The following is a 57,671-nucleotide window of genomic DNA, read 5'->3' on the forward strand; positions in this document are numbered from 1 at the left end:
CCTCCGGACAGAGCACATCCGTCCGTGACGTGGTCGTCGACAAGGACGGCACCCAGCACGTCCGCTACGACCGTACCTACCGTCAACTCCCCGTGCTCGGCGGCGACTTCGTGGTGCATCTCGCTCCCGACGGCGCGTACCGCAGCGCGGACCGGGCGACCCGGGCGGCGATCTCACTCGCGAGCATCACCCCGAAGGTGCCGGCCCCCGAGGCCGCCGACATCGCCGTGAACGCCCTGCGCGCGGCCCACCTCGGCAAGACGCTGAAGCAGGTGAAGGCCAAGCCGCAGCTGGTCGTCGACGCCCTGCACGGCGTCCCGAAGCTGGCCTGGCGGACCAATGTCGTCGCCCTGGACCCGCTCGGCAACCCGGTCGCCCGCGCGGTGCTGACCGACGCCCGCACCGGCGCCCGGATCGACGCCTGGGACACCATCGAGACCGCCACGGGCGACGGCAAGTCCCTGTACGGCGGCACGGTTCCGCTGGAGACGATCCTGTCGGGATCGACGTACCAGCTCAAGGACCCGACGCGCGGGAACACGTACACCGGCGACGCGGCCAACAAGACCGACCTGTGCATCTTCGGCATCTGCATCAGCCGCGCCCCGGCGACCCTGTTCACGGACGCCGACAACCACTGGGGCACCGGCGCCACGACGGACCGCTCGACGGCCGCCGTCGACGCCCAGTACGGCACCAACGCGACCTGGGACTACTACAAGAACGTGCACGGCCGCAACGGCATCGGCAACGACGGCAAGGGCTCCTACAACCGCGTCCACTACGGCAACAGCTACAACAACGCTTTCTGGGACGACAGTTGCTTCTGCATGACCTACGGCGACGGTGACGGCACCCAGCTCGGCCCGCTGGTCGCCCTGGACGTGGCAGGGCACGAGATGTCCCACGGCGTGACCTCGAAGACGGCCGCGCTCGCCTACTCGGGCGAGTCGGGCGGTCTGAACGAGGCGACGTCCGACATCTTCGGCAGCCTGGTCGAGTTCCACGCGGGGAACGCCTCCGACACCGGCGACTACCTCATCGGCGAGAAGATCGTCCGCTCCGGCTTCGGCCGCGACGCCCTGCGCTACATGGACAAACCGAGCAAGGACGGCAACTCCGCCGACTACTGGAGCAGTTCGGTCGGCAACCTCGACGTCCACTACTCGTCCGGGGTCGCCAACCACTTCGCCTACCTGCTCGCGGAGGGCAGCGGCACGAAGACCGTCAACGGCGTCACCTACAACTCCCCGACGTCCAACGGCTCGACACTCACGGGCATCGGCCGCGACAAGCTCGGCGCGATCTGGTACCGCGCCCTGACCGTCTACATGACGTCCTCGACGAACTACGCGGCGGCGAGGACGGCCACCCTGAACGCGGCCCGCGACCTCTACGGCGCGGGCACCACGGAGTACAACGCGGTGGCCGCGGCCTGGTCCGCGGTCAACGTCAACTGACCCATCCCGCCCGCCCTTTGACGCCCGGCGCGGCCGCCCTGTCCCGAGGACCGGTGCGGCCGTGCCGCGTCGCGTGGGCACACACGCGCCGCGCGCGCCCGGCCCCTGGTCCGCGCGCGTGAAGGTGAAGCGGAGCTTCCCCTTCACCGCGTAACGCCTCGATCACGCTTTGCCGTTCCGGCCGCCCCCGGGGATTTCCTCCTGCGGATCATGCAGGTGAGCCCCAGTGGTTCGCACGGGGGTACCACGGAAAGGTGTTCGGATGAAAACCGCCATCCGGCGTTCGGCCGCGACCACGGCCGCGTTCCTGCTCGCTTTCGGAGGGCTGACCGCCCTGACGGTCACGCCTGCTCAGGCCGACGATTTCGCGTGCAGCTACCAGGACAAGACGTTTTCCACGCCCGGGGACAACACGTACGTCGAGATCGAGTTGTGCATCCGGCGGGTCGCCGACGGCTACGAGGCCACCGCCGACGTCAGCTGGTTCAACGGGGGCACCAGCAGCGTCGACGGCAATCGGAAGTTCGACCGGTTCGACGTTCAGGTGCGCGTCGAGCAGTACGTCTCGGGCTCGGACGACGTCAAGGGAAGCCGCACCTGCGACATCCAGTACAACGTCAACAGCTTCCCGCGGTCCAGCCAGCTCTGCTCCAAGTTCGTCACCCACAACCGGACCGCCACGTGGAGCGCCGACGGAAAGGTCGTCTACGACATCGACCGCGACGGCGAGGGCGCCTCCACCTGGAACCTGACCGGCTCACCGCGGATCGACTGACCTGTTGACCGGGTGAGCGTGAATCGGCTGACCGGTTGACCGGCTGACCGTGGACCGGCTGACCGGCTGGCTGGGGACCGGTCGACCGAAGCCTGTCTGCCGAATGCCCGTCCGTCCGGCCGGCCGCCGGTCGATCGACCGGCGGCCGGGCCCGGGTCCCGCGTCCACTGCCGGGGGACCCGGGCTCGGAGACTCCTTCGTGCTCTTCGTGCTCTTCGTGCTCTTCGTGCTCGGCGCGGCGGCTTCCCGGATCGCCGTGTGAAGGAATCGTGCTTCCCCGTGGCTGGATCACCCGTTACGCTCCCCCAGCGCGCACACGGCGCGAGCAGGGGGTACCGGGGGTAATGGGGGACATGACCGAGGAAGTTGCCGCGCCCGAGAAGGGCCCGAACGCATGGGTTCAGGCCATCGCGGCGCTGGTGGTGGTCGGGGCGCTCGGGGGCGGGCTGTACGTGATCCAGCAGAACGACGCCAAGGCGGCCGACAAGCCGGCGAGCTGCCGGCTCGACGACGAGGACAAGAAGGCCGCCGAGAAGGCGAAGGCGGCGCACCGCGTTTCGGGGACGCAGCTGTGCACGGCGCTGAACCGCGCGGACCTGCCGACGCTTCTCGGCACCCCGCAGGAGCACGCGCTGACGGCGTACGGCAGTGACGGTTCGGTCAGGACGGCGGGCGCCGCCGAGATCCCTTCCCCGGAGGGCACCGTCCAACTGGACACGTACACGGTGAAGCTCTCGCGGTCCTACGACGAGCTCCCCATCGCGGGGATGGAGGACCTGCTGAACGAGGCGGAGTCCAAGACGGTGCTGGGGCACCCCGCGGTGCTCTACTCGAGCCGGACGTTCGCCATCAGCTTCGATCTCAGCGGCAGCGGCAAGTCGGACACCGGCCCCGGCGGCATCGCCCGTGCCCTGGTCGTCGCCCCGGACACCAAGGACGGCGGCGGCTCGTACGAACTCGCCATCTGGCGCCAGGACGACGTGCGACCGGACGACACGGCACTGCTGCGCGTCGCGCAGGAGGTCCTGCCCCTGATCCCGGGCTGGACGACCGCCGGCTGACGCCCGGCCGGCCGTGCCGGACGGCTTCGCACGCGCCGGACACGGCAGAGGGCCGGCACCCCGCAGGGTGCCGGCCTCGTCGCCGCGTGAGCCGCCCCACCGGGACGACCGGGTGAACCGGCCGTGTGGCGTTTCAGGCGACCGGTTCCGGTTCCTGCGCCCGGATCCCGGTCGCGGGCCGCTCCGGCTTGCGGTCCCGCATGACCAGGGCCGCCAGGACCGCCGCCGCCAGGACGCCGATCGCGCTGACCGTGAAGGTCGTCGTCATCGAGGCGGTGAAGGCCTCCCGGGCCGACCGGACCAGGCCCGTGTCCTGTCCGGCCACCGCCAGCGCCCCGCCGATCGACTGCCGGGCCGCCTCGGGGGCGTCGGACGGCATCTCGGCGGCGAAACCGCTGGTCAGCAGGGAGCCGAGAATCGCGATACCGAGGGCGGTGCCGGCCTGCTGGATGGTGTCGTTGAGGGCCGAGCCGACGCCCGCCTTCTCCTCGGGGATGGTGCTCATGAGCGCGCCGACGGCGGCCGGCATCGCCAGGCCCGCGCCGAGGCCGAGCAGCCCGAGGGCGATCGCCGGGACGGTGAAGCCCGAGTCGGCGTCGACCGTCGTCAGCAGGGCGAAGCAGGCGGTCATCACGAGCATCCCGGACAGGATCACGAAACGGTTGCCGATCTTCTCCGCCAGCTTCACGCCCACGCCGTTGCCGAGCAGCGCGGCGACGGCGAGGGGCAGGAAGGCGAGGCCCGCCTTGACGGGCGAGTAGCCGAGGACGAACTGGAGGTACTGGGTGAGGACCAGCAGGAGACCGCCGTTGCCGATCTGGACCAGGGCCAGCGAGAGCGAACCACCGCTGAAGTTGCGGTGCTTGAAGAGGGCCAGGGGGACCATCGGGGCGGAGGTGGCGTTCTCCCAGATCACGAAGCCCGCCAGACCGACCGCGGCGACCGCCAGCGAGAGCGTGGAGCGGCCCCCGAACGCGCCGTGCTGCGGAAGCTCGATGATCCACCAGACCAGTGCGGTCATACCGACCGCGGAGAGCACGGCGCCCAGCGGGTCGGGCTTCTGCCAGGGAGCCCGGGACTCCGGCATCAGGACCACCGCGGCGACGACGGCGAGCCCGACGACCGGGACGTTGACGAGGAAGATCGAGTGCCAGGAGAAGTGGTCGATCAGGACGCCGCCGAGGACCGGGCTGCCGACCAGTCCCAGCATCGACACCGAACCCCAGGCGGCCATCGCCCTGCCGCGCTCCTCGTCGTCGAAGACGGTGATGAGGATCGAGAGGGTGGAGGGCATGATCAGCGCCCCGCCGACGCCCATCGCGGTGCGTACGGCGATCACCTCGCCGGGGGTGGTGCAGATCGTCGCGGCCAGTGAGGCAGCCCCGAAGAGCAGCAGGCCGATCAGCATCACCTTCCGGCGTCCGAAGCGGTCGCCGAGGCTGCCGGAGGTCAGCAGGAGGCCGGCGAAGACCAGGATGTAGGAGTCGAGGATCCACTGGGTGTCCTGGGCGCTCGCGCCGATGTCCTTGGTCATCGAGGGGACCGCGACGGTCAGCGCCATGCTGTCGATCGTCAGGACCACCGTGCTCAGGCACAGCACGACGAGGATCCACCAGCGGCGGGGGTCGCGACGGTCCTGCGCGGTCTCCTCGAGACGTTGCGTCGGGGCTTCCATCGGAGGCGTCCTCTCGTCCTGCGCACAGCGTTCCACGTTGCGCACACTGTTCCGGTATCGGCGTACGGTGTTCCGTCCGATGCGCACACTGTACGCATGGGGGAACGATGTGCGCAACCATCGAACTCTGTACGCTGGGGCGCACGATGTACGCAGTCGTATGCCTGCGCACCTGCCGATCAGGTATCTGCGCACCGAGGAACCGGAGGGCCCGTGGCCGCCAGGACGAAGAACCCCCACCCCGTGCCGTCCGTCTGGGCCAGGGAGCGCCGTGAGCCGGACCAGCCGACGCTCAGCCGGGAGTCGATCGTCCGCGAGGCGATCGCCATGCTGGACGCCGACGGCATCGAGGCGCTGAGCATGCGCAAGCTGGGCGCCCGGCTGAACGCCGGCGCGACCTCCCTGTACCGGCACGTCGCCACCAAGGACGAACTGATGGAGCTGGCCGTCGACGAGGTCGCCGCCGAGATCCACGTCCCGTCCGCCGACGGCGCCGACTGGCGTGCCGCCGTCACCGACGCCGCCGGCTCCTTCCGCGCGACGGCGCTACGGCACCCCTGGCTGTCGTCGGTCCTCGGCCAGGCCGGTCTCGCCTACCTCGGCCCCAACCTCATGGCCTTCGCGGAGCGGCTGGCCGCGCTGTTCACGGCCGCGGGCTTCGGCGAGCCGGGCCGCGCCATCGAGCCCGTGCTGAGTTACGTCATCGGCGTGAGCACCACCGAGGCTGCCTGGCTCACCACGGTCGCCCGCTCCGGCGAGACCGAGGTCGACTTCATCGCCCGCCTGATGCCCGCCGCCCAGCAGGCAGCCGCCCCCTACGCCCATCTCGCCGAGGACTACGCCACGAGCGCCGCCGACGCGACGGACCCGGTCGCGCTGCGCGAGGACAAGTTCACCTACGGCCTGGAGGTCGTCCTGGACGGCCTCGCGCTGCGACTGCCGGGCGCCCGCTAGGAACCGGCCCGCCGGCCGCGCTACCGCGCTCCACCGGGCCCGTACCCTCAGGACCTCCGAGGACCCCTAGGGCCTCGCGATCTCCACCCGCACCGCGCACACCTTGAACTCCGGCATGCGCGAAGTGGGGTCCAGCGCCGGGTTGGTGAGGTTGTTGGCGCGGCCTTCACCGGGCCAGTGGAAGGGCATGAACACCGTGTCCGGGCGGATCCCGGTGGTGATCCGGGCCGGCGCCACCGCCCTCCCGCGCCGCGACACCACGGCCAGCGGGTCGCCCTCGGCCGCTCCGAGCCGCGCCGCCAGCCGGGGGTGGAGTTCCACGAACGGGCCCGGCGCGGCGGCGTTCAGCTCCTCCACGCGCCGGGTCTGGGCGCCGGACTGGTACTGCGCCACGACCCGCCCGGTGGTGAGCAGCACGGGATAGTCGTCGTCCGGTTCCTCGGCGGCCGGACGGTGCGACACCGGCACGAATCGCGCCCGTCCGTCCTCCGTGGCGAACCGGTCGAGAAAGAGCCGAGGCGTACCGGACACCCGCCCTTCGCCCCCTTCACCCCTTTCGCCACCCGTCCCGTCACTTCCCTGCGCCGGCTCGCCGCCCCCGCTGCCGGCCTCCGCGCCCCCGTCGCCCGCCCCGGTCCCGGTCTCCGCCGGGCAGGGCCAGAACACTCCTTCGCCCGCGCCCCGCGTCAGCCGCTCGTAGCTGATGCCGGAGTAGTCCGCGACACCGCCCGCGCTGGCCCGACGAAGCTCCTCGAAGACCTCCTCGGGGTCGGTCGGGAACCCCTTCTCGACGCCCAGCCGCTCCGCCAGCCCGTGCAGGACCTCCAGGTCGCTGCGCACCCCCTCAGGCGCGGTGATCGCCCGGCGGCGCAGCAGCACCCGTCCCTCCAGGCTGGTCGTCGTCCCGGTCTCCTCCGCCCACTGGGTGACGGGCAGGACGACGTCCGCGAGGGCCGCCGTCTCCGACAGGACGACATCGCACACGGCGAGGAAGTCCAGGGACCTGATCCGCTCCTCGACATGCGCGGCACGCGGCGCCGACACCACAGGGTTCGACCCCATCAGCAGCAGCGAGCGCACGTCGGACCCCAACGCGTCGAGCAACTCGTACGCGCTGCGTCCGGGCCCCGGCAGCGAGTCGGGATCCACGCCCCACACCCCGGCGACGTGCCGTCGTGCCGCCGGGTCGTCCAGCTTGCGGTAGCCGGGCAGCTGGTCGGCCTTCTGGCCGTGCTCGCGTCCGCCCTGGCCGTTGCCCTGCCCGGTCAGACAGCCGTAGCCGCTGAGCGGCCGTCCCGCCCGTCCCGTCGCCAGACACAGGTTGATCCACGCGCCGACCGTGTCGGTGCCCTTGGACTGCTGCTCCGGCCCGCGCGCGGTGAGCACCATCGCGGCCTCGGGCTCGCAGAACAGCCGCGCCGTCTCCCGGAGCTGTGGAACGGACACCCCCGTGATCCGTTCCACGTACTCCGGCCAGTGCGCCATGGCGGCCGCCCTCGCGTCCTCCCAGCCGGCGGTCCGCTCCCGCACGTACTCCTCGTCGACCCGGCCCTCGGCGACGATCAGGTGCAACAGGCCCAGCGCCAGGGCGAGATCCGTGCCCGGCCGGGGCGCGAGGTGCAGGTCGGCCTGTTCGGCGGTCTTCGTGCGGCGCGGATCGATGACGATCAACGTGCCGCCGTTGTCCCGCAGTTCACTGAAGAACCGCAGAGCGGGCGGCATGGTCTCCGCGAGGTTGGATCCGACCAGGATCACGCACCCCGTCCTCGGGATGTCCTCCAGCGGGAAGGGCAGCCCCCGGTCGAGCCCGAACGCCCTGATGCCGGCCGCGGCCGCGGACGACATGCAGAAGCGGCCGTTGTAGTCGATCTGCGAGGTGCCGAGCACGACCCGCGCGAACTTGCCGAGCGCGTACGCCTTCTCGTTCGTCAGCCCGCCCCCGCCGAACACCCCGACCGCGTCGGCCCCGTGCTCGGACCGCACCCTCGCCAGCTCCCCGGCGATCCGGTCCAGTGCCTCTTCCCAGGTGGCCGGCACCAGTGAACCGCCGGACCGCACCAGCGGGGAGGTCAGCCGCACCCGCGAGGAGAGCACCTGCGGCGCCGTACGGCCCTTGCCGCACAGCGCGCCCCGGTTCACCGGGAAGTCCGGGCGCTCGACCACCTCGACGCCCCCCGTGGGCAGGGGCGACAGGGCCATCCCGCACTGCAGGGCGCAGTACGGGCAGTGGGTGGGCGTCGAGGTGGTCGGCATACGCCCCAGCGTGCTTCGGCCGTGTTACGCGCCGTGCGGCCTCCTGTTACGGCGGTGTGGTGGTGCCCTCCCCGCCGGACCCCGGCCCGCGTGAGGAGTGCCGTGAGGAGACCTCTCCCGGGAGGGCCGCGAGGAGCACCGTGGTGGGCGCACAGCGCCCCACCTGAAGTCGTCGCAGCTCGCACAGAAGTTGCCTCTGATCCGGAAGACGCCACACGTGACTCATTCGCTATCGGTAGTTGGCCGATCACGCATGGTTGAAAGGTGAAGGGCCAGCAGTAGAGTCGACGCTCATCAGCCGCGCGGTCTCATGGCAGCGCGCGGTCTCATGGCAGCGCACGGCCTCTGGCAGCGCACGGCCTCTGGCATCGCACGACCCACACCCTCGCACCACCCCGCACGGCATCGCACGACCCCGCACGGCTTTCGAATTCCCGGGCGCGCCGCCGCCCCGGACATGTCATCGAGACTCGAAGCAGCCTGGAGGTCCCCCGACATGCCTCTGCGCCACCTCACCCCCCGCGATCAGCGTCTTTTCCTGCAATACGGCCACGGCCCGGCCGTTCCCGTCCCGGACCCGCTGATCCACCACGCCGTCGAACGGCACGCCACCGCCACCCCGCACGCGATCGCGGCCGAACACCAGGGCGCGACCCTCACCTACGCCGAGCTGAACCGTCATGCCGACGCCCTCGCCGCCCGCCTGGTCCGCGAGGGCGTCGGTCCCGGCGATCGTGTCGGCCTCTTCGTCCGCCGCTCGATATCCATGGTCGTGGGCCTGCTCGGCATCCTGAAGGCGGGCGCGGCATATGTCCCTCAGGACATCGGCGTCGCCCCCAGGACCCAGCTCGACCACGTGGTCCGCACCGCGGCCACCGCCGTGGTCCTCACCCAGCGCGAGCACGTTTCGAGGGTCCCGGCCGGCCCGCGCGTGATTGTCCTCGGCGACCCCCGTGACGTCCTCCTCGGCGACCCTGGTGACGTCCCCCTCGGGCTCCTCCTCCCCGCCCCTCCCCGCAGCGGCCCCCTCGCCCCGGCCCTGTCCTCCCGCCCCCGGGTCACCCCCGACCACGGCTGCTACGTCCTGTTCACCTCCGGCACCACCGGTCGCCCCAACGGCGTGGAGGTCACCCACCGCAACGTCGCCAACATCCTCCTCACCAGCCCCGGCTCCCTCGGTATCCGCCCCGGCGACCGCGTGGCCCAGCTGCTCAACATCGCCTTCGACATGGCCGCCTGGGAGATCCTGGGATGCCTCGCGCAGGGCGCCACCCTGGTCATCCGGGGCAAGGACGTCGCCGAGGCCGCCCGCACGGCCACCGTGCTGATCGCCACTCCGACGGTCCTGTCCGGCATCGACCCGGCGGCCTGTCCCCGGGTGCGCGCGGTGGCCGTCGCCGGGGAACCCTGCCCGCGCCCGCTGGCGGACCGCTGGGCGCGCCGCGCGGACTTCTTCAACTGCTGCGGCCCCACCGAGACGACCATCGTCAACACGATGAGCCGCCACGACCCGGCCGCCCCGCTGCTGACGATCGGCCGACCCACCCCGAACAACACCGTCTACGTCCTCGACGCCGACCGCCGCCCCCTGCCGATCGGCGAGGTCGGTGAGATGTGGGCGGGCGGCGCCTGCGTGTCCGTGGGCTACCTGGCCAACGAGCCGCTGAACGAAGAGCGGTACGCTCCCGACCCCTTCCTCGGCGGCGGCCATCGGATGTTCCGCACCCGTGACCTCGGCCGCTGGACCCCAGGCGGTGAGCTGGAGCATCTCGGCCGCACCGACGACCAGGTCAAGGTGCGCGGCTTCCGTGTCGAGCTGGACTCCGTGTCGTCGGTCCTGGAGGGCCTCCCCGGCTGCGTCCGCGCGGTGACCCTCAAGCGCGACGCCCGCAGCCTGGTCTCCTTCGTCTGCCCGGCCGACGTCGACCCGGCCGCGGCCCGCCGCGCGGTCGCCGAAGCGCTGCCGTACTACTGCGTGCCCGAAGATGTCATGCCCCTGACATTTCTGCCGGAGACCGACCGCGGCAAGATCGACAAACAGGCCCTGCTGAGAATGGCCCAGGAGCGACTGGCGGTGGGCGCCCGGTGACGACCTCGCTGAACCGGTCGGAGACCGAACTGCCGCCCGTCACGAAGCTCCGCCGCCTGCTCAAACACCCCCGGCTGATGCACCACAACCGCCTCGTGGCCCTGGTGATCGTCCTCAACCTGGGGTACGCGTACGAGAATCGGACCCTGTCCGATCGGTCACTCGGTCACGCCGTCCTCGCCAATCTCGCGCTGGCCGTCCTGATCCGCCAGCAGTACGTCGTCAACCTCCTCTTCCGGCTGGCGACTTCGGCCCCCACGCACTGGCCGCTGCGGCTGCGCTGGATGCTCGGAAAGGTCTACCACTTCGGCGGACTGCACGTGGGCGGGGCGCTCGCGGGAACGGTGTGGTTCCTGGCGCTGGCGCTCAGGACGACGAACGGGTCTCTCATGGCCGTGAGTTGGACGCTGATCGCCCTCCTGGCGCTGATCGTGGGGACGGCTCTTCCCCCCTTCCGCTCCCTCCACCACGACGCCTTCGAGAAGATCCACCGGTTCGGCGGCTGGAGCGCCCTCGCCCTCTTCTGGACGCACACCCTGATGTCCGCGCCGGATCCCCTGTCCCTGTCGGCCCTCGCACTCGTGACGTTCAGCGTGGCACTGCCCTGGCTGCGGCTGCGCAGGGTCGACGTACGCACCGAACGCCCTTCCCCACACGTGGCGTTGGCGCGCTTCGACTACGGCGAGACCCCGTTCGCCGGCTCCTCGACCGCCATCAGCCGCAGCCCGCTCAAGGAGTGGCACTCCTTCGCCAACGTCCCGGCCCCCGGCGAGTCCGGCTTCCGGCTCACGATCTCGCGGGCGGGCGACTGGACCGGCTCCTTCATCGACGACCTGCCGTCGAAGGTGTGGACGAAGGGCATCACCACGGCCGGGGTCGCCAACATCGAGGTCCTGTTCGAGAGGGTGGTGTACGTGGCGACCGGCAGCGGCATCGGCCCCTGTCTGCCCCACCTGCTGGCCGCCGAGGTCCCCTCCCGCCTGGTCTGGGCGACCCGCGACCCCCGCGCGACCTACGGCGACGCCCTCGTCGACGAGATCCTCGCCGTCCAGCCGCAGGCCGTCGTCTGGGACACGTCCCGCGAGGGCAAGCCGGACATGGTGGCGCTCGCGTACGCCGCGTACCGGGACTTCGGCGCGGAGGCGGTGATCTGTATCTCCAACAAGAAGCTGACCTGGCAGGTGGTGCACGGGCTGGAAGGGCGCGGGATTCCGGCGTACGGCGCGATCTGGGACTCGTAGAGGAGGCGATGGAACGGTGACAACGGACAACCCGACGGACAACCTGAAGCTGGAACGCGAGGGCGCGGTCGTGACCGTGCGCCTGCACCGCCCGCACGTCCTGAACGCGCTGAACTCCGCACTGCTCGCCGAACTCCTCGAAGTCCTGCGCCCGTTGGACGCCGACCCGGAGGTCGGCTGCTTCGTGGTCACGGGGTCGGAGCGGGCGTTCGCCGCCGGGGCCGACATCAGGGAGATGGCGGGGAAGTCGGCCGTGGAGATGGCGGAGGAGGACTACTTCTCACGCTGGGAGGAGTTCGCCGATCTGCGCACCCCGAAGATCGCGGCCGTGGCCGGCGTCGCTCTCGGCGGCGGCTGCGAGCTGGCGATGATGTGCGAGCTGGTGATCGCGGGGGAGTCGGCGGTGTTTGGCCAGCCGGAGATCAGGCTCGGTGTGGTCCCGGGCATCGGCGGCACCCAGCGGCTGACCCGTCTGGTCGGCCGGGCGAAGGCGATGGACCTCGTCCTCACCGGCCGCACGATGGACGCGCGGGAGGCGGAGGCGTGCGGCCTGGTCTCCCGTGTGGTGCCCGACGAGCGCGTCCTGGCCGAGTCCCTGACCGCGGCGGCGACCATCGCCTCGTACGGCCGCACTGCGGTCCGGGCGGCCCGTGAGTGCGTGGACCGTGCCCTGGAGACCGGCCTGCGCGACGGCATCCGCTACGAACGCCGGGTGTTCCACGCCCTGTTCGCCACCGAGGACCAGAAGGAGGGCATGGCCGCGTTCCTGGAGAAACGGCCCCCGGTCTTCCGGGGACGTTGACAGCCGGGGGCAGTCGACCGGGCCGGGGCCGGGACCAGCAGGCGCCGCCTGCCCCCGCCCCCGGTCGTTCCCGGTCCGCCCCCGTCCCGTCCCCGGTCCCGTCCCCGTCCCCGCCCCCGCCCCCGCCCCCGCACCGGTCTCGCCCCCGACCTTTGGGTGCGGGAGCACGTACCTCCACGCAGTCCTCGCGCGGACCTCCACGCAGTCCTCGCGCGGACCTCCAGGCAGTCCTCGCGCGGACCTCCACGCAGTCCTCGCGCGGTCCCCACCCAGAGGCCACGCCCCGGTCACCCCGAGGCCGCCAGGGCCAGCGCCCTCGTCACCCCGGGTTCCTTCGGCCCGAGGAACCGGGGGTCCGGCTCGAACACGGCGTCCAGGGCAGCCTTACCGGCCGCGAGGACCTCCCGGGCGCCCCCGTAGTACCAGGTCACGTCATGCTTGGCGGCGACGCCGACCCCGTACGAGTCCACCCCCGCCGCCTCGCACAGGGCGACGGCCCGCCGGATGTGGAAGTCCTGGCTGATCAGTACGGCCCTGTCGACCCCGAAGATCTTCTTGGCGCGGACGCAGGAGTCCCAGGTGTCGAAACCGGCGTAGTCGCTGACGATCCGCGCGTCGGGCACCCCGTGCCCGGTCAGATAGGCGCGCATCGCGTCGGGCTCGTCGTAGTCCTCACGGCTGTTGTCACCCGTCACGAGCACGACCTCGATACGGCCCTCCCGGTACAGCTTCGCCGCGGCGTCCAGCCGGTGCGCGAGATACGGCGAGGGCTCGCCGTCCCACAGACCGGCGCCGAAGACGACGGCGACCTCGGTGCGCGGCGCGTCGGCGGTCGTACCGAGCCGGCAGGACGTGGACACGTACAGCCAGGTGGCCGGCAGCAGCGCGAGCACGCACCCGGCCATCACGGCCTGCACCAGCCGCCGCCGCCCGGCACGGGTGCGCGGCAGCCGCGGTCGACGGATGTGCATACGGTGTCCCCCCAGGTCGTGAGCCCCTACGGCCCGGAAAGACGCAGCCCACTGTGATCCGGTTCGCTCACGTGCCACGAGCCACATCTCACACCGGCCCCCGGCACGGCGTGAACGACCCGAAAACACTCGTGACGGTCAGGCAACCGGGGTGCAACCTCGTGCCGTCAGGATCTGTTCATGACGGCGTCGCCCTCGCAGTACGACGAGTCCGAAGTCCACCTCGACAGTACGGCGCACATCATGAACCGGATCAGCTCCCAGCTCGCCAGCCAGCTCAGCCTCGTCCAGCACGACGGCCGCCGGCGTCCCGGACCGCCCGCGCTGGTCGTCGTCGCCCACGGCAGCCGCGACCCGCGCGCGCTGAGCACCGTCCGCACGCTCCTGGACCGCGTCCGCGAGCAGCGCCCCGGCCTGTCGGTGCACCTCGGCCACATCGAGCTCAACGAGCCGCTGCTGACGGACACCCTCGCCGGCCTCGACGCCGACGGCACGGCGGACGCCGTCCTGGTCCCCCTCCTGCTGGCCCGCGGCTACCACGTCAAACGGGACATCCCGGAGATGGCCGCGAAGGCGAGGGTGCACACGCGCGTGGCCGCGCCGCTCGGCCCGCACCCGCTCCTCGTGGAGACCCTGTACGCCCGCCTGGTTGAGGCGGGGTGGCGCACCGACATGACGGAGGCGGAACGCCGGACGAGCGCGGTCGTCCTCGCGGCGGCGGGCTCCCGCGACCCCGACTCGGCCGTCGACACCCGCCGCACTGCCGGCCTCCTGGCGCGGCGCCTGGGCGTGCCGGTGGTCCCCGCGTACGCCTCCACCGCGACCCCGACCGTCCCGACGGCGCTGCGGGCCCTGGCCGCGCGGGGCCGCGACCGGGTGGCGGTCGCCTCCTACTTCACGGCCCCCGGCCGCTTCGCGACGGAGTCCGCGGCGGCGGCCCCCTGGATCGCGTCCGCCCCCCTGGGCACCCACCCGGCGATGGCGAGCCTGCTCCTGCACCGCTACGACCAGGCATGGCAGATGAGCAACTCCAGCAAGGCCGCCTGACGGCACGCGGGCGCGCGCGAGAACCCACGGCCCGCCCGCACCCGCCCGTGCCCGGCACGCGGCGGCCTGGCGAAGTGGCGTGGGCGCACGCGTCCGCTGACCGCCCCGCACCCGCCGGTGTCCGGCACGGACAGTCCCGGCGAAGTGGCGCGGCCCTGCCCGTCCGCTGACCGCCCCGCACCCGCCCGTGTCCGGCACGCTGCGGCAGCCCGGCGAAGTGGCGCGGCCGGATCGGCCGCTGACCGCCCCGCACTCGCCGGTGACCGGAACGCGGCGGCTCGGCGGGCGCCTCGTGGCGCCCGATTGTCACCGCTGCCGCTTACTGTCGAGACATGGAAGGCACCGCACACCTCGACACCGCCTATGACCCGACGTCAGTCGCCCGCTGGGCGCCTGAACCCGACAAACGGCCGGGCCGGACCGCCTTCCAACGAGACCGTGCCCGCATCCTGCACTCCTCGGCGCTGAGAAGGCTCTCGGGCAAGACGCAGGTGGTGACGCCGGGCACCCGCACCGACGCCTGGGACGCCACCCCCCGCACCCGCCTCACCCACTCCCTGGAGTGCGCCCAGGTGGGCCGCGAACTCGGCGCCGCCCTCGGCTGCGATCCCGATCTGGTCGAGGCGTCCTGCCTCTCCCACGACCTCGGGCACCCCCCGTTCGGGCACAACGGCGAACAGGCGCTGAACGAGTTCGCGCGGGACTGCGGCGGCTTCGAGGGCAACGCCCAGTCGCTGCGGCTCCTCACTCGCATCGAACCCAAGCGCTTCACCGCCGAGGGCTCCGTGGGCCTCAACCTCACCCGTGCCACCCTCGACGCCGCCACCAAGTACCCCTGGCCCCGAGGCGCCCACCCCGTCGACCCGGCATCCTCCAAGTTCGGCGTCTACGAGGACGACCGGCCCGTGTTCGACTGGGTCCGTGAAACGGCCCCGGGCACGCGCACGTGCTTCGAGGCGCAGGTCATGGACTGGGCCGACGACGTGGCGTACTCGGTGCACGACGTCGAGGACGGCCTGCACGCGGGGCACATCGACCCCAACTGCCTGCACGCCGAACCGGAGCGCCAGGAGATCTTCCGGGTCGCCGTCGGCCGCTACGTCCCGGGCGGCACCGATCCGGCCGAACTCGCCGCCGCCCTCGACCGCCTCCAGGACCAGGACTGGTGGCCGCACGGCTACGACGGCACGGCGGCCGCCCAGGCCCGTCTGAAGGACGCCACCAGCCAGCTCATCGGCCGCTTCTGTCTGGCCGCCGAGGGCGCCACCCGCACGCGGTACGGCACCGGCCGCCTCACCCGCTACGACGCCGAGCTCGTCGTACCCGACGAGGCGCGCCTGGAGTGCGCGGTCCTCAAGGCTGTCGCCGACCGGTACGTCATGCAGCGCGCCGAACAGGAACGGCTGCGCGCCGACCAGCGCGTCGTCATCACCGAGCTCGCCGAGGCGCTCACCGCCCGCGCCCCCGACGGCCTGGACCCCCAGTTCCACGCCCTGTTCGAGCAGGCGGGCGACGACCGCGCCCGCAAGCGGGTGATCGTCGACCAGATCGCCTCCCTCACCGACGCCTCGGCCCGCTCGCTTCACAGCCGTCTGACGGGGCAGACGAGACCCTGACGAGTGCGTACCGGGCGCGCCCGAGGTGCGTCCGAACGGGGCCCGAACGTGACCCAGCGTGCCCTGATCGGGCACGTCCCCCTTCCCCCATCACGCTGCGTGCGGGACGCTCGCATGTGGCGGCACCCCTACGAGGAGGCATCACGTGGTCGACGCGGATCAGACATTCGTCATCGTCGGAGGAGGCCTGGCCGGCGCCAAGGCGGCCGAGACGCTGAGGGCGGAGGGCTTCACCGGCCGCGTGATACTGATCTGCGACGAGCGCGACCACCCCTACGAGCGACCGCCCCTCTCCAAGGGCTTCCTGCTCGGCAAGGAGGCGCGGGACAGCGTCTTCGTGCACGAGCCGGCCTGGTACGCGCAGAACGACATCGAACTGCACCTGGGCCAGACCGTCGACGCGATCGACCGCACCGCGAAGACGGTCCGCTTCGGCGACGACGGCACACTCGCCCACTACGACAAGCTGCTCCTGGCCACCGGCGCGGAGCCGCGCCGGCTCGACATCCCCGGCACCGACCTCGCCGGCGTGCACCATCTGCGCCGGCTCGCGCACGCCGAGCGCCTGAAGGGCGTCCTCGCCTCCCTCGGCCGGGACAACGGCCACCTGGTGATCGCCGGCGCCGGCTGGATCGGCCTGGAGATCGCGGCGGCGGCCCGCGAGTACGGCGCCGAGGTCACCGTCATCGAGCCGGAGCCCACCCCGCTGCACGGCGTCCTCGGCCCGGAGCTCGGGAGCGTCTTCGCCGACCTGCACCGCGAGCACGGCGTCCGCTTCCACTTCGGCGCCCGGCTCACCGAGATCGTCGGCCAGGACGGCATGGTCCTCGCCGTCCGCACCGACGACGGCGAGGAGCACCCGGCGCACGACGTCCTCGCCGCGATCGGCGCGGCCCCCCGGACAAGCCTCGCGGAGGCGGCGGGCCTCACCCTCGCCGACCGCGCGCACGGCGGCGGGATCGCGGTCGACGCCCGGCTGTGCACCTCCGACCCCGACATCCACGCGGCCGGCGACGTCGCGTCCTTCCCGCACGGCCTCTTCGACACCCGGCTGCGCGTCGAGCACTGGGCCAACGCCCTCAACGGCGGCCCGGCGGCCGCCCGCGCGATGCTCGGCAAGGAGGTCGCCTACGACCGCGTGCCCTACTTCTTCTCCGACCAGTACGACCTGGGCATGGAGTACAGCGGCTGGGCCCCGCCGGGGACGTACGACGAGGTGGTCATCCGGGGCGACGCCGGCAAGCGGGAGTTCGTCGCGTTCTGGCTGCACGAGGGCCGTGTCCTCGCCGGGATGAACGTGAACGTGTGGGACGTCACAGAGCCGATCCAGAAGCTGATCCGCGCCCGGACCCCCGTGAACACGGACGCCCTGGCCGACCCGCACGTCCCCCTGGAGGGTCTCGCCCCGTAGCGCGCCCCTCGGGTGTCGGCGCGCCCCCGTAGAATCACCTCGTGGCAGGACGGATCAACGACGAGGACGTGAAGGCGGTACGGGACGCGGTCCCGATCGACGCCGTGGTGTCCGAGTACCTCCAGCTGCGCAACGCGGGCGGCGGCAACCTCAAGGGCCTCTGTCCGTTCCACGACGAGAAGTCGCCGTCCTTCCAGGTCAGCCCGAGCAAGGGACTCTTCCACTGCTTCGGCTGCCAGGAGGGCGGCGACACCATCTCGTTCGTGATGAAGGTAGACCACCTCACCTTCTCCGAGGTGGTCGAGCGGCTCGCCGCCCAGGCCGGCATCACCCTGCGCTACGAGGAGGGCGGCTACAACCCCGCCCACCAGCGCGGCGAACGCATCCGTCTCGTCGAGGCGCACAAGGTCGCCGCCGAGTGGTACGCGGAACAGCTCGCCACCGGGCCCGAGGCGGAGACCGGCCGGGTCTTCCTCGCCGAGCGCGGCTTCGACCAGGCCGCGGCCCTCCACTTCGGCGTCGGCTACAGCCCGCAGGGCTGGGACCACCTCACCCGTTTCCTGCGCGGCAAGGGCTTCACCGACAAGGAGCTGCTGCTCTCCGGGCTTGCCCAGGAGGGGCGCCGCGGGCCCATCGACCGCTTCCGGGGCCGTCTGATGTGGCCCATCCGCGACATCGGCGGCGAGGTGGTCGGCTTCGGCGCGCGCAAGCTCTACGAGGCGGACAACGGGCCCAAGTACCTCAATACGCCCGACACCGCGATCTACAAGAAGTCCCAGGTGCTGTACGGCATCGACCTCGCCAAGCAGCACATCGCGAAGACCAGCCGGGCGGTCGTCGTCGAGGGCTACACCGACGTCATGGCCTGCCACCTGGCCGGTGTCACCACCGCCATCGCGACCTGCGGCACGGCCTTCGGCGGCGACCACATCAAGATCCTCCGCCGGCTGCTGATGGACAACGGCAGCGCCCGCGTCATCTTCACCTTCGACGGCGACGCGGCCGGCCAGAAGGCGGCCCTGCGCGCCTTCGAGGACGACCAGAAGTTCGCCGCCGAGACGTACATCGCCATCGCGCCGGACAACATGGACCCCTGCGACCTGCGCCTGGCCAAGGGCGACGAGGCGGTCGCCGACCTGGTCGAACCCCGCACCCCCCTCTTCGAGTTCGCACTGCGCCAGATCGTCGTCCGCTACGACCTCGACACCCCGGCCGGCCGCGCGGCCGCGCTCGACGAGGCCGCGCCCATCGTCGCCCGCATCAAGAACAGTGGCGCCCAGCACGAGGTCGCCGTCCAGCTGGCCGGCATGCTCGGCATCCTGGACACCCAGTTCGTCGTCAAAAGGGTTGCCCAGCTGGCCCGTTGGGCCCGCGACCGAGGTGGCAAGGGTCCGGCGCCGGCCCGGGGCCCGCAGCCGTACGAGTCCGCCGCCCGGCCGCCGGGCGGCGGCCCCGCCCTCAACCTCCGCAACGCCGTCTACGCCACCGAACGCGAGCTGCTCAAGCTCGCCCTGCAACGCCCCGAGCTGGTCTCCCCGGCCTTCGACGCGTACGGGATCGACGAGTTCACCGCCGCCCCCTACGCCGCCGTACGCCAGGCGATCCAGGACGCGGGCGGCGCCGAGTACGGCGTCAAGGACGGACAGGAGTACCTCGTCCGGGTCCGGGAGGCAGCACCCGACGACGCGGTCCGGGCCATGGTGACCGAGCTGGCCGTCGAGGCGATCATGCGCCGCACGGTCGACGAGAACTACGCGGGCGAGCAGTTGGTGACGGTCCGTCGGCGGGCCGTGGCGCGCCGGCTCACCGATCTCCAGAGCACACTGACGCGTCTCGGCCACACGGACCCGGCCCAGTCGGCCGCCGTCCAGAACGAGATGATGATCCTGACCAGGTACGACAGGGCGTTGCAGCACGAGGGCCCGTCCGCTCTCTGAGCCGCCGCCCGCGGCAGGGTAGCCGCGCGGTCACGGACCGGACGCAAAAAGTCGCCGCACGCCCCTCGTGGCGGCTGTGTGTCGTACTCCACACTGGGGTGCGGTGCCTGAGTCCTCGGAGCGCGGCCGATCCCGGAGGGACGCGGCGTGGCCGCCGACTCCGCCCCCCGAAGTACCGCTGCTGCTCACCTCAGCAGCGATCATCCTGGAGGTCGCCCCCGTGCAGACCCAGACCCTGACCCAGTCCGTCAGCACTGCCGAGAGTACGGCCGGTACCACCGGTACCAGTACGGCCGACGGCACCGAACCGGACGCCGAGGCCGACGTCCTGAACGCCGTCCCGCCGCAGAACCGTCCCGCGCACCACCCGGAGACCCGGACGGAGACAGCCGCGCCGCCAGACGCGGAAACGGACGCGGAGACGGACGCGGAGACGCAGAGCGAGCAGGAGTCCGAGCCGCCTGCCGAGGCCCTGCTGGACGCCCCCGAAGGCGCCTCCGAAGGAACCCCCGAGGACGTTCCGGAGCTCCTCCAGCCGCCGCGCGCCCGTCCCCGCGCCACCGACAGCGGCAGCCCCTCCTCCGACCTGTTCCGGCAGTACCTGCGGGAGATCGGCCGCATCCCGCTGCTCACCGCGGCCGAGGAGGTCGACCTGGCCCGCCGCGTGGAGGCCGGCCTGTTCGCCGAGGAGAAACTGAGCGGCGCGAGCGACCTGGACAGCCAACTGGCCCTCGACCTCGACCGGTTGGTCGTCCTGGGCCGGATGGCGAAGCGCCGCCTCATCGAGGCCAACCTGCGGCTCGTGGTCTCCGTCGCGAAACGGTACGTCGGGCGCGGGCTCACCATGCTCGACCTCGTCCAGGAGGGCAACCTCGGCCTGATCCGGGCGGTCGAGAAGTTCGACTACGCCCGCGGCTACAAGTTCTCCACGTACGCCACCTGGTGGATCCGCCAGGCCATGTCCCGCGCGCTCGCCGACCAGGCCCGCACCATCCGCGTCCCGGTCCATGTCGTCGAACTCATCAACCGGGTCGTCCGCGTACAGCGCCGGATGCTCCAGGAACGCGGCTACGAGCCGACCGCCGAAGAGGTCGCCGCCCAGCTCGACCTGCTGCCGGAGCGCGTCGGCGAGGTCCTGCGCCTCGCCCAGGAACCGGTCTCCCTGCACGCCCCGGTGGGCGAGGAGGACGATGTGGCCCTCGGCGACCTCATCGAGGACGGCGACGCGGCCAGCCCCGTCGAGTCGGCGGCGTTCCTGCTGCTGCGCGAGCACCTCGAGGCCGTGCTCTCCACCCTCGGCGAACGCGAGCGGAAGGTCGTCCAGCTGCGCTACGGCCTGGCGGACGGCCGGCCGCGCACCCTGGAGGAGATCGGCCGCATCTTCGGCGTGACGCGCGAGCGGATACGGCAGATCGAGTCCAAGACCCTCAACAAACTCCGCGACCACGCCTTCGCGGACCAGCTCAGGGGCTACCTCGACTGAGCGGGACCCCGACCGGGCGGAGCCGCTCGCCCTCACCCGATGCGAGCGGCCCCCGTCGGTCCCCGGCCGGATACCGTTCTCCCGTCAGTCGACCTCGGCCAGTGCCTCCGCGAACTGCGCCTTGTACAGGCGCGCGTAGGCCCCGTCGGCCGCGAGCAGGTCGGCGTGCGCCCCCTGCTCCACGATCGAGCCGTTCTCCATCACCAGGATCGTGTCGGCGTCCCGGATGGTCGACAGCCGGTGCGCGATGACGAACGACGTACGCCCGTGCGCCAGTTTCGCCATCGCCTTCTGGATCAGCACCTCGGTCCGGGTGTCGACGGAACTGGTCGCCTCGTCCAGCACCAGGATCGTCGGGTCGGACAGGAACGCCCGCGCGATGGTGATCAGCTGCTTCTCACCGGCGCTCACCCCGCTGCCCTCGTCGTCGATCACCGTGTCGTAGCCCTCGGGCAGGGTACGGACGAACCGGTCCGCGTGCGCGGCCCGCGCCGCCTCCTCGATCTCGCCCCGGGTGACCTCCCGCGACGCCCCGTACGCGATGTTCTCGGCGATGGTGCCGCCGAACAGCCAGGTGTCCTGGAGCACCATGCCGATCCCGGCACGCAGTTCGTCGCGGGACATCCGCGCTATGTCGACTCCGTCGAGGGTGATGCGCCCGGCGGAGACGTCGTAGAACCGCATGAGCAGGTTCACCAGCGTCGTCTTGCCGGCGCCCGTCGGACCGACGATGGCGACCGTGTGCCCGGGCTCCACCGTCAGGGACAGGTCCTCGATGAGCGGCCTCTCCGGGTCGTACCGGAAGGACACGCCCTCCAGCGCCACCCGCCCGTGCAGCTCCGCGGGCCGCTCGGCCGCGACCGGGTCCGCCTCCTGCTCCTCCGCGTCCAGGAGTTCGAAGACCCGCTCGGCCGAGGCGACGCCCGACTGCACCAGGTTCGCCATCGACGCGACCTGCGTCAGCGGCATCGAGAACTGGCGCGAGTACTGGATGAACGCCTGCACGTCACCGATGGACAGAGAACCCGAGGCGACCCGCAGTCCGCCGACCACCGCGACCAGCACGTAGTTGATGTTCGACACGAACATCATCAGCGGCTGCATCACCCCGCTGTTGAACTGGGCCTTGAACCCGGCCTCGTACAACGCGTCGTTCTGCTCGGCGAACTGCTGCGCCGACTCCTCCTGGCGCCCGAACACCTTCACCAGCGTGTGGCCGGTGTACATCTCCTCGATATGGGCGTTGAGCTTGCCGGTGGAGCGCCACTGCTGCACGAAATGCGGCTGCGACCGCTTGCCCACGCGCGTGGCGACGACCGCCGACAGCGGCACGGTGACGAGCGCGACCAGGGCCAGGATCCACGACACCCAGAACATCATCACCAGCACACCGATGATGGTCAGCAGCGAGTTGATGAGCTGCCCCATCGACTGCTGGAGCGTCTGCCCGATGTTGTCGATGTCGTTCGTCGCGCGGGACAGCACCTCGCCGCGCTGACGCTTGTCGAAGTACGACAGCGGCAGCCGCGACAGCTTCGTCTGCACGTCCTCGCGCATCCGGAACATCGTGCGGTTGACGGTCTTGTTGACCAGGCGCGTCGCCACGGCCATCAGCAGACCGGCGATCAGGAACACTCCCAGCGCGAACAGCAGGACGTTCCCCACCGCACCGAAGTCGATGCCCTTGCCGGGCGTGAAGTCGGTGCTCCTGAGCATGTCGGCGACGCTGCCGTCACCGCGTTCCCGCATCGAGTCGAGAACCTGCTCCTTGCTCGCCCCGGCCGGCATCTCGCGTCCGACGATGCCCGCGAAGACCAGGTCGGTGGCCTGGCCGAGGATCTTCGGCCCGACCACGCTGAGGCCGACGCTCAGCGTCACGCAGACCAGCATCGCGTACAGGGTGAACCGCTCCGGCTTGAACTGGGCGAGCAGCCGCCTGCCGGACACCTTGAAGTCCAGCGAACGGTTCTCGGGACCGGTGCCGGCCATCATGCGCCCCATGGGCCCGGCCATCAGGCAGCCTCCGCTTCCGTGAGCTGGGAGAGCACGATCTCCCGGTAGGTCTCGTTCTCCGCCATCAACTCGCCATGGGTACCCGTACCGACGATCAGACCCTCGTCGAGGACGATGATCCGGTCGGCGTCGCGGATGGTGGCCACCCGCTGGGCGACGATCACCACGGTCGCCTCGGCGGTCTCCCGCCCGAGCGCCGCCCGCAGCGCCGCGTCGGTGGCGTAGTCGAGGGCCGAGAAGGAGTCGTCGAAGAGATAGATCTCCGGCCGCTGCACGAGCGTGCGCGCGATCGCCAGCCGCTGCCGCTGACCACCGGAGACGTTCGTCCCGCCCTGCGCGATGGGGGAGTCGAGCCCGTTCTCCAGCTTGCTCACGAAGTCCTTGGCCTGTGCCACCTCCAGCGCGTGCCACAGCTCCTCGTCCGTGGCGTCCGGATTGCCGTAGCGCAGGTTGGTGGCGACCGTGCCCGCGAACAGGTACGGCTTCTGCGGCACGAGACCGACGGTCTTCGCCAGCAGCACCGGGTCGACCTCGGCGACGGCCACCCCGTCGACGAGCACCTCGCCCTCGGTGACGTCGAACAGCCGGGGAACCAGCCCCAGCAGCGTGGACTTGCCACTGCCGGTCGAGCCGATCACGGCCGTCGTCTCGCCCGGCCGCGCCACGAGGTCGATGGACTTGAGGACGGGCTCCTCGGCACCGGGATAACGGAATCCGGCCTGCCGGATCTCCAGATGCCCGTGCCGCCGCAGTTCGGTGATTGGAGCCACCGGCGGGACCACGGACGACGAGGTGTCCAGCACCTCCTGGATGCGCTCGGCGCACACCTCCGCGCGCGGCACCATCATGAACATGAACGTGGCCATCATCACGGACATGACGATCTGCATGAGATAGGCGAGGAACGCGGTCAGATCACCGATCTGCATCCCACCGCTGTCGATCCGGTGGGCGCCGAACCACACCACGGCGATCGACGACAGGTTCACCGTGGTCATGACCACCGGGAACATCAGCGCGAGCAGGTTGCCGGTCTTCAGCGAGATGCCGGTCAGATCGGCGTTGGCCTCGCGGAACCGCTGCTGCTCGAACTCGTCCCGGACGAAGGCGCGGATCACCCGGTTGCCGGTGATCTGCTCCCGCAGCACCCGGTTCACGGTGTCCAGCTTCACCTGCATCGACCGGAACAGCGGCCGCAGCCGGCGCACGATGAGCGTCACGCAGACGCCCAGGGTCGGCACCACGGCGATGAGCACGGCGGACAGCGGCACGTCCAGGCCGAGCGCCAGCACGACCCCGCCCACGCACATGATGGGCGCCGACACCATGAGCGTGAAGGTCATCAGGGCCAGCATCTGGATCTGCTGGACGTCGTTGGTGGTCCGGGTGATCAGCGAGGGCGCGCCGAAGTGACCGACCTCGCGGGCGGAGAAGGACTGCACCCGGTCGAAGACGGCCGCCCGTACGTCCCGGCCGATCGCCGAGGCGGTTCTGGCCCCGTAGTACACGGCGCCGATGTTGCACACGACCTGCGCCAGCGAGATGCCGATCATCACGGCGCCGTAGGACAGGATGTAGCCGGTGTCCCCCTCGACGACGCCGTTGTCGATGATGTGCGCGTTCAGCGTGGGCAGGTAGAGGGTGGCGCACGTCTGGAGGAACTGGAGCGCCACCAGCAGGGCGATGGGTTTCTTGTAGGGCCTGAGATAGGTCCGTAGTAGTCGTATGAGCACGCTACGTCTCTCGGAGTCGGCGGGGCGGAGCAGAGGAGGGGCATTGGTTGCCCCTGGCCCCTATCGTCGGACACTCCACCCGCGTTACCTCAACCGATTAAGCTCACAGCAGTGCTTTTACGGCCGTCCGTGTACACCCGAGGCGGACCCGTGCACCGGATACCCCGCGAGGGCCCACCGGGCTCTCGGCCCGGACCTGCCCGTCCCCCGCCTGGCCCGCCGGTCCGCCCTACGCGCGGAACGCGCCCGGGTGGGTCTGCTCCCGTACCGACACGTACTGCTGCCGCACGGCCTGTCCGACGGCCAGCTCCTCACCCGGGTCCAGGACCTGCGCCGCCGCGCCCTGCCAGGCCGGCGGGGTCCGCGGGTCGAGGGTGCCCTGCGACGCCCCGAGCGCCCACGCGGCCTGCCGGGCCGCCCCGATCGCCGCGTAGTCCGCCGGCTGCGGTACGACGACCTGCGCCCCGAACAGCGCGGGCGCCGCCGCCTGTACGGCCGACAGCTCGGCCGCCGCCCCGAGCAGGAAGATCCGCCGCACGTCCACGCCCCGGCCGCGCAGCACGTCGAGCGCGTCCGCGAGCCCGCACAGCATGCCCTCGAAGGCGGCCCGCGCGAAGTGCTCGGGCTTCATGGACTCGCGGCGCAGGCCCGCCAGTGTCCCGGCCGTGTGCGGCAGGTTCGGCGTCCGCTCGCCCTCCAGGTAGGGCAGCATGACCAGCCCGTGCGACCCCGGGGTCGACTTCATCGCCAGGTCCGACAGCGCCTCCAGATCGGGCGCCCCGATCAGCTCGGCGGCACCGCGCAGGGTCCGTACGGCGTTCAGGGTGGTGACGACCGGCAGGTGCATGCCCGTGGCGTCGGCCAGCGAGGTGATCATCCCGCTCTGGTCGACGAGCGCCTCGTGGTGCACGGCCATCACGGAGCCGGAGGCGCCGAGGGACACGACCGCGTCCCCGTGTCCGATACCGAGCCCCAGGGCCGCGGCCATGGTCTCGCCCGTCCCGGCGGAGATCAGCAGCCCCTCCGGCGTCGTACCCGCCGCGTCGGAGGGTCCGATCACCTCGGGGAGCATGGCCTGGTGGCCGAGGGCCAGCTCGACGAGATCTGGCCGGTATCCGCCGGTGGCGGCGGACCAGTACCCCGTCCCGGAGGCCCCGCCGCGGTCCGTCGTCCTGCGCACGGGCCGCCCGAGGAGCTGCCACACGAGCCAGTCGTGGGCCTGGAGCAGCACGGTGGTCCGGGCGGCCGCGTCCGGCTCGTTCTTCGCCAGCCAGCGCAGCTTGGTCACCGGCTGGGCGGCCTGCGGGACGCATCCCACCGCCTGCGCCCACGCCTCACGCCCGCCGACCGCGTCGATCAGGTCGGCCGCCGCGACCTGCGCCCGCTTGTCCCCGCCGACCATCGCCGGCCGCACCGTGTTGCCCTGCGAGTCCAGCGGCACGACGGCGTTCTGCTGCGAGGAGACGCCGATGGCCTGGACGCCCTCGAGCAGCCCACCGCCCGCGGCCTCGCCCAGCGACAGCAGCCAGGCCTGCGGATCGACGTCGGAGGGCCGCCCGCCCACACTCTCGGCGCCTTCCAGCGGATGCGGCGCATACCCCTGCCGGAGCACGGCTCCGGTGTCCGCGTCGCAGACGACGATACGAGTGAAATCGGGTGAACTGTCCAACCCGGCGACTATCCCCATGAAGAAAATTCTGCCGCACGCGCCGCCCGGGTTGGGCCGCGGAGACCGCGGGGGTGTGCCGGGGCGGTCCGGCGTGGGGCGTTGTCGCTGGTCGCGCCCCCGCGCCGGAGCCGCACAAGTCACACGCCCGTGTCCCCGGGGCGGCCGTTTCCGGCGCCCCCGGGACGCGTCGAGGGCGTCGCTAGGTGTTGCTGGTGCCCCAGTCGTCCCCGGCGGCGCCATTCGTGTTGCGGTCGCGCAGGGACCGCACCCGGCCCGCGACCGATTCGGGAACGCGGTCACCGACCTTGTCGCTGACCGCGTGGTACGCCTTGCCCGCGTACTGCCGGCCCTGCTGGGCGGCCGTCTCCGCGGTGTTGCGCACGGCGGGGTTCTGTGCGACCTGCCGCGCGGACTTCTTCAACTGCTCGTACCGCTCGCGTCCGGCACGCGTGCCCAGTACGTAACCCACAGCGAGCCCGACGACGAACGTGAGCCTGTAGCGCATGGTGGCCACCCTCTCCTTGCGTATCCCCTGGCACGACATCGGCGCCGGGGGGAACCGATTGGCGGAGCACCCCCCTGCTTGCGCTAATGTATGTGTCGCAGCGAGCGAGCGCCCCCTGGCGAATACCCAGGCAAGTACGTTCGATGCAACGAGGCATTCCCCTGTAGCTCAATTGGCAGAGCAGCCGGCTGTTAACCGGCAGGTTACTGGTTCGAGTCCAGTCGGGGGAGCTCGGTCCCCTGTAGCTCAATTGGCAGAGCAGCCGGCTGTTAACCGGCAGGTTACTGGTTCGAGTCCAGTCGGGGGAGCATCGTGATCGAGGACCCCGTAGGGGTCCTTTTTCATGTCGGCGGGAACCGTGCAGGCCAGGGGCACTGTCCTCCTGGTCGTGCAAGGTCCACCAGCCGAAGCGTGAGATCGTATGAGCGGCTATGCTGCGGCAGACGGCGCGCACACATGTACGCGACACGCCGCTATGGGGCGGTAGCTCAGCCGGTTAGAGCAGCGGACTCATAATCCGTCGGCCGTGGGTTCGAGTCCCACCCGCCCCACCTTTGCAGGCTTCTGACCTGCGGAAACGTTCTTTTTTGGGTGTCGGATCGTCAACTTTGCCTGGGCGGACTGGATCCGCTGCTCGTGAGTTTGGAGTCCGGAGACGGCCTGGGGAGCTGCAAACCGTCTGACCTGCAGCTGAGTGGATGATCGAGGTCCTGGCTCGCGGTCCGGGCGACTGACTTGAGGGTCGATGCCAAGACCCACGGGCCGTACAGGGGCCGGGAGGGCGTAGCCGTGTCCAGGCCGACGGTGTCTCGGGGTCGATCCGTTGTCCCATTTGATGGTGGCGCTGCTGGGGCAGCCATCCACGGGGCGGCCGGTTGAGCACCGGGCCGGTGGCGGAGGCGGTGCTGATACCGGCGCGGCCAGTGCGCGGACGCGGGTGGGGCGACGTCGGCTGGTATCTGCGCTGTGGAGAGCCTGTCGCTGCTGAGGAAGTGTCCCGGCGACGGCCGAGGGGCAAGGAAACGGCCCGAAGAGGAAACGGCCCCGATGGGGTTATTCGACCCTCTCTCGTATGGCCCCCTAGCCCCGGGCGGCGGGACCGGCATGCGGGCCCGTCACCGGTGCTGCGGCATGCCCAGCTCGTCGGTGTACCGGCCGAGGCCGTCCTCGGCGGTGAGAGCGGGGGCGAACATCTGCTCCTGGCGGCGGGGGGCGGCGACGTAGCGGCCGATGTCGAACCAGCTGAACATCGAGTCTCTGCCGGTGTACGTCGATGTCTTCGCCGGTCATCGAGGACTACAGCCAGACCGGTTTCGGGGCACGGTCGCCGGGCGGCCGATCAGCCTTCAGCCGGATCAACGTGCCGTGGATCAGCGGAGTTCGCCGCGGTGCTGGAGCCAGGGGCCGTGTGCCGCCAGGCGCGGGTGCATCCGGTGCTGGGATACGCCGTCCATGGACGGTCCTGTGCCCGAGACCTGGCTAGTGCTGTGACCGCATAGGTTCGCCGGGTCGGCGGTCGTGGCGGTTGCATGTGCGGTGACATCCGATCCGACCGCTGGAGGCGCGGTGGCCGAGCCCGTCCGTGTGCGCAGACTGACCGACCACGAGGGGCAGAAGCTGCAGCAGATCGTGCGCCGGGGCGGCACGAGTTCGGTGCGCTACCGGCGGGCGATGATGCTGCTGGCCTCCGCTGGAGGGGGCACCGGCAGCGGATGATCAGGCGATCCCGGCCGGCCCGCGGAGCGGGTATGTGCGGCGCTGATGTGTCCTCAGACGCCCGCTTCCACCAGGTCGTCGGTATGGAAGGTGCGGCGGTAGGAGGCGGGTGAGACACCGAAGGCGGTGCGCATGTGGGCGCGCAGGGAGTTGGCGGAGCCGAAGCCACAGCGGTGGGCGACCAGGTCGATGGACAGGTCGGTGGTCTCCAGCAACTGCTTGGCCAGTTCCAGGCGTTGCGCGGTGAGCCACTGCACGGGGGTCATGCCGACCTCGTCGCGGAAGCGGCGGGTGAAGGAGCGCAGGCTCATCCGGGCGTGTTCGGCCAGGCGGTTCAGGGAGAGGGGTTCGCCGAGGTGTTCCAGGGCCCAGGCGCGGGTGGCGGTGGTGGTGCCGACGGTGGGTTCGGGCACCGGGCGGTCGATGTACTGGGCCTGGCCGCCGTCCCGCCAGGGCGGGACGACGCACATGCGGGCGGCGCGGTTGGCGGCGGCGGCGCCGTGGTCGCGGCGGATCATGTGCAGGCACAGGTCGACGCCGGCGGCGACGCCCGCGGAGGTCAGGACGTCGCCGTCGTCGACGAAGAGGACCTCCTCGTCGACCTTGACGCGGGGGTAGGCGCGGCGGAACTCGGGAGCGAGGCCCCAGTGGGTGGTGGCGGGCCGGCCGTCGAGGAGGCCCGCAGCGGCCAGGACGTAGGAGCCGGCGCAGATGGACACCAGGCGGGTGCCGGGCCGGATGCCGGCGATGGCCGCGGTGACCTCGGGCGGCAGCGGGCCGCCGCGGCCCAGCTCGGGCATGGCGTGCGTGGGCGGGACGATCACGGTGTCCGCGGCGGCCAGGGCCTCGGGACCGGCCGCGGGCTGCACGGTGAACCCGGCGTCGCTGAGGACCGGGGCGCCGTCGGCGGTGCAGACGGTGACCTCGTACAGCGGGCGTGAGCCGGCGTCCAGGACGCTGCCGAAGACGCGGGAGGGGATGCCGAGTTCGAAGGGCGGGACGCCGGGCAGGGCGAGGACGGCGATGCGGTGCCGCCCGGCCGCGTCGGCGCTCGGGTCGGGGAGGGGGTCGGTGCACGGCCACTGCCTCTCACTCATGGCCAGATCCTGTCACATAGTGGCCAGACGGCCAACACCATGGTGGGGGCGGATGCCGGATCGTGGACTGCGTCGCGCCGGGAAGGGCCCGGACGGCCGGTATCCGATCAAGACGGAAAAGAGTGAGGCGGACAGCATGCGTGCGGTGGTCGTGGAGCAGTGGGGCGGACCGGAAGTGCTCGTGGAGCGTGAGGTCGCCCGGCCCGAGCCGGGACTGAACGAGGTCCTGGTGCGGGTCCACGCGGCCGGTGTGAACCCGGTGGACTTCAAGACCCGGGCCAGCGGGGCCCTGATCGAGTGGGGAGAGGTCCCGGCGGTCGGCTGGGACGTCTCCGGTACCGTGGAGGCCGTCGGACCGGGCGTGGGGATGTTCCACCCCGGGGACGAGGTGTACGGCATGCCGCTGTTCCCGCGGCAGGCCGGCGCCTACGCCGAGTACGTCGTTGCCCCGGCCCGCCACCTCGCGCCCAAGCCGGCGAACCTCACCCACGTGCAGGCGGCGGCGCTGCCGCTGGCCGCGCTGACCGCCTGGCAGGCCCTGGTGGACACCGCCGGGGTGCGCGCCGGTGAGCGGGTGCTGGTGCACGCGGCGGCCGGCGGGGTCGGCCACCTGGCCGTGCAGATCGCCAAGGCCCGCGGCGCGTACGTCATCGGCACGGCCAGCGCCGGCAAGCACGACCTGCTGCGGCAACTGGGCGCGGACGAGGTGATCGACTACCGCACGGTCCGCTTCGAGGACGCCGTCGGGGACGTGGACGTGGTGCTGGACGGGCTCGGCGGCCAGAACGCCGAGCGGTCCCTGACGGTGCTGCGCCCGGGCGGCCGGCTGATCACCCTGCCCGGCCCCGACGACTTCCCCGCCGACGTCCCCGGCCACGTCCGGGCGGTGTGGATGCTGGTCGAGCCCGACCACCTGGGTCTGCGCGAGATCGCCGCCCTGGCCGAGCGGGGCGCGCTCACGCCCGTGGTCGAGACCGTCGTCCCGCTTGCCGAGGCCGCGAAGGCGCACGAGATCGGCGAGCAGGGCCGCACCACCGGGAAGATCGTCCTGAGCGTCGCCTGACGCCTGCCGCCCCGGCCGGGGCGGCTGCGGGCAGGTGGAGCGGGACTGGAGCCCCGGGACCGACCGGTCCTGATCTGGCCTCACGCCTGGATAAATAGGATGAAGACAAGGAGTAGTGCCCCATGCGAGCGTTCGTCGTCACCAAGTACAAGGAGCCGCTGCAGGAGGCGGACGTCCCCGAGCCCACCGTGGGGGAGCACGACGTGCTCGTCCGGGTGGAGGCCGCCGGACTGAATCAGCTGGATGAGAAGATCCGCGCCGGTGAGTTGAAGCAGATCCTGCCCTACAAGCTGCCGCTGATCCTGGGCAACGACGTCGCGGGCACTGTCATCAGCGTCGGGACGGCGGTTCGCGGCTTCAAGCCCGGAGACGAGGTCTACGGTCGGCCCGACCAGGACCGCATCGGCACGTTCGCCGAACGCATCGCCGTCGCGGAGGGCGACCTGGCGCTCAAGCCCGCCTCGATCAGCATGAATGAGGCCGGCTCGCTGCCGCTGGTGGCGCTCACGGCGTGGCAGGCGCTGGTGGAGCGCGGAAAGGTGCGGCCCGGCCAGAAGGTTCTCATCCACGCCGGGGCCGGCGGGGTCGGTTCGATCGCGATCCAGCTCGCCGCGCACCTCGGTGCGCACGTCGCCACGACCGCCAGCGCTTCCAACGCGGACTTCGTGCGCGCGCTCGGCGCGGAGACTGTGATCGATTACCGCAGCCAGGACTTCGAGCAGCTCCTGACCGGCTACGACCTGGTGCTGGACAGCCTCGGTGGGGAGACTCTCGAGAAGTCCCTGCGGGTGCTCAAGCCCGGCGGCAAGGCCATCGAGATCGCTGGTCCCCCGGAGCCCACTTTCGCGCGCGAGGCCGGCCTCAACCCGCTGCTGCGCCTGGGGGTCGCCGTCCTGAGCCGCAAGATCCGCAAGCAGGCGAAGAAGCTCGGCGTGACGTATGAGTTCATGCTCATGCGCGCCAGCGGCGACCAGCTCCGCCAGATCACCACCCTCATCGACCAGGGCGTGGTGCGTCCGGTCGTGGGAAAGGTGGTCGGCTTCGACCAGACCCCGCAGGCGCTGCAGTCCCTGTCCCAGGGCGGCATCCGCGGCAAGGCCGTCGTCGGCCACAGCTGACCCGCCGCAACCGCGACGGGCGACACAGAACGCACGAGGACACCACCCACGTCTGTCGCCTCCCAGTCGGTCGGACGGCGCGAGCGGAACAAGCAGGAGAAACTCGACCGCATCGTCGCTGCCGCCAGTGAACTGTTCGCCGAACACGGCGTCGATGAGGTCACGACCCAGCAGATCGCCGACCAGGCCGACATCGGCACCGGGACCCTGTTCCTTTATGCCAAGACCAAGGGCGAACTCCTCCTCCTTGTCCAGAACGCCAAGTACGTCGAAGCACTTGAGCAGGGCCGGGCGGACGCCGAGACCGTCCCGGGCGTGCTGGACGCGGTGCTGGCGATCGTCCGGCCGATCGTCGAGTGCAACCGTCCGTGATGTTCCTCAGCATGGCGGCAGGCGTGAACATCGCCTTGAGCGTCGAGGAGATCGTGCAGGACATCCGCAGGCAGGTCGACGTCCTGCTGCCTCGCTGAAGCGCGGCCCCAGCCTCAGGCCCAGGCGACCATCCGGGCAGTCCTCGGCTGCGGCATGGCCCGAATCCCCAAAGGGCAGGTCATCCGGCCGTTGCTACCCATACCGGCATGACTGGACGGGTGGGGCGGCCGGCCGGAGGGCTACCGCCACCGCGTGCTGCTGGGATTCCGGAAATTGCCCACCTACGTGGCGTCGAGTCCCCCGTCGCACAGTCCCTGTCCGCAGGATTCCGGGTCGGGGCCCGTTGGTGCGGTCAGGGCTTTGTGGGTCGATTCAGCAGTTCAAGGGCGCCTTCGACACGATGATGCCGTCCTACCGCGTCGTGCGTGGCGCAGGCGGCCAGGTCGGGGCGCTCGTAGGGCTGCCGGCAGACATGGCAGTCGTAGGTGACCGCCCCACCACTCGGCCATACACGCTGGGTCCGTGCAGGGACCGAGCGAGCGTCCCGGCCGCCAAGCACGTCCAGGTCAACGGCCTAGGCGTCGGGACTACGCTCCTGGCCATGACGACTTCTGCCGCCGACTACGACTGGCTGCCTGACCATCAACTGCACGTGGTGCCCACCCTGGCTCATGTGGAGCGGCTGATCGATCACGTCACGCGGATCGTCCACGACTACACCGATCAGGGCCCGTTGACCCTGACCGAGGTTGTGCACGACGACCGGGCTCACATCAAGGTGACCGCTCGGATCTCATGCAGCAGCACGGCATCCCCGGCTCCGTTGTCGTGGATCCATAGGAAAGGAGCAGGTCAGTGACGTATCTAGCCATCTTCGAAGATCAGAGTCGTGGCGTTCGACGGACGGACCTGCTCGCGGCATTGGAGCGAGACTGGCCTTCCGCTGTGATTCGAGAGCGGCAGGGATCGCAGGAGTCAAGGGACGTCGTTTGGACTGTTTCGGAGGGTGGCCAGGAGCTTGAGGGCTACTCTCACGTGGACGGAACTTGCATTTACCTTGACTCGCCTCTCGAACTGGCGGCCAGGTTTGCACTCTGGTTCAGGGATATCGTACCGACGGATATTGAGCTGTTCTTCTGCGACGACAGTTACAGCTTCAATGGAAGTGTTGAGCCGGGCATGAGCATGGGGGATGTAGTAGCGATTGCTGCCGATGAATGATCTTGCTCAAGAGGGTGCGATCGTTTCCGTGCGATCCGCTGACCTTGGGCAAAATCGAGCGGCCCCGCCGGAGTGTTTCCGGTGGGGCCGCTGCGGTGTCTGACGGCAGTAGTTTGACGGCAACGTCAACTGGACGGGTGCCACACAAGTCGGCGGGTTGTCTCCGTTGTCGCCCTCGGCTCGGTCGCCGAGTGCGCGTCCGAGGAGGTCGATGGCCTGGTGTTGGAGTCGGAGGCGGACATGGAGCGTCTGAAGTGACTGGTCGTGACACCGCTGAGCGGCTTGCCCTGTATCTGGCGCACCTGCACGCCGTGACGGGTGAAGACCCGATCATCGAGGAGGTCGAGCCACGCGACCCGAGCGATGGCCGAGTTCTGTCCCTCGGGTACAGGGACGTGCCGGGACCCGGCCTTCTGACTGGGGTCACGTACGGGCTATCGCTTTCAAGCCCCGGAGGGGGGGTGGCCCGTCGTCATGAAATGGTCATCACACTTCGAAGCCGAGATTTGTCTTGGGTCAGTGTTCCGGCCAGGGCTGTTGCTGCGCTACGCGGGATTTCGCCTCTTGATCCTGGTCGTGCAATTGGCTATGCGCAGCGATTTGTCGAAGAGTCGGCGATGTCGAGCCTTCTCTTGGGGGGCCCGGCGAGTAATCTGGGGCTCGTCCCGTTCAGTATGGTCCCGGCCGAATTGGGGGGTAAGGGTGAGGATGCGTTGGACTTTGTGGGCGTCTATCCAATCTACTCATCCGAGCGAGAGTTCGCGAAAAAGAATGGGTTCAAAGCGTTCTGGGAACTCGAATGGGATCGATTTGATCCATTGCGTGAGCCGATTGTTTGAACTGGTTGAGTTTGATGGGCGGTAGTGGACCGCAACGTCAGGGGGCCCGGCCCGGGCTGGCACTGCACCTCGGCGGGCCTTGCCAGTCAGGCTCTCTCGACCAGCCAATCCGGTTCGCTGAGAGCCACCGCTTTCCGCGCCGAACGCACCGCCTCCCCACCAAAATCACCCCAGGCTTCCGCGGCCGCAGTGGCGCTTGAGCTCTCCCCAAACAGCAACGTAGGCCATGAAGACCGCAAACAGCTCTTGAAGGTAGATGTCACACAGGCTCGAATTTCGCCATCAGCGTCCGACGCAGATAGTGGAGCCTCTGCGCCGTTGGAATGTGAATCCGCTGCGGGCGGGGCGAGATGGCCTTCTGCGCGATGCCACGTTAGCCCGTGCGATTTGTGTCGTGCGACGCAGTTGGGGACGCGTTGGGGACGCAAGGATAGGAACAGGCTGACAAAGGCAGGGGAGTGTCTGCATAGGTCACGTCATCTGACCTGCGGAAACGCCACGGATCGGCGTAGAAACGCAAGGACCGCCAAGATCCTCAAAGGACTCATAATCCGTCGGCCGTGGGTTCGAGTCCCACCCGCCCCACCTTTGCAGGCTTCTGACCTGCGGAAACGTTCATTTTTGGTGTCGGGGCGTCAAGTATCGCTCAACGGACTGAATCCGCTGCTCGCGAGTTCGGAGCGGGGTGAGGATCTTGCTCCCTCGCCGGGCAGGCGTCGCGCTGACCTGCGAAAATTCCGATGATCAGGGCTTGTGCCGACGAGCCGGCAGCGCCTCCGCGGCTTCGATTCTTGATCCTGGGGACATGTTGGGGACATGTTGGGGACGCGGGGTTTCGGAGGGTTCTGCTGATCACCGGCGGCGGGCCCTCTGGCCCGCCGCCCGGGAAGCTCCGTGCGGGACTGCTGACCGGCCGCAACTACGGGGAACTTGATCGCGTCGGCACCGGGGCGCGAGGGCCTGGTGCGCGTTGGGCGGAAACTGCCTGAACAGGAAACGGCCCGGTCTGTTCGATGAGCTGCTCGAGCGTCGCAGACGGTGACCCGGTAACCGAGGAAGGGTCCGGCCCGGCTGAGGGCAGCGGCGAAGTCGACGGCGTCGACAGAAGATCAGAATCCGCGGCGGAGGGGTTTGGGTGTGGAGCAACGGCGGCGGGTCTGCCCAGTGGCAGTTCGCTCACGGCGGCGGCCGGGTGGGGCAGGGCAGTCGGGTCAGCGCGTTGGATCAGGACATCGATCTCGCCGCCACAGGTCAGGCCGACGGCGAGGGCGTCGTCGTCGGAGCAGCCGAAGCGGGCACGTACGAGGCCGCCCCCGCCCTGGAGTATCTGTTGGCGCAGGTCGCAGACGGCTCCTTCCTTCCACCGGCCTCAGCCGCGCTCCTGCCACTGTCCATCGGAGCAAGCTGCGTCGGCCGGGCCTTACTGACGTTCTGCTCGATGACGCGCCCTGCCAGGTCACGGCACTGTCGGCCCGTCAGTTTTCTGATCGTCGAGGTGAGGAGTCTGCGGCGCGGCGAGTCGGAGAGTCAGTACGTACGAGACCACCACCGCCACGATTACCAACGGCATCACGGTCAGCCCTACGGAACCAAGAAGCAGGGTGGCCAACAAGGTGCAGGTCATGGGCAGTTTGAGCATGGCTACGCTCAGCGCGCCCACGCCGAGGGCGAAGCCGGTGGTGGTGTCCAGTCCGGGAAGGTGGGACATGGCCAGTCCGCCCGCACCGCCGACGAACAGGGAGGGGAAGACCGGACCTCCGCGGAAGGCGCTGAGGGAGGCGCTGTAGGCGAGGGACTTGAAAACGACGAGGAGCAGCAGGGTGCCGAGGGAGTAGGTGGCGTGGTCGGCCAGGAGGGGGCCGATGGTGGTCTCACCGGAGAACAGCACGCCGGAGATCGGTTTGCCGGTGACGCTGGTGTAGAGCAGGGCGAGCAGTCCGACGAGTACGCCCATCGCCACCGTGAGGGGCAGCCTTCGCCGCTTGACGTGCGTCTCCAGGTGCTGGGCGGAGCGGCGGATGGCCTCGCCGAGGATCGCGGCGGCGAGGCCGGCGAGGATCGCCCAGCCGAACGCGGCGAGTGTCGGCCGGTCGGCGGGCGGCACCTGGTGCAGCGACAGGGAGTAGGTGCCAAGTCCGGTCCAGGAGTCCAGGCCGGTGAAGATCAGGGAGCCGACGCCTGCGGCGAGCAGGCCGGGCACCAGCACGACGCCGAGCATCGGACCGGCCAGGCCGGAGGCTTCCATGAGCAGGAACGCTGCGATCAGTGGGGAGCCGAGGAGTTCGCTGATCGCAGCGAAGCTGCCCGCTGCCGCGACGACGGCGAGGGTGGTGGGAGGGGCGTCGCGTTTCAGCATCCGGATCGCGCCTGCCGCCAGTCCGCCGCCGAGGGCGATGAGCGGGGCCTCCGGGCCGAGGACGGCACCGAGGCTGAGCGTGGCGATCGATGCGAGGGCGACGCCGGGCACCGAAGCCACCGACGGGGTGTCGCCGGTCTTGAGCCCTTCGGCCGGCTCGTGTCCGCCCTTTCCGGGCAGATGGCGAATCGCGAGGGCGACCAGCACGCCGGCCACGGCGAGTAGGGGCACAGCCCACCAGTCCGGTGTTCCGCTGAAGCCGAGGCTCTTGGGCAGGTCCTCGTACAGCAGGGACTGGAGTTCGGAGACGAGGGCGAGGAACCCGTAGGCCACGCAGGAGATGGCGACGCCCAGTACGGCCGCGATCACCAGCAGGGAGATGTAGCTACGGGTACGGACGATTTCGAGTGGGTCCTGCTGTGCGGTGGCGGGTCCGGCCGGCATACGTATCCACTCCTCGCAGACGGGACTGGGGTCACGGACTCAACATCCCCGTCAGGTGCTACCACGGGATGGCGAATCAGCCCGGCCTGCCGTGCTCGCGAGACCCGCGAGTCCACAGCGTTCACTCGTTCGGCCAGCTCGGCGTCAGGACGTGCTGCCGAATTCTGGGGGCCGCTCCGAGGACGGAGACGGCCCGGTCGGAGACTTCCGCCATCACGCTGTCACGTCGGGACGTGGACGGTGCGCCCAGCGATCTCCTGGAAGAGGGTCAGGCTCCGACTGGGCCGTCCGTGGCTCCGAGAGGCGTCGGCATATGGCCTGTCAGATAGTGGACCGCGCCGGATCCTCCTTGATTGGACGCTCATGGACCGTTATCCCCCCATCGCCGACCACGGTCTGGTGGGCGACCTGCAGACCGCCGCTCTGGTGTCCTCCGAGGGCGTGGTGAACTGGTTCTGCTCGCCGAGGTTCGACTCGCCGAGTATCTTCGCCTCGCTGCTCGATCACGACCGTGGCGGGTATTTCCGGCTGGCGCCGGAGCACTCGGACGTGTCGTGCAAACAGCTCTACTACCCGGACACCGGCGTACTCGTCACACGGTTCATGTCGCCGGAGGGCGTCGGCGAGGTCATCGACTGGATGCCCGCGAACACCAGCCGCGTCCCCACCGACCGCCACAGCCTGGTCCGGGTGATCCGCGTGGTGCGCGGGACCGTCCGGTTCGTCCTGGAGTGCAGGCCGAGGTTCGACTACGGCCGGGCCGACCACGAGCTCGATCTACGGCCCCAGGAGGCGGTGTTCCGAGGCCCTGATATCGCGGGTCACCTGCAGACGTCCTTTCCGCTGGTACGGGACGGGCAGGACGTGAAGGGTGCGGTCACGCTCGCAGTCGGCGACTCGGCCGTCGCCGTGTTCACCACGTGCGCCGTCGACGGCGAGGCACCGCCTCCGCTCACGGTCGAGGGTGTGACGGAGGGACTGTGGCATGAGGTGGAGTTCTGGCAGAGATGGCTGCGCACCTCCCACTACCGGGGGCGCTGGGCCGAGATGGTGAACCGTTCCGCCATCACGATCAAACTCCTGACCTACCACCCGACCGGTGCACCGGTCGCCGCCGCCACCATGGGTCTGCCGGAGCAGGTCGGCGGTGAGCGCAACTGGGACTACCGGTACACGTGGGTGCGGGACGGATCGCTCTCCGTACGTGCCCTGCTCGACCTCGGGTTCGCCGAGGAGGCGTCGGCGTTCACCAAGTGGCTGGGCGAGCGGATGCGCGACCGGGCGGACCTGCCCGGCGAGCGGCTTCAGATCATGTACCGGGTGGACGGGGACCCGCACCTGACCGAGGAGATCCTCGACCACTGGGAGGGGTACCGCGGCTCGTATCCGGTACGCGCCGGGAACGCCGCCGCCGACCAGTTGCAGCTCGACATCTACGGCGAGGCCCTCTACGCGATGGCCGAGGGCATGGACGTCAGCGAGGAGCTGGGCTATCACGGCTGGAAGGGACTCGCCCGGACGTTGGACTGGCTGTCCGAGAACTGGGACCGTCCGGACGAGGGAGTCTGGGAGACGCGCGGGGGCCGCAACGACTTCACGTTCAGCCGGGTGATGTGCTGGGTCGCCTTCGACCGGGGCCTACGGCTGGCGACGGACCTCAGCCGGCCCGGCGACATCCCGCGCTGGCGCAACGCCCGCGACAGCATCCTCGAACAGGTCATGGACAAGGGCTGGAGCCAGTCCGAGCAGGCCCTGGTGCAGCACTATGGCGGGGACGTTCTGGACGCCTCCCTCCTGCTGATTCCGCGTGTGGGGTTTCTCGCCGCGAAGAGCCCCGGCTGGCTCTCCACCCTGGACGCCATGGAGCGCAAGCTCGTCTCGGACAGCCTGGTGTACCGGTATGACCCGACAGCCTCCCCGGATGGCCTCCGCGGCTCGGAGGGCACCTTCAGCCTCTGCACCTACCTCTACGTCGATGCCCTGGCCAGGGCGGGGCGGGTCGGGCCGGCCCGCTACACCTTCGAGAAGATGCACACCTACGCCAACCACGTCGGCCTGTTCGCCGAGGAGATCGGCCCGAGTGGCGAGCAACTCGGCAACTTCCCGCAGGCGTTCACCCACTTGTCGCTCATCATGGCGGCGTCGACCCTGGACGAGGCCATCGACCGGCAGCGGCAGTGTCGCTGAGTCCGGGCGGCAGCAGGTCCTCGAACCGCGGGCAGTCCAGGAAGGGCGGCCCGCTTCTGCGGACGGCGCTCATGGTTCGGCGCGCCCGGAACCGGCTGCCCGTGGCCGGTTCCGGCCCCCGAGGCCCTGGGAGTCGGCCGTCCGTGCGTCGGCCCGGCGGGCGGCGTCGCCGAATTCTCGCTCGACCGCGTCGTCGAGGAGGCGGAGTTCGGCGCGCAGGGCGGGTCCGCACTCGTCCGGCAGGGTTGCGAGGAGACCGACCAGGAGGGCCCGGAGCCGTCGGCAGACCTGGACCGAGGTCGCACCGTAGTCGCGGATCTCGGTGACGGCGAGTTCCAGGTAGTTCTCCCAGGACCGGCCGGGCAGCACGAGGCGCGGCCGGCCCCGGTCATCGGCGAGGACGTACTGCCCGCGGAGTCCGACGCGTCCAACGGCGTACAGGAACGCCTCGACGTGGTTCAGCACCTGAACGGCCGTCGTCGGGTCGTTGACCGCGGGGGAGAGGGCGCGGATGGCGATGTCGACCAGGATGCGCAGGGCGAAGGCCGGGTCCTGTTCGATGGTCCGCTCCGCCCCGAGGGCGAGGAGGCCGGTGATCCGACGCGGGTCGGGCGCGGACGTACCGCCGTGGGTCTCGACGACGATGCCGCCGGGCGGCACGAAATCGCCGACAGAGGCGGCCAGCACGAACACGCAGTCGTGCCGGGCCGCGAGCGAGACCATGCCAGGTGCGTCGAACGCCTGGATGACACCGCCGCGTTCCGCCCGGATGAGGGCCACCGGGGCGTCCGCCGGGCGCACCCCGCTGGGCATCTCGGTGCTCCGTGCATGTGCAGCGATGCGGTCGAGGACCTGTTCGCCGAGGCGTCCCACGATGTCGGCGATGGCCACCGGCCGCAGGTTGTGGGTGAAGCGGTTGAGGTAGATCAGCAGGAGCAGGAGGCTCACGGACACGGCGATGCCGGCCAGGGTCACACCGAGGTTGGGCACGGCGTCGGTCTCGATGCTCCGCAGCAGTGTGTAGGCGAACGCGAAGGTACCGGTGAAGGTGGCCAGTACTGCCTTCTGCAATCGGTCGCGGTACCACAGCCGCATGTAGCGTGGTGAGAGAGTGCCGGTGGCCTGCTGGATGACGAGGACACCGATGGTGACGACGAACCCGAGCAGGGCGATCATCGCGCCGACCACCGAGCTGAGGACGCCGCTCGCGGTGGACGCGGAGTAGGTCCAGGTCTTAGGCAGCCAGGACGCCCCGTCCACGGCGGACGCCGCCTCGGCGAGGGCGACGCCGAGCACGAGCCCGAACAGGGGGACGATCCACAGACTGGCCTTGGCGTACTGCCGTAGCCGGAAGCGGGCGGCCCACGAGATCATGCCGAGTCCATCAGGACGGCGGTGTCGTCCGGCAGCGGTGTGATCGTCTGGGTCCCGGTGACCGGGATCAGCCGGCCGTCGGTCCTGACCACGAACAGGATGTCGCGGTCCGCGGGGATCGGCTGGGATCCGGGCTGCACGTGGAAGCGGGCGCCGTGTTCGTACCGGCCCGCCAGGCGATGCCGGACGAGCGAGTGACCGAAGAGGATGTCGCCGCCGGTGTAGGGGGCGACCACTCCGTGGCTGTCCCGAGGCGGTCCCACCCGGTAGACGGGCCCTTGCACATTGTCCTTGACGACGACGGAGGCGAGGGCGTTGAAATCGTCGTCGTCGGTGAGCAGGAACACCGCCGTCACACCTTCCAGCCGGGCTCGGGGGTTGGTCGCGGTGGCCAGCATCTCCCCGTGCGCGAGCTCGATTCCGGCTGCGGTGATCCGCCGGCGTTCCTCCTCGAGCCCGGCCCACATCAGGACGTCGAGCCCGGCGGCTTTCAGGGCCTTCCCGAGGCCGATCACCCATGGGGCCCCGCCCACCAGGAGCGGCCGTGTCCGCGCCGAGCGGACCACGCCCAGCTTCCGGGCCACGGGCGCGGCGGTCAGAGCGTAGACCAGGACCGTTCCCACGATCACGAGGAAGGTGATCGGCAGGATCTTGGACGCGCCGGGCAGGCCCTTCTCCACGAGAGTGGCGGAGAAGGCGGACGCGGTCGAGGCCGCGACGATGCCGCGTGGCGCCATCCACCCGATGAAGCCCCATTCACCCACGGTCAGGTCGGAACCCCAGGCGGAGGCGTACGCGATGAGCGGCCGGACCAGGAGGACGAGCACGGCGATCAGGATCAAGGAGGGAACCAGCACGGGCACCACGGACGCGGGCGTGACCGCGGAGGAAATGGAGATGAACAGCAGCCCGATGATCATCTGTACAAGTGTTTCGAGGAAGGGCCTGCGGGCCGGCATGTCCAGGCCAGGGAGGTTGGTGATGGCCAGTCCGGTGAAGATGGCGGCGATGAGCCCGGTGTCGTCACGGGCGATGTCGCAGCCCGCGGAGACGAGGATCACCGTCGCCAACTGGGCCAGGGTGCCCAGTGTTTCGCCGAGCCGCAACTTGTGCAGCGTCAGCCAGAGGATGACGGTGCCCACCGCACCGCCCACGAGGCCGACGCCCACGCTGATCAGGAACTGCCCGATCTGATACCCCCGACCGAGGTCGACCCGGTGAGAAGTCGCGACCGCGTGGAAGACGACGGCTCCCAGGATGGCGCCGATCGGGTCGGTCAGCGTTCCCTCCCAGATCAGAATGCGCCGCAGTCGGTCCGTCGGCCGGACGTATTCGAGCAGAGGGCCGACGACGGTGGGACCGGACACGACGAGGATCATCCCGATCATCGCCGCCCCCCGCAGCGGGATGCCGAACAGGGCCGGCCCGATGCCTCCGACGGCGAAGAAGGTGACCAGGATGCCGATGACCAGCAGCCGGACGACGACCGAGCGGGTACGGCCGGTCAGGTTGCGCAGGTTCAGGCCGAGCCCCGCGTCGTAGAGGATCACGGAGACGGACAGCGACACCAACGCGGGGAAGTCCGGGCCGACGAGCCGACCGGGGTGAATGACGTCAGTCAGGGCGCCCGCAGTGAAACCGACGGGCAGGAGAATGATCAGCGCGGGGACGCGCAGCTTGTTCGCCAGGATCTGCGAACCCGTGGCGAGGGCGACCGTCAGGGCGATGCCCAGGAGGATGTCCTCGCCGGTCATAGCGGTCGACCTCCTCTTGACGCTCGCCGCCTTGAATGCAAGCGCGGCCACCCCCGTCCACCGGGGGATCTGGGAATCCGACCGCGCCCGACCTGACCCCGATGAGAGGCGCTGCGGGATCTCCGCGGAGTCCGCTCCGTGTCCGGGGCAACCGTGGGCAGGAAGGCGGGGTGCATATCGATCCAATCCACTACACCTTCGTACGGCACGCATCGCCACCGAGCCGTCCGAGTGACCCAGGACGTCTTCGCCGACGCCGGGCAAGGCGTTGAGGGCGGGGCGACGACGAGGCCGAGGAGATCGGATCCTGCGCGCGCCGGTCAGGGAGACGCTCAGCCGCGAGCGGGCGTGGACACGACAGGCTCGGACGCGGCCGACGTCTGCGGCGACTCGCCGTCCCCTTGGGCGTACTGCGCTGCCCGTGGTGCGGACAGGACGTGGCATCGCCTCCGATGTGGTCACTTGATCAGCAGGACTACGGCAGGCCGCCCACCGGGACGGTCAGCGCGGTCGCCTCGGCCTCGGTCTCGCGGGTCACGGGAATCTCCGGGGTGCGGAACCGGTCGAGGAAGGCAGGCGCGATCGCCGGGATGATCAGGTAGACCAAGAGGACGACGAGTGCCTGCGTGGTCCCGTGGCCGTCGAAGTAGATGGAGTTGCGGAGCAGGATGTAGGCGTTCCGAGGCGGCAGGAACGGTCCGATGTCACGCCGGCTTTTGGCGGGGACCACGACCAGGGTGTCGCTCGACTTGCCCGGCAGGTAGGCGCCATAGAGCTTGCTCTGGCCGATCGCCTTCATCACCGCAGACTCATCGGCGTAACTGTGGGTCTCCAGTGACACCTTCGAAGCCACCGCGTTCACGACCGGGGACGCACCGGTCACCCCGAACGGAGTGTTGCGCAGGACGAGCAATTGCAGTGCACTGACCAGGCAGAGAGCGAACACGCTCTGCGACCCCCAGGGCGATCAAGGCCTTCCTCAGCACGTGAAAGCCTCTCGGTCCGCGTCGGCCCTGACGCTCGCACTGTGCAGGGGCAGGCGGCGCCCGCTCCGAGCAATCGACGGCATCCGCCGATCCGGGGCTCCTGCTCCGACTGGCTTGCTACGCATCGCTTCCATGCGTGCACGCTATGTTCACCCTGTCAGTCGGGCACGCCGAGTGTTCATCAGGCTGAGTGAGCGTGTGAGCGAGGGGCTTTCGGCCGCTAGCGGACGTCCAGGCCGCCCCCTGACAGGGGCCCTGGCGGAGCGGGGTGGGGTCCTCGATCACCACAACGGTGGTGACCTGTCCCTGCACGGGCGTCCGGCGGATCGGGGCAGTTCTTAACCCGATCGTGTGGCGTGCCTGGCCAAGTGTGGTTATGTTGCGTGCCGGTTTGTCGTATTTGCGCCGCAGGGTGTTTTCGTCTGGGAGCCGGGTACGCGACGGCTCCTGTGGCTTGTCCTGACGGACCTGGCCGACGTCCAGCCGTACTCCTGCGCGTCGTCCGGTTGCCGAGGGCGTTCGTCCGCAAACGCTGAGGGAGAGAACGTGGTGGCAGGAAACGTCGACACGAGCCAGGGAGCGGTGTCCGCGCAGCTCCTCAGGGGCCAGAAGGCGCTGGTGACCGGGGCCAACTCGGGCATCGGCCTGGCTACCGCCGTTGCCCTGGGCCGGGCCGGAGCGGACGTCGTGGTGAACTACGTCGTCGGCGCGGACGAGGCCGAGAAGGTCGTGGCGGACATCGAGGGCTTCGGGGTCCGCGCCTACGCCCACGAGGCCGACGTGTCCGACGAGGACCAGGTGACCGCCATGGTCGCGCGGATGGTCGAGGAGTTCGGCACCATCGACATCATGGTGGCCAACGCGGGCCTCCAGCGGGACGCGGCCGTGACGGAGATGACGCTCGCCCAGTGGCAGAAGGTCATCGACGTCAATCTGACCGGTCAGTTCCTGTGCGCGCGGGAGGCTGCCAAGGAGTTCGTCCGGCGCGGCGTGGTGGAGGAGGTCTCCCGTTCGGCCGGGAAGATCATCTGCATGAGCTCGGTCCACCAGATCGTCCCGTGGGCGGGGCACGTGAACTACGCCTCCTCCAAGGGGGGTGTGGGCATGCTGATGCAGACCCTCGCCCAGGAGCTCGCCCCGAAGCGGATCAGGGTCAACGCGGTCGCACCCGGCGCCATCCGCACGCCGATCAACCGCGACGCCTGGTCCACCCCCGAGGCCGAGGCCGACCTGCTGCGCCTGATCCCCTACCGCCGCGTGGGCGACCCGGACGACATCGCCAACGCCGTCGTCGCCATGGCGTCCGACCTGCTCGACTACGTCGTCGGCACCACCCTGTACGTCGACGGCGGAATGACGCTCTTCCCCGGCTTCGCCACCGGGGGCTGATCTGCGATGCAGGATCACATCACGCCCCGCCGGGTGGTGATCCTCGGCGGAGGGTTCGCGGGGCTGTTCGCCGCCCGTGCCCTCCGGAAGTCGCCGGTGGCCGTGACCGTGGTCGACCGCCGCGCCCACCACCTCTTCCAACCGCTGCTGTACCAGTGCGCCTCCGGCATCCTGTCCGAGGGGCAGATCGCCCAACCGCTGCGCGGGGTCCTGCGGCGCCATCACAACGTGAGGTGCGTCCTCGCCGAAGCCACCGACGTGGACGCCGGCGCCCGGGTGGTGCACGCCCGGCGGCCCGGTGGCGGAATTGTTCAGCTGCCCTATGACGATCTGATCGTCGCGGTGGGGATGCGCCAGTCCTACTTCGGGCACGACGAGTTCGCCGCGCACGCCCCCGGCATGAAGACCCTGGACGACGCGCTCGACATCCGCCGACGGATCTACCGGGCGTTCGAGATGGCCGAAACGGCGGCCAACGAGCGGGAACGGCAGCGGTGGCTCACCTTCGCCCTCGTCGGCGGCGGGCCGACCGGTGTCGAACTCGCCGGACAGCTCCGGGAGATCGCCGACCACACGCTCGACCGGGAGTTCCAGAGAATCGATTCCGCCAAGGCCCGGGTGCTGCTCTTCGAAGGGTCCGACGCGGTGCTGGGCGCGTTCGGCCCCCCACTGGCCCACCGTGCGGCGCGAACCCTGCGGGACCTCGGTGTGGAGCTCCACCTGGGCACGAGGGTCACCGACATCGACGCGCACGGCCTGACGGTACGGGACCGTGACGGCAGGACGACGTGGTTCGGCGCACGCACGGTGCTGTGGACGGCGGGCGTCGAGGCCCCGCCGATCGCCGCGGCGCTGGCCCGGGCGACCGGCGCCGAGCAGGACCGGGCCGGCCGCATCCTCGTCGGACCCGACCTCACCGTGCCCGGCCATCCGGAGATCCGGGTCACCGGTGACGTGATGAGCCTGAACAGGCTGCCGGGCCTGGCCGAGGTCGCCATGCAGTCCGGGGCGTACGCGGGCCGGACGGTGAGGCACCAGGTCGAAGGCAGGACGAAGAAGCCGAAGCCCTTCAAGTGCGTGGATCTCGGCAGCGCCGCCTACATCGCCCGCGGCCGCGCTGTGGTCAAGGCCGGCCCGCTGCATCTGTCGGGATTCACCGGCTGGCTTGCCTGGCTCTTCATCCACCTGGCCTTTCTCACCGGCTTCCGCAGCAGGATGGGCGCTGTGCTCAGCTGGTCCGTCGCCTTCGCCACCAGCTCGCGCCGGGAACGCGCGTTCACCCTGCCCGACACCGACGGATCGGCGGTCGGGGCGGGCGGCCCGAAGGCGCCACCGCCTCCCTGAGAACGCGCCGTCCGGGCCGATTCTCTCCGGGCGTCCCCCGCATCCTGTCCCTCCTCAGCCCGCCACTCCGGCAGGGCAGACCATCGAGGCGCACATGCTCAGCACCGTTGCACTTCTGGCCGACAGCACCCCGGCCCAACTCCTGCCGGCACGGGAGCTGATGGCCTTCACCCTGGCCTCGCACATCCTGCTGGTCCCGTTCGGCGTCGCACTGCCCTTCATCACGCTGCTCATGCACCACCGGGCGCTGCGCCGCAACGACCCCGTCGCCCTCCTGCTCGCCCGGCGCTGGTCGGCGGTGATGGCCGTCCAGTTCGCCATCGGCATCATCACCGGCACCGTGCTGTCCTTCGAGTTCGGGCTGCTGTGGCCCGGCATGATGGGCCGCTGGGGCGACGTCTTCGGCCTCGGGTTCGGCGTCGAGGCATGGGCATTCTTCCTCGAGGCCGTCCTGATCGCGATCTACCTCTACGGCTGGCGCCGACTCAAGCCCTGGACGCACTTCTGGCTCGCCGTACCGCTGCCGCTGGCCGCCCTGATGGGGGCGTTCGGCATCATCGCGGCCAACTCCTGGATGAACACCCCCCAGGGATTCAGCCTGGACGCCCAGGGCAAACCGATCCACGTCGACGTGCAACAGGCGATCTTCACACCGATGTTCGGACCGGAGTACTGGCACTTCGTGGTCGCGATGCTCCTGACCGCCGGCTACGTGGTCGCCGGGGTGTACGCGGTCGGCTGGCTGCGCGGGCGTCGCGACCGCTACCACCGGCTCGGCTTCACCGTGCCGTTCACGGTCGCCGCGATCCTCACTCCCGTCCAGTTCATGCTGGGCGACTCCGCCGCCCGCGCCGTCTTCCACAAGCAGCCGATCAAGTTTGCCGCCACGGAGATCGTCTGGAAGACCGACACCCACGTACCGGAGTACATGTTCGGGCGGTTGCATCCCGATGGGACGATCTCCGGAGGGATCAAGATCCCTCAACTGGACTCGATCCTCGCCGGCTTCAAGCCCAGCACCCAGGTCACAGGCCTGACCTCGGTCCCCGCGAGCGACCGTCCGACGGCCACCCAGGCCACCATCGCCCACTGGGCCTTCGACATCATGGTCACCATCGGCAGCCTGCTGATCCTGCTCGCGCTCTGGTACGCCTGGTCCTGGTGGAGACATCGGGACAACCCGCGCAGCCGCTGGTTCTACCGCTGTGCCGCGCTCGCCGGAGTCGCCTGCCTCTTCACCGTGGAGTGCGGCTGGATCACCACCGAGGTCGGCCGTCAGCCCTGGATCGTCTACAACCACATGAGGGTCTCGGAGGCGGTCACCAGCACGAGCGCCGGATCCCTGTGGACGATGCTCGGCATCGTCATCGTCGTGTACGTGGCTGTCTTCGGCGCGTTCCTCGCGGTCGTCCTGAAGATGCGCACCCGCTGGCGCATCGAGGATGAGGGTGCGGCCGCGGCGCGCGCCGAACAGCCGCCCGAGACCGACACCCCCTACGGGCCCAGGAGCGAGCCCGAGCCGACAGCCTCCGGCGCAGCGCCTGGCGGCGGCTCCGGCCACACCTCCGGCGGTGCGTCGTAATGGCCGAATTCATCGCATGGGTGCTGGTGGTCGCGATCGCCGCCTACGCCTGCGCCGGGGGCACCGACTACGGCGCGGGTCTCTGGGATCTCCTCGCGGGCGGGGCGGAGCGCGGCAAGCGGCCACGCTGGCTGATCGACCACGCCATGGCACCGGTCTGGGAGGCCAACAACGTCTGGCTGATCTTCGTTCTGGTGATCATGTGGACCGGCTTCCCGACGATGTTCCAGGCCGTCTTCTCCGCCATGTGGCTGCCGCTCGCCCTCGCCGCTGTCGGCCTCGTGCTCCGCGGCGCCGGGTTCGCCCTGCGCAAGCCGACCCGACGCCTGGCCCAACAACGGATCTACGGTGCGATGTTCGCCGTCTCGTCACTGGTGACGCCGTTTTTCTTCGGGGCGGTGCTCGGCGGCATCGCCTCCGGGCACGTCGAGGTCGGCACGACCGCCTCGGCCGACGCCTGGGCCAATGGAACCTCCGTCCTGACGGGGCTGCTGGCCGTCGCCGCCACCGCCTTCCTCGGTGCGGTCTTCCTGTGTTCCGACGCCCTTCGGTTCGACGCGCACGACCTCGTCGACTATTTCCGCCTGCGCGCGCTGCTCGCCTTCGCCGTGGTCGTCGTTCTCGCACTCATCGCCCTGCCGGTCACCCACGACGACGCCCGCTACGTCTGGGACGGCCTCACCGGGGGCATGGGACTGCTGCTCATCGTTCTCGCGGCGGTCTGTGGTCTGGCCACGGTGCTGCTCGTGTGGCGCCGGACCTACGGTTGGTCGCGCTACACGTCGGTGGCGAGCGTGGCCCTGGTCGTCGGCGCCTGGGGCTTCGCGCAGCGGCCCTACCTGCTGCCCACCACGCTGACGGTGACCGAGGCGGCCGGCGCCCCGCACACCCTGCGCTGGCTGATGATCGTCACGGCCATCGCGATCGTGCTGGTCGGTCCCGCACTGGTTCTGCTCTACCGGCTCGACACGATGGGGGAGTTGGAGGAGCTCACCGACGCCGACACCTGACCCGCCAGAGCGCCCGGCGGCGATCTGTAGCGGCGCTCGGCTAGCCCAAGCGAGAGAGCCGCCGGTCAGTTCAGCCGGGCGGCGATGTGGTCGCCGACCCGCAGGGCGTTGGCGATGGCGGTCAGCGACGGGTTCACCGCGCCGATGCTGGGGAAGAAGCTGGTGTCCACGACATAGAGGTTGTCGAGGTCGTGGGCTTTGCAGTAGACGTCGAGGGCCGAACTCTTCGGGTCGTCGCCGAACCGCACGGTGCCGGCCTGGTGGGCGGTGGCACCGATCGGCATGCCCTTGTGCAGGTAGATGCTGTGGTCCAGCAGGTGGTGCTCGTGCATGCCCAGGTGACCGAGCATGCCCCGCAGCTTGTGCTGGAGGCGCTTGAGTCCGGCGGTGTTGTTCTTCTCGTCGAGAGCCAGGTGGATGGCGTCGTCCTTGTCGAGGGTGACGCGGCTCTCGGGCAGCGGAAGGTCTTCCCCGCACAGCCAGAAGTCGACGGCGTGGTGGGCGAGTACCTCGAAGGGCATGTCGGGTGTGACGGCACCGGCCCAGCGCGGTGCCTCGCCGTGGATCTGGTCGGCGTCCGACTTGCCGAGCATCTGGATGCCGCCGAGCGGGTAGTCCCAGTCGTCCGCGCCGAGATACCAGTCGTTCAGCGCCAGGGTCTTCTGGAACCGGGTCGGGTTGGGCTCCTTCGACACTGCCATCAGCGCCAGGTTGTTGTGCCGCATGTAGTGGCGTCCCACCACGTCCGAACTGTTGGCCAGGCCGCCGGGGTGCTTGTCGTTGGCCGAACGCAGCAGCAGCACGGCGGAGTTGACCGCGCCGGCGGCGACCACCACGATGTCGGCGCTGAATTCCTCGGTCGTTCCGTTGTCGAGCTCGGCGACTACTTTGGTGACGGTGCGTCCGGTGGGGTCGGTCTCCAGGCGCCGCACGTTGGCGCCGGTCACCATCGTGACGTTGTCATGCTTCAGCGCCGGGTCGACGCAGATCACCTGCGCGTCGGACTTCGCGCCCACCAGACAGGGGAATCCGTCCACCCGGTCGCAGCGGATGCAGACGCTGTCGTGGGTGGCCCGGCCGTGCTCGTCCTGGACGAGGTTCACGCCGATCGGCAGGTGGAAGGGGTGCAGGCCCACCTTGCCGAGATCGTCGCTGAGCTGCTGGATACGCGCCTCGTGCTCGACCGGCGGGTAGGCGTACTGCGCGCTGGTTGGCCCTCCGGTGGGGTCCTCGCCGTGCCGGCCGTGCACCAGGTAGAGGTGCTCGGCCTCGGTGTAGTACGGCTCCAGGTCGTCGTAGTGGATCGGCCAGGCTGGAGAGACGCCGTTGTGGTGGCGCAGTTCGCCGAAGTCCTCGGGACGGAGCCGGAAGAGCGCGGCGCCGTAGAACTTGGTGTTGCCCCCGACGTAGTAGTTGACCTCCGGCGGGAACTCCTTGCCGTGCTTGTCGTACCAGAACTCCGGGGCACGGTACTTGCCCTTGACGAAGACGGCGGTGGAGTCCCAGTTGTCCCGCTCCCGCGGCAGGTAGCCGCCGCGCTCCAGTATCAGGATCCGTTTGCCGGTGGGGGCCAGCCGGTGGGCGAGCGTTCCGCCGCCCGCTCCCGTACCGATGACGATGACGTCGTAGTGCTGATCGTCGGCCATGAGAGGGTCCCGTTCTAGGAGTCGTCGGCTGTCCTGGCCGTAGTGCCCGCCCGGAGGGGGCCGCTGCGCCGCGTCGCTCCGGACAGGCACTCGACAATCGGAACATTTAGGTCCAAATTTCACCGTAACGGGTGGGTGGGGCAGGAGCGACCCGGGAGCCGGACAGGTGCGCGGTCACCTGATCTCCCGTACGGCGTGCGCCGCCTTGTCGGCGATCGTCTGCGGGTCGGCGGCCGCGTCGACGGTCAGGCCGGGCTCGTTCGGACGCAGGGGTTCGAGAGCGGCGTACTGGGAGTCCACCAGCCGGGCGGGCATGAAATGGTCCACCCGGCCTGCGACCCTCCGGGCGGCGGTATCCCGGTCGAGAGCCAGATACAAGAACCACGTGCCCGCGCCTGCGCTGCGGAACAGATCCCGGTACTCGCGCTTGAGGGCCGAGCAGGCCATCACCCCGCCCCGCCCGTCGTCGGTCGCCTCGCGGATCCGGTCGGCGATGGACAGCAGCCACGGCCCACGATCCTGGTCGTCGAGCGGCCGGCCTGCGGCCATCTTGGCGCGGTTCGCGGCCGGGTGGACGTCGTCCGCTTCCAGAAAGGGGACCGCGAGCCGCTGTGCGAGCAGCCGCCCCACGGTGGACTTCCCCGAACCCGAGACCCCCATGACCACCACGACCGGGGGTGCCGGATCGGTTGTGGCCATGGTGAACCTCCGAGGCCATCGGGGCCCTGGGCGAGCTGCGGTGTCCGCTGCGGGAGTCGAGATGCCTCGGGAGATCGCCGCCGTGCGCTCGCGCCGGCAGCGACACGGGCAGCCGGGCCCACTCAGGCGCTTTGAGGGTATTCATCTAGATTTGTATCATGAGTCCGATGGGCCGTCCTGCCGATCCGGGTGCCGCCAGGTTTCTGCTTCCGTACCCGCCCTCACGGATCGGCGGCCTGCCCGGGGGCCTGCCCGTGGCGGTGTGGGAGGGCACAGGCGATCCGCCCGCCGACGAGAGCCTGGCGGAGGTGGAGTTCTTCGTCATCCCCTACGGCCGCACGGACGTCGCGGCGGCGCTGCTGCCGCGCATGCCGCGGCTGCGCGTCGTCCAGTCCCTGTCCGCCGGTGTCGACGAACTTGTGAAGCACATTCCCGCCGGCGTCGTGCTCTGTAACGCCAAGGGAGTGCACGATGCCAGCACCGCAGAGCTGGCCGTGACACTCGCCCTCGCGTCGCTGCGCGGAATCCCCGGCTTCGTCCGTGCCCAGGACACCGAGCAATGGCAGTCCGGCTTCCACCCGGCGCTGGCCGACCGCACCGTTCTGCTCGTGGGATACGGCTCCATCGCCGCCGCCGCCGAGGACCGGTTCACCCCCTTCGAGTGCGACATCCTGCGGGTCGCCCGGACTGCCCGCACCGCCGCGCGCGGCCCCGTCCACGCCCTCTCCGATCTGCCCGAACTCCTGCCCCGCGCCGACATCGTGGTGCTCACCGTCCCGCTCACCGACGACACCCGCGGCATGGTCGACGCGGACTTTCTCGCTCTCCTGCCGGATGGCGCCCTGCTGGTCAACGTGTCCAGGGGCGCGGTGGTGGAGACCGACGCGCTGCTCGCCGAACTCAGGACGGGACGGCTGAGCACGGCCCTCGACGTCACCGACCCCGAGCCGCTGCCGGCCGGGCATCCGCTCTGGCACGCGCCCAACACGCTGATCAGCCCTCATGTCGGAGGCAACAGCTCGGCCTTCCTGCCACGGGCTCTACGGCTGATCCGCACCCAACTGCTGCGTTACGACGCCGGGGAGCCGCTGGAGCACACCGTGCTGCCTCGTGAGGTCTGAGCCGGCCCGGGGTCCGATGCGTCAGAGGACGGCGATCGGGTTGACCGGTGAGCCGGTGGCGTCCGGCAGCCTCAGTGGCGCGATCACGCAGAGGAAGGACCAGCGTTTCTCCGCCTCGCAGAGCGGCGCCAGGTCCTCGAACTGAAGGTAGTCCAGCAGATGAAGGCCCATGGCGTGGACCGCCAGCACATGCACGGGGAAGTCGACACCCTCGGTGGAACTCGGGGCCGTGTCGTTGTTCCCGTCACCACCGAGCACGGCGACCCGCCGGTCCGCCAGGAACTCCAGCGCCGACGGGTGGAGCCCGGCGCGCTCACGTGCCGCGTGCCACGCTCCCAGTTCGGTGCGGCGTCGGCGGTGGCCGACCCGGATGAAGAGGAGGTCGCCCTCTCCCACGGGCGCGTGCTGGGCTGTCTCGGCCGCGGCGAGGTCATCGGCGGTCACGTGATCACCCGGTTCGAGCCAGGGCACCCCGCGCAGCCGCGGAACGTCCAGCAGCACTCCGCGTCCCACGATCCCGTCACGCACCGCATCGAGGGAGAGCGCCGTGGCCCCGCCCGCCGTGACGCTGCTGGCGGAAACGCCGCCGTGCAGGGTGCCGTCGTAGATCACGTGGCACAAGGCGTCGAGATGGCTGTCGGCGTCGCCGTGCACGTTCATCGCGAAGCTGTCCCGCGCGAAGTGCAGTCCACTGGAGGCCCCTTCGCCTGGCCGCCCGCTCATCCGGTGTTTCGCGGGCTCCGGATTGTCCGGGCCGGGCATCGTCTCCACCGGCGCGGCGAGCGTCACCGTCCGGCCGGTCCGCACCTCGCGGGCGGCGGCCAGCACCCGGGCGGGAGTGAGCGCGTCCAGAGCCCCCCGCTCGCCCGAGGCCCAGGCGGCGCGCGAGAGCAGGCGCCGGTACAGCACGCCGAACTCGTCCTTGGTCAGCCGTGGTGGTTCGGCCGGACGGCCATGGGTGACCATGGGTCAGCGCCCGTGCTCCGCGTCGAGCGCCCGGTCGAGGGTGGTGGCCGCCATGATGAGCGACAGGTGGGTGAACGCCTGGGGGAAGTTGCCCAGTTGCTCCCCGCTCGGACCGACCTCCTCGGCGAAGAGCCCGACGTGGTTGGCGTAGGTCTGCATCTTCTCGAAGGTGTAGCGGGCCTGGGACAGCCGCCCCGCCCGGGCCAGCGCGTCGACGTAGAGGAAGGTGCACAGACTGAAGGTGCCCTCCGAGCCGCGCAGCCCGTCCGGCGACGCCGCCGGGTCGTAGCGGTAGACGAGACTGTCGGAGACGAGCTTGCGGTCCATCGCGTCGAGGGTGGAAAGCCAGGCCGGATCCCTCGGGGCGATGAAGCCGACCCTCGGCATGAGCAGGAGGGAGGCGTCCAGGACGTCTCCTCCGTAGTGCTGGACGAAGGCGCGTTCGTTCTCGCTCCAGCCGCGGTCCATGACCTGCTCGAAGATGGCGTCCCTGGCGCTACGCCACTTCACCACGTCGGCGGGCCTGCGGAAGTCCTCGGCCAGGCTCAGCCCGTGGTCGAAGGCGACCCAGCACATCACCCGGCTGTAGGTGAAGTCCTGGCGGCCGCCGCGGGTCTCCCAGATGCCCTCGTCCGGTCGGTCCCAGTGGTCGGCGAGCCAGTCCAGCAGCCTGGCCATCGTCTTCCATCCCCGGTAAGTGTTCTGCTGCGCGATCTCGCGGCCCTGGGACACGGCGTAGAGGGCCTCGCCGTAGATGTCCAGCTGGAGCTGGTCGGCGGCGCCGTTGCCGATGCGGACGGGGTAGGAGCCGCGGTAGCCCTCGAAGTGTTCGAGTGTCTCCTCCGGCAGGTCGGGGTTGCCGTCGATCCGGTACATCGTCTGGAGCGGCTCGTCCTCTTTACCCTCGCGCTCGTGCAGCCTGTCGACGAGCCAGTGGACGAAGGCGGTGGCCTCCTCGACGAAGCCGAGGTCCAGCATGGCCCGCACGGACAGCGCGCCGTCGCGTACCCAGGTGAACCGGTAGTCCCAGTTGCGCTCTCCGCCGACCTGCTCGGGCAGGCCCATGGTGGCCGCCGCGATGAGGGCGCCGGTGGGGGCGTAGGTGAGGAGCTTGAGGGTGATGACCGAACGGTGCACCAGCTCGGGCCAGCGGCCCCGGTAGCGGGACTGGCGCAGCCAGTCCTGCCAGAAGAGGCCGGTGTCATCGACCTGTGCGGTGAGCCCGTCGACCGTGAGAGGCGCGGGTGCCTCCCCGCCGGACGCGCAGACGGTGAACTCGGCGCCTCCCGACTCGCCGGCGCTCAGCGTCACCCTGCCGCGTACGTCCTGGCCGTCCCGCTCCAGCGGGAAAGAGGTCTGTAGATGCGCGTCCATGCCCGGGGACCGGAACAGGCCGGTGTTCCCGCCGAGTTCCAGCCGGTGCTCGGCCCGGCCGTAGTCGAAGCGCGGCCGGCACTCGAGCGTGAAGTCGACGGTGCCACGCACGGCCCGTACGACGCGTATCAGGGTGTGCCGGTCGGTGGCGGTGCGGGTTCGGTCCGGAGGCATGAAGTCGACCACTTCACCCACCCCGTCCGGCGACATGAACCGGGTCACCAGAATGGCCGTGTCGGGGTAGTAGAGCTGCTTGCACGTCAGGTCCGGGTGTTCGGGAGCCAGCCGCATGTACCCGCCGCCGTCGTGGTCGAGCAGAGCGGCGAAGACGCTGGGCGAGTCGCACCGGGGAGCGGCGAACCAGTCCACGACACCCTGCGAGGAGACGAGCGCGGCTGTCTGCAGGTCGCCCACCAGGCCGTGTTCGGCGATGGGAGGGTAGCGGTCCATGGCTGCTCCGAAGTCTCGGAATGAGGTTTCCCCTGCGTCCACTATCGGCCAGTCGGGTGATCCTGGCGCGCCGGAAGCCACTGAAGGCGCCCGGGGGTGCCGGAGTCCGAGCAGCACACTCGGCTTGCCGACCTCCCTCGGCCGGGCATTACTTACTGGAGTCGGCCGGACACGGACGGGAGAGCTCCGGCGCTCGGGCGGCACCCTGGTGCCGCGGCGGCTCCGTCGGTGAACGAGGGAGGTGGCGCATGGAGATGATCCACGTCCGGCTGGTGAGCCCCACTGATCTCACCTCTCGGGCGGTGGGGCTGCTGACCGACGACCGCTGGCACCGCGACGTCGCCTCGATCCGGTCACGGAAGGCAGTACACCACTGCGTCGGCCGGGGGACACGGCCGCTCGGCTGGTCCCGGGCGTGCGGATTACGAGGAGCCCCCAGGTGTGCGGTCGGCGTCCGCCGTCGGCCGACATCGCCCCATCTGACCTGCTAGAACGTCATGGATCAGCGTAGAAACTCAAGTGCCGCCAAGATCCCCGAAGGACTCATGATCCGTCGGCCGTGGGTTCGCGTCCCACCCGCCCCACCTGTGCAGGTCTTTCCCCTGTGGAACGTCGCCTCTCAGGTGCCGGAACGTCAACTCGGGCTCGTCGGACTGAATCCGCTGCTCGCGAGTTCGACGGCGAGTGCCCCGTTGCGACGGGCCACTCCCGTTCCTCGTCGCCGACTGGGCGGCTGTGGAGGCTCTACTGCCTGAGGTCGATCGTGCGGACCGGCTGTCCCGTGGTGCGGGCGATGGTGTCGAAGTCGTGGTCGCAGTGAAGCAGTGTGAGCCCCGCTTCCTCGGCGGCGGCAGCCACTAGGAGGTCCACGGGGCCCGCGCTGCGGTGCTCACCCTTGGCGGTCAGCTGTTCCTGGACGACACGGGAGCGGCGGTAGACGCCGTCCGGCATGGGGCACCAGACGTAGTGGGCGTCGAGCGCCGCCTTCACGCGCGTACGGTCTGCGGCCGAACGGGCTGAGTAGAGGACCTCGAGTTCGGTGATGTCGCAGATCGCGACGAGGCCGGCGCCGATCCTGTCATCCCAGTCGGCCGTGTTCTGGCGGAGCAGGACGCGGGCGAGCGCGGAGGTGTCGATGAGGTAATCGGCGACGGTCACTCATACGCTCCGGTGTCGGAGGCGGCGTCGGCTGTGCTCGTGGGCCGGTACTTGCTCTTGTCCAGGAGAAGGTCCATGTCCAGTGCGCCGTCGGTCACCAGCTCGCGGGCTTCGTCGAGCGCGCGCAGACGCCTATAACGGGCCGTTACTTCCCGCAGCGCGGTGTTGACGGTCTCGCGCTTGGTGGTGGTGCCGAGTTCCTTGGCCGCTTCTTCCAAGGCCTCGTCGTCGAGGTCGATCACGGTACGACTCATGGGTGCCCTCCTGTATATATCGACTAGAGTGTACCAAGATACAAGATCTTTTATATATGGCCCGTCGGTGGGAGGTAGCAGAGGTCCTGGCCTGTCAAAACTGCTCCTGAGGCTCCCCTGGCAGCGGGGCGAGCCTCAGTGGGTGGGAAGGTCAGTCCGCTGCCGACGGGCCACGGACGGGGCCCGCGGCGGAAGAAGCGGGACCAGATCGCGGCGAACACGATCGCCCCGAGGACGAACATGAGCAGCGGCACCCAGGACTGCTCGGTGCCGGGCCCGACCCCGAGCTCGGACAGCCAGGACTGCACGACGAAGTGGCCGACGTAGGCGGTCAGGGACATGGTGCCCACGGCGACGACCGGTTTGGCCAGGCGGCGCAGTCGCGGGAGGCGGTCCATCGTCACCGGCACGCCCGCGATCATGAGGATCGCCACTCCCACGCTGCTCATGATGTCGAACGTGGTGCCGCTGTGCGGGCCGGCCGTGAATGCCCTTCTCGAAGGCGCGCCGCCATGAAACACCGGCCACGTCCGCGGCGACGGGTGCCCTGCGACCGCAGCGGGGCAACTGCCACTGTCAGACCCAGGTGGCAGCATCACCGAAGTGAACGCCCTGAGGCGTCCTCAACTCACCTCCGTAGCCCACGAAGAGGAGCATTCCCCTTGCGACTGCATCACGTAGCGCCCGGCATTGCCGCGGGCATCCTCGCCCCGGCCCTCCTGCTCGCCACGCCGTCCTTCGCCGCCACGGCGGCACCGACCGCGGTGACGGTGCCCGCGGTGTCCTCGTCCGCGGCCGAGCCGGACGCCGATGACCTGAGGGTGGCCATAGTCCGGATCCTCGCCGACCCGGACAGCGGCCGGCGCGTCATCGCCGAGGTCAACGCCCTCCTGGACGCCAACGACTCCGACGCGATGCGCGCCTGGCTGGAGACGGGCTACCGGATCGCCCAGGCCGAGGACGACCGCGTTGCCATCGCCCGCATCCTCGCCGACCCGTCCATCAGCCCGGCCCTGCGCGCGGCAGCCAACGCCGCACTCGACGACAACACACCCGATGCACTGCGCCGCTTCCTGGAAGTCGGCAGGTACCAGGTCGCCTGACCGGCACGGCGCCGCACCACAGCGCGTCGCCCGGGTGGCACCCCCTGCCGCACGCCCGGTCGCCGGAACGCCGAGAATCCGGGCGGGGCCGCCTGCACCTCTGTGTGGCGGCGGCCCCCGCCCGGCAGGCCCTGCGCCGGCTCGGCGCCCTCCGCAGAGCTCTGTGGTCTCGCCGCCCGGTGCGGCAGGGGCCACTGACACCTCCGACAGCAGAAAGCACATTCTTCGATGACCACACAACTCCTACGCACCGGGCGCAGCGGTCCGCAGACCGCTTCCGCCGTGACCGACCTGCCGTTCAAGCCTCAGCTCGTCAAAGCGGTGTTCAGGGACGTGACCTCGTTGCACGTCTC

At 70.3% G+C, this 57,671-nt stretch carries 45 protein-coding genes, 3 tRNA genes and 2 pseudogenes (2 of these 50 only partly in view); 30 read left to right on the top strand and 20 right to left on the bottom strand.

The window, feature by feature from the left end; genetic code table 11:
- The 3 genes from OHS71_RS27515 to OHS71_RS27525 form a co-directional block, all read left to right on the top strand.
- Window positions 1-1,460, top strand: the 3' portion of a protein-coding gene (locus tag OHS71_RS27515) for a M4 family metallopeptidase (RefSeq protein WP_328482001.1). The gene continues 187 nt to the left of window position 1, outside the view; 1,460 of the gene's 1,647 nt are visible here — the last part of the coding sequence; the start codon falls outside the window, past its left edge; the stop codon is at window positions 1,458-1,460.
- A 262-nt stretch (window positions 1,461-1,722) separates the two neighbouring features.
- On the top strand, window positions 1,723-2,235 hold the full coding sequence (locus OHS71_RS27520) for a hypothetical protein (RefSeq protein WP_328482002.1): 513 nt from the start codon (window positions 1,723-1,725) through the stop codon (window positions 2,233-2,235).
- Window positions 2,236-2,588: 353 nt separating this feature from the next.
- Complete coding sequence (locus OHS71_RS27525) at window positions 2,589-3,296, top strand: DUF6215 domain-containing protein (protein WP_328482003.1); 708 nt, start codon at window positions 2,589-2,591, stop codon at window positions 3,294-3,296.
- Between the two features lie 133 nt (window positions 3,297-3,429).
- On the opposite strand, the gene OHS71_RS27530 is transcribed toward OHS71_RS27525, so the two are convergent.
- On the bottom strand, window positions 3,430-4,971 hold the full coding sequence (locus OHS71_RS27530; protein WP_328482004.1) for an MFS transporter: 1,542 nt from the start codon (window positions 4,969-4,971) through the stop codon (window positions 3,430-3,432).
- A 213-nt stretch (window positions 4,972-5,184) separates the two neighbouring features.
- On the opposite strand from OHS71_RS27530, the gene OHS71_RS27535 reads away from it, so the two are divergent.
- Window positions 5,185-5,925, top strand: coding sequence for a TetR/AcrR family transcriptional regulator (locus OHS71_RS27535; protein WP_328482005.1), 741 nt, complete (start codon window positions 5,185-5,187; stop codon window positions 5,923-5,925).
- Between the two features lie 66 nt (window positions 5,926-5,991).
- On the opposite strand, the gene OHS71_RS27540 is transcribed toward OHS71_RS27535, so the two are convergent.
- Window positions 5,992-8,178, bottom strand: coding sequence for a molybdopterin oxidoreductase family protein (locus tag OHS71_RS27540; RefSeq protein ID WP_328482006.1), 2,187 nt, complete (start codon window positions 8,176-8,178; stop codon window positions 5,992-5,994).
- 496 nt (window positions 8,179-8,674) lie between these two features.
- Between OHS71_RS27540 and OHS71_RS27545 the strand changes: the two genes are divergently transcribed.
- The 3 genes from OHS71_RS27545 to OHS71_RS27555 are packed head-to-tail and all read left to right on the top strand — an operon-like array spanning window position 8,675 to window position 12,310.
- Window positions 8,675-10,267 (top strand): amino acid adenylation domain-containing protein, encoded by a 1,593-nt coding sequence (locus OHS71_RS27545; RefSeq protein WP_328482007.1) that lies wholly within the window; start codon window positions 8,675-8,677, stop codon window positions 10,265-10,267.
- Window positions 10,264-11,508, top strand: a complete 1,245-nt coding sequence (locus OHS71_RS27550; protein WP_328482008.1) for a hypothetical protein — start codon at window positions 10,264-10,266, stop codon at window positions 11,506-11,508. Before OHS71_RS27545 ends, OHS71_RS27550 begins: the two co-directional genes overlap by 4 nt.
- Before the next feature lie 16 nt (window positions 11,509-11,524).
- Complete coding sequence (locus OHS71_RS27555; RefSeq protein ID WP_328482009.1) at window positions 11,525-12,310, top strand: enoyl-CoA hydratase-related protein; 786 nt, start codon at window positions 11,525-11,527, stop codon at window positions 12,308-12,310.
- Between the two features lie 287 nt (window positions 12,311-12,597).
- On the opposite strand, the gene OHS71_RS27560 is transcribed toward OHS71_RS27555, so the two are convergent.
- Window positions 12,598-13,281: a SanA/YdcF family protein gene (locus OHS71_RS27560; protein WP_328482010.1), complete on the bottom strand. Its 684-nt coding sequence runs from the start codon at window positions 13,279-13,281 to the stop codon at window positions 12,598-12,600.
- 180 nt (window positions 13,282-13,461) lie between these two features.
- Between OHS71_RS27560 and OHS71_RS27565 the strand changes: the two genes are divergently transcribed.
- From OHS71_RS27565 to OHS71_RS27585, 5 genes are all read left to right on the top strand, one after another.
- Complete coding sequence (locus OHS71_RS27565; RefSeq protein ID WP_328482011.1) at window positions 13,462-14,328, top strand: sirohydrochlorin chelatase; 867 nt, start codon at window positions 13,462-13,464, stop codon at window positions 14,326-14,328.
- Between the two features lie 332 nt (window positions 14,329-14,660).
- Complete coding sequence (locus tag OHS71_RS27570; RefSeq protein WP_328482012.1) at window positions 14,661-15,944, top strand: deoxyguanosinetriphosphate triphosphohydrolase; 1,284 nt, start codon at window positions 14,661-14,663, stop codon at window positions 15,942-15,944.
- Between the two features lie 145 nt (window positions 15,945-16,089).
- A complete protein-coding gene (locus OHS71_RS27575; protein ID WP_328482013.1) occupies window positions 16,090-17,355 on the top strand; it encodes an NAD(P)/FAD-dependent oxidoreductase in 1,266 nt (421 codons plus the stop codon).
- A gap of 41 nt (window positions 17,356-17,396) precedes the next feature.
- The gene (gene dnaG, locus OHS71_RS27580) at window positions 17,397-19,292 is read left to right on the top strand and encodes a DNA primase (protein ID WP_328482014.1); all 1,896 of its coding nucleotides are present in this window, start codon (window positions 17,397-17,399) and stop codon (window positions 19,290-19,292) included.
- A 103-nt stretch (window positions 19,293-19,395) separates the two neighbouring features.
- The gene (locus OHS71_RS27585) at window positions 19,396-20,775 is read left to right on the top strand and encodes an RNA polymerase sigma factor (RefSeq protein WP_443047066.1); all 1,380 of its coding nucleotides are present in this window, start codon (window positions 19,396-19,398) and stop codon (window positions 20,773-20,775) included.
- 84 nt (window positions 20,776-20,859) lie between these two features.
- Here OHS71_RS27585 and OHS71_RS27590 read toward each other — a convergent pair whose 3' ends face one another.
- The 4 genes from OHS71_RS27590 to OHS71_RS27605 all read right to left on the bottom strand — a co-directional run bounded on the left by OHS71_RS27590 (window position 20,860) and on the right by OHS71_RS27605 (window position 26,695).
- Window positions 20,860-22,788, bottom strand: coding sequence for an ABC transporter ATP-binding protein (locus tag OHS71_RS27590; RefSeq protein WP_328482015.1), 1,929 nt, complete (start codon window positions 22,786-22,788; stop codon window positions 20,860-20,862).
- On the bottom strand, window positions 22,788-24,521 hold the full coding sequence (locus OHS71_RS27595) for an ABC transporter ATP-binding protein (protein WP_328482016.1): 1,734 nt from the start codon (window positions 24,519-24,521) through the stop codon (window positions 22,788-22,790). The genes OHS71_RS27590 and OHS71_RS27595 overlap by 1 nt, the downstream gene beginning before the upstream one ends.
- 229 nt (window positions 24,522-24,750) lie before the next feature.
- The gene (locus tag OHS71_RS27600; protein ID WP_328482017.1) at window positions 24,751-26,208 is read right to left on the bottom strand and encodes a xylulokinase; all 1,458 of its coding nucleotides are present in this window, start codon (window positions 26,206-26,208) and stop codon (window positions 24,751-24,753) included.
- Window positions 26,209-26,389: 181 nt separating this feature from the next.
- Window positions 26,390-26,695 carry a YtxH domain-containing protein gene (locus tag OHS71_RS27605; RefSeq protein WP_328482018.1) on the bottom strand — a complete coding sequence of 102 codons (306 nt, stop codon included), beginning with the start codon at window positions 26,693-26,695 and terminating at the stop codon, window positions 26,390-26,392.
- A 157-nt stretch (window positions 26,696-26,852) separates the two neighbouring features.
- On the opposite strand from OHS71_RS27605, the gene OHS71_RS27610 reads away from it, so the two are divergent.
- The 3 genes from OHS71_RS27610 to OHS71_RS27620 all read left to right on the top strand — a co-directional run bounded on the left by OHS71_RS27610 (window position 26,853) and on the right by OHS71_RS27620 (window position 27,246).
- Window positions 26,853-26,925: transfer RNA gene (locus OHS71_RS27610), tRNA-Asn, on the top strand.
- A gap of 5 nt (window positions 26,926-26,930) precedes the next feature.
- Window positions 26,931-27,003, top strand: a tRNA-Asn gene (locus OHS71_RS27615).
- Window positions 27,004-27,172: 169 nt separating this feature from the next.
- Window positions 27,173-27,246, top strand: a tRNA-Ile gene (locus OHS71_RS27620).
- A gap of 564 nt (window positions 27,247-27,810) precedes the next feature.
- Here OHS71_RS27620 and OHS71_RS27625 read toward each other — a convergent pair.
- Window positions 27,811-27,945, bottom strand: coding sequence for a hypothetical protein (locus OHS71_RS27625; RefSeq protein ID WP_328482019.1), 135 nt, complete (start codon window positions 27,943-27,945; stop codon window positions 27,811-27,813).
- A 316-nt stretch (window positions 27,946-28,261) separates the two neighbouring features.
- On the opposite strand from OHS71_RS27625, the pseudogene OHS71_RS27630 reads away from it, so the two are divergent.
- Window positions 28,262-28,393: pseudogene (locus OHS71_RS27630) on the top strand (IS630 family transposase); the annotation flags it as partial.
- 71 nt (window positions 28,394-28,464) lie between these two features.
- On the opposite strand, the gene OHS71_RS27635 reads toward OHS71_RS27630, so the two are convergent.
- Entirely contained in the window at window positions 28,465-29,508 is a 1,044-nt protein-coding gene (locus OHS71_RS27635; RefSeq protein WP_328482020.1) for a GlxA family transcriptional regulator, read from the bottom strand.
- A gap of 136 nt (window positions 29,509-29,644) precedes the next feature.
- On the opposite strand from OHS71_RS27635, the gene OHS71_RS27640 reads away from it, so the two are divergent.
- From OHS71_RS27640 to OHS71_RS27665, 6 genes are all read left to right on the top strand, one after another.
- Window positions 29,645-30,571: an NADP-dependent oxidoreductase gene (locus tag OHS71_RS27640; RefSeq protein WP_328484665.1), complete on the top strand. Its 927-nt coding sequence runs from the start codon at window positions 29,645-29,647 to the stop codon at window positions 30,569-30,571.
- A gap of 122 nt (window positions 30,572-30,693) precedes the next feature.
- On the top strand, window positions 30,694-31,689 hold the full coding sequence (locus tag OHS71_RS27645) for an NADP-dependent oxidoreductase (RefSeq protein ID WP_328482021.1): 996 nt from the start codon (window positions 30,694-30,696) through the stop codon (window positions 31,687-31,689).
- Between the two features lie 132 nt (window positions 31,690-31,821).
- Window positions 31,822-32,061: a helix-turn-helix domain-containing protein gene (locus tag OHS71_RS27650; RefSeq protein WP_328484666.1), complete on the top strand. Its 240-nt coding sequence runs from the start codon at window positions 31,822-31,824 to the stop codon at window positions 32,059-32,061.
- 601 nt (window positions 32,062-32,662) lie between these two features.
- Entirely contained in the window at window positions 32,663-32,920 is a 258-nt protein-coding gene (locus OHS71_RS27655) for a hypothetical protein (protein ID WP_328482022.1), read from the top strand.
- Window positions 32,917-33,282, top strand: coding sequence for a hypothetical protein (locus tag OHS71_RS27660; protein WP_328482023.1), 366 nt, complete (start codon window positions 32,917-32,919; stop codon window positions 33,280-33,282). The genes OHS71_RS27655 and OHS71_RS27660 overlap by 4 nt, the downstream gene beginning before the upstream one ends.
- Window positions 33,283-33,536: 254 nt before the next feature.
- A complete protein-coding gene (locus OHS71_RS27665; protein ID WP_328482024.1) occupies window positions 33,537-34,121 on the top strand; it encodes a suppressor of fused domain protein in 585 nt (194 codons plus the stop codon).
- 1,456 nt (window positions 34,122-35,577) lie between these two features.
- Here the strand turns inward: OHS71_RS27665 and OHS71_RS27675 are convergent.
- Window positions 35,578-36,921 (bottom strand): chloride channel protein, encoded by a 1,344-nt coding sequence (locus OHS71_RS27675; RefSeq protein WP_328482025.1) that lies wholly within the window; start codon window positions 36,919-36,921, stop codon window positions 35,578-35,580.
- A 363-nt stretch (window positions 36,922-37,284) separates the two neighbouring features.
- Between OHS71_RS27675 and OHS71_RS27680 the strand changes: the two genes are divergently transcribed.
- A complete protein-coding gene (locus OHS71_RS27680; protein ID WP_328482026.1) occupies window positions 37,285-39,108 on the top strand; it encodes a glycoside hydrolase family 15 protein in 1,824 nt (607 codons plus the stop codon).
- Between the two features lie 69 nt (window positions 39,109-39,177).
- Here the strand turns inward: OHS71_RS27680 and OHS71_RS27685 are convergent, their stop codons facing one another.
- The 3 genes from OHS71_RS27685 to OHS71_RS27695 form a co-directional block, all read right to left on the bottom strand.
- Complete coding sequence (locus OHS71_RS27685; RefSeq protein WP_328482027.1) at window positions 39,178-40,482, bottom strand: DUF2254 domain-containing protein; 1,305 nt, start codon at window positions 40,480-40,482, stop codon at window positions 39,178-39,180.
- Window positions 40,479-42,236, bottom strand: coding sequence for a cation:proton antiporter (locus OHS71_RS27690; protein ID WP_328482028.1), 1,758 nt, complete (start codon window positions 42,234-42,236; stop codon window positions 40,479-40,481). The genes OHS71_RS27685 and OHS71_RS27690 overlap by 4 nt, the downstream gene beginning before the upstream one ends.
- Before the next feature lie 475 nt (window positions 42,237-42,711).
- Window positions 42,712-43,182 (bottom strand): hypothetical protein, encoded by a 471-nt coding sequence (locus OHS71_RS27695; protein WP_328482029.1) that lies wholly within the window; start codon window positions 43,180-43,182, stop codon window positions 42,712-42,714.
- Between the two features lie 589 nt (window positions 43,183-43,771).
- On the opposite strand from OHS71_RS27695, the gene OHS71_RS27700 reads away from it, so the two are divergent.
- The 4 genes from OHS71_RS27700 to OHS71_RS27715 all read left to right on the top strand — a co-directional run bounded on the left by OHS71_RS27700 (window position 43,772) and on the right by OHS71_RS27715 (window position 48,547).
- Complete coding sequence (locus OHS71_RS27700; protein WP_328484667.1) at window positions 43,772-44,611, top strand: SDR family oxidoreductase; 840 nt, start codon at window positions 43,772-43,774, stop codon at window positions 44,609-44,611.
- Between the two features lie 6 nt (window positions 44,612-44,617).
- Complete coding sequence (locus OHS71_RS27705; protein WP_328482030.1) at window positions 44,618-45,955, top strand: NAD(P)/FAD-dependent oxidoreductase; 1,338 nt, start codon at window positions 44,618-44,620, stop codon at window positions 45,953-45,955.
- Window positions 45,956-46,049: 94 nt separating this feature from the next.
- Window positions 46,050-47,537 (top strand): cytochrome ubiquinol oxidase subunit I, encoded by a 1,488-nt coding sequence (locus OHS71_RS27710; protein ID WP_328482031.1) that lies wholly within the window; start codon window positions 46,050-46,052, stop codon window positions 47,535-47,537.
- Window positions 47,537-48,547 (top strand): cytochrome d ubiquinol oxidase subunit II, encoded by a 1,011-nt coding sequence (locus tag OHS71_RS27715; RefSeq protein WP_328482032.1) that lies wholly within the window; start codon window positions 47,537-47,539, stop codon window positions 48,545-48,547. The genes OHS71_RS27710 and OHS71_RS27715 overlap by 1 nt, the downstream gene beginning before the upstream one ends.
- A 65-nt stretch (window positions 48,548-48,612) precedes the next feature.
- Here the strand turns inward: OHS71_RS27715 and OHS71_RS27720 are convergent, their stop codons facing one another.
- Complete coding sequence (locus tag OHS71_RS27720) at window positions 48,613-50,193, bottom strand: GMC family oxidoreductase (protein ID WP_328482033.1); 1,581 nt, start codon at window positions 50,191-50,193, stop codon at window positions 48,613-48,615.
- Between the two features lie 174 nt (window positions 50,194-50,367).
- Complete coding sequence (locus OHS71_RS27725; protein ID WP_328482034.1) at window positions 50,368-50,892, bottom strand: gluconokinase; 525 nt, start codon at window positions 50,890-50,892, stop codon at window positions 50,368-50,370.
- Between the two features lie 158 nt (window positions 50,893-51,050).
- Between OHS71_RS27725 and OHS71_RS27730 the strand changes: the two genes are divergently transcribed.
- A complete protein-coding gene (locus OHS71_RS27730) occupies window positions 51,051-52,013 on the top strand; it encodes a 2-hydroxyacid dehydrogenase (protein ID WP_328482035.1) in 963 nt (320 codons plus the stop codon).
- A gap of 21 nt (window positions 52,014-52,034) precedes the next feature.
- Here OHS71_RS27730 and OHS71_RS27735 read toward each other — a convergent pair whose 3' ends face one another.
- The 5 genes and pseudogenes from OHS71_RS27735 to OHS71_RS27755 form a co-directional block, all read right to left on the bottom strand.
- Window positions 52,035-52,979, bottom strand: a complete 945-nt coding sequence (locus tag OHS71_RS27735) for a cyclase family protein (RefSeq protein WP_328482036.1) — start codon at window positions 52,977-52,979, stop codon at window positions 52,035-52,037.
- Window positions 52,980-52,982: 3 nt separating this feature from the next.
- Entirely contained in the window at window positions 52,983-54,803 is a 1,821-nt protein-coding gene (locus OHS71_RS27740) for a glycoside hydrolase family 15 protein (RefSeq protein WP_328482037.1), read from the bottom strand.
- A gap of 744 nt (window positions 54,804-55,547) precedes the next feature.
- On the bottom strand, window positions 55,548-55,961 hold the full coding sequence (locus OHS71_RS27745; protein WP_328482038.1) for a PIN domain nuclease: 414 nt from the start codon (window positions 55,959-55,961) through the stop codon (window positions 55,548-55,550).
- The gene (locus OHS71_RS27750; protein WP_328482039.1) at window positions 55,958-56,215 is read right to left on the bottom strand and encodes a type II toxin-antitoxin system VapB family antitoxin; all 258 of its coding nucleotides are present in this window, start codon (window positions 56,213-56,215) and stop codon (window positions 55,958-55,960) included. The genes OHS71_RS27745 and OHS71_RS27750 overlap by 4 nt, the downstream gene beginning before the upstream one ends.
- Window positions 56,216-56,394: 179 nt before the next feature.
- Window positions 56,395-56,700: pseudogene (locus OHS71_RS27755) on the bottom strand (DUF418 domain-containing protein); the annotation flags it as partial.
- Between the two features lie 177 nt (window positions 56,701-56,877).
- Here OHS71_RS27755 and OHS71_RS27760 point away from each other — a divergent pair.
- The gene (locus OHS71_RS27760; protein WP_328482040.1) at window positions 56,878-57,318 is read left to right on the top strand and encodes a hypothetical protein; all 441 of its coding nucleotides are present in this window, start codon (window positions 56,878-56,880) and stop codon (window positions 57,316-57,318) included.
- A gap of 228 nt (window positions 57,319-57,546) precedes the next feature.
- Window positions 57,547-57,671: the start of a hypothetical protein gene (locus OHS71_RS27765; RefSeq protein WP_328482041.1), read on the top strand. The gene runs 652 nt beyond the window's last position; the window shows 125 of its 777 coding nt (coding positions 1-125); the start codon lies at window positions 57,547-57,549; the stop codon falls past the right edge of the window.

This window comes from Streptomyces sp. NBC_00377, assembly GCF_036075115.1.
Taxonomy (GTDB): Bacteria; Actinomycetota; Actinomycetes; order Streptomycetales; family Streptomycetaceae; genus Streptomyces.

Coding starts and splice junctions, on each gene's coding strand:
- OHS71_RS27720 (WP_328482033.1), bottom strand. CDS start 50,193: ATGGCCGACGATCAGCACTACGACGTCATCGTCATCGGTACGGGAGCG.
- OHS71_RS27655 (WP_328482022.1), top strand. CDS start 32,663: ATGACGACTTCTGCCGCCGACTACGACTGGCTGCCTGACCATCAACTG.
- OHS71_RS27640 (WP_328484665.1), top strand. CDS start 29,645: ATGCGTGCGGTGGTCGTGGAGCAGTGGGGCGGACCGGAAGTGCTCGTG.
- OHS71_RS27600 (WP_328482017.1), bottom strand. CDS start 26,208: ATGGGGATAGTCGCCGGGTTGGACAGTTCACCCGATTTCACTCGTATC.
- OHS71_RS27590 (WP_328482015.1), bottom strand. CDS start 22,788: ATGGCCGGGCCCATGGGGCGCATGATGGCCGGCACCGGTCCCGAGAAC.
- OHS71_RS27735 (WP_328482036.1), bottom strand. CDS start 52,979: ATGGTCACCCATGGCCGTCCGGCCGAACCACCACGGCTGACCAAGGAC.
- OHS71_RS27750 (WP_328482039.1), bottom strand. CDS start 56,215: ATGAGTCGTACCGTGATCGACCTCGACGACGAGGCCTTGGAAGAAGCG.
- OHS71_RS27690 (WP_328482028.1), bottom strand. CDS start 42,236: ATGACCGGCGAGGACATCCTCCTGGGCATCGCCCTGACGGTCGCCCTC.
- OHS71_RS27715 (WP_328482032.1), top strand. CDS start 47,537: ATGGCCGAATTCATCGCATGGGTGCTGGTGGTCGCGATCGCCGCCTAC.
- OHS71_RS27520 (WP_328482002.1), top strand. CDS start 1,723: ATGAAAACCGCCATCCGGCGTTCGGCCGCGACCACGGCCGCGTTCCTG.
- OHS71_RS27540 (WP_328482006.1), bottom strand. CDS start 8,178: ATGCCGACCACCTCGACGCCCACCCACTGCCCGTACTGCGCCCTGCAG.
- OHS71_RS27705 (WP_328482030.1), top strand. CDS start 44,618: ATGCAGGATCACATCACGCCCCGCCGGGTGGTGATCCTCGGCGGAGGG.
- OHS71_RS27560 (WP_328482010.1), bottom strand. CDS start 13,281: ATGCACATCCGTCGACCGCGGCTGCCGCGCACCCGTGCCGGGCGGCGG.
- OHS71_RS27675 (WP_328482025.1), bottom strand. CDS start 36,921: ATGCCGGCCGGACCCGCCACCGCACAGCAGGACCCACTCGAAATCGTC.
- OHS71_RS27530 (WP_328482004.1), bottom strand. CDS start 4,971: ATGGAAGCCCCGACGCAACGTCTCGAGGAGACCGCGCAGGACCGTCGC.
- OHS71_RS27645 (WP_328482021.1), top strand. CDS start 30,694: ATGCGAGCGTTCGTCGTCACCAAGTACAAGGAGCCGCTGCAGGAGGCG.
- OHS71_RS27635 (WP_328482020.1), bottom strand. CDS start 29,508: ATGAGTGAGAGGCAGTGGCCGTGCACCGACCCCCTCCCCGACCCGAGC.
- OHS71_RS27625 (WP_328482019.1), bottom strand. CDS start 27,945: ATGTTCAGCTGGTTCGACATCGGCCGCTACGTCGCCGCCCCCCGCCGC.
- OHS71_RS27685 (WP_328482027.1), bottom strand. CDS start 40,482: ATGATCTCGTGGGCCGCCCGCTTCCGGCTACGGCAGTACGCCAAGGCC.
- OHS71_RS27680 (WP_328482026.1), top strand. CDS start 37,285: ATGGACCGTTATCCCCCCATCGCCGACCACGGTCTGGTGGGCGACCTG.
- OHS71_RS27730 (WP_328482035.1), top strand. CDS start 51,051: ATGAGTCCGATGGGCCGTCCTGCCGATCCGGGTGCCGCCAGGTTTCTG.
- OHS71_RS27545 (WP_328482007.1), top strand. CDS start 8,675: ATGCCTCTGCGCCACCTCACCCCCCGCGATCAGCGTCTTTTCCTGCAA.
- OHS71_RS27725 (WP_328482034.1), bottom strand. CDS start 50,892: ATGGCCACAACCGATCCGGCACCCCCGGTCGTGGTGGTCATGGGGGTC.
- OHS71_RS27565 (WP_328482011.1), top strand. CDS start 13,462: ATGACGGCGTCGCCCTCGCAGTACGACGAGTCCGAAGTCCACCTCGAC.
- OHS71_RS27740 (WP_328482037.1), bottom strand. CDS start 54,803: ATGGACCGCTACCCTCCCATCGCCGAACACGGCCTGGTGGGCGACCTG.
- OHS71_RS27570 (WP_328482012.1), top strand. CDS start 14,661: ATGGAAGGCACCGCACACCTCGACACCGCCTATGACCCGACGTCAGTC.
- OHS71_RS27525 (WP_328482003.1), top strand. CDS start 2,589: ATGACCGAGGAAGTTGCCGCGCCCGAGAAGGGCCCGAACGCATGGGTT.
- OHS71_RS27605 (WP_328482018.1), bottom strand. CDS start 26,695: ATGCGCTACAGGCTCACGTTCGTCGTCGGGCTCGCTGTGGGTTACGTA.
- OHS71_RS27710 (WP_328482031.1), top strand. CDS start 46,050: ATGCTCAGCACCGTTGCACTTCTGGCCGACAGCACCCCGGCCCAACTC.